At 32.3% G+C, this 57,671-nt stretch carries 63 protein-coding genes, 1 other RNA gene, 2 pseudogenes and 1 riboswitch (1 of these 67 cut by a window edge); of the genes and pseudogenes, 11 read left to right on the top strand and 55 right to left on the bottom strand.

Features of this window, described 5'->3' with window-relative positions; translation table 11 throughout:
* Positions 1-50 precede the first annotated feature (50 nt).
* The gene (locus AT726_RS08585; protein WP_055305769.1) at positions 51-416 is read right to left on the bottom strand and encodes a hypothetical protein; all 366 of its coding nucleotides are present in this window, start codon (positions 414-416) and stop codon (positions 51-53) included.
* A 290-nt stretch (positions 417-706) separates the two neighbouring features.
* Between AT726_RS08585 and AT726_RS08580 the strand changes: the two genes are divergently transcribed.
* A complete protein-coding gene (locus AT726_RS08580; RefSeq protein WP_055244139.1) occupies positions 707-1,612 on the top strand; it encodes a LysR family transcriptional regulator in 906 nt (301 codons plus the stop codon).
* 12 nt (positions 1,613-1,624) lie between these two features.
* Here AT726_RS08580 and AT726_RS12860 read toward each other — a convergent pair whose 3' ends face one another.
* Both AT726_RS12860 and AT726_RS08575 read right to left on the bottom strand, forming a co-directional pair.
* Positions 1,625-1,765: a hypothetical protein gene (locus AT726_RS12860; protein ID WP_156343943.1), complete on the bottom strand. Its 141-nt coding sequence runs from the start codon at positions 1,763-1,765 to the stop codon at positions 1,625-1,627.
* Positions 1,746-2,618, bottom strand: a complete 873-nt coding sequence (locus tag AT726_RS08575) for a hypothetical protein (protein ID WP_237297047.1) — start codon at positions 2,616-2,618, stop codon at positions 1,746-1,748. Before AT726_RS08575 ends, AT726_RS12860 begins: the two co-directional genes overlap by 20 nt.
* Before the next feature lie 215 nt (positions 2,619-2,833).
* Between AT726_RS08575 and ssrA the strand changes: the two genes are divergently transcribed.
* Positions 2,834-3,179: a transfer-messenger RNA gene (gene ssrA, locus AT726_RS08570) on the top strand.
* Between the two features lie 414 nt (positions 3,180-3,593).
* Here the strand turns inward: ssrA and AT726_RS08565 are convergent.
* The 12 genes from AT726_RS08565 to AT726_RS08515 form a co-directional block, all read right to left on the bottom strand.
* The gene (locus tag AT726_RS08565; RefSeq protein ID WP_055277171.1) at positions 3,594-4,334 is read right to left on the bottom strand and encodes a hypothetical protein; all 741 of its coding nucleotides are present in this window, start codon (positions 4,332-4,334) and stop codon (positions 3,594-3,596) included.
* A 521-nt stretch (positions 4,335-4,855) separates the two neighbouring features.
* Positions 4,856-5,056: a hypothetical protein gene (locus AT726_RS08560; protein WP_055277169.1), complete on the bottom strand. Its 201-nt coding sequence runs from the start codon at positions 5,054-5,056 to the stop codon at positions 4,856-4,858.
* Between the two features lie 86 nt (positions 5,057-5,142).
* Complete coding sequence (locus AT726_RS08555) at positions 5,143-5,487, bottom strand: IS1/IS1595 family N-terminal zinc-binding domain-containing protein (protein WP_055277167.1); 345 nt, start codon at positions 5,485-5,487, stop codon at positions 5,143-5,145.
* 76 nt (positions 5,488-5,563) lie between these two features.
* Entirely contained in the window at positions 5,564-6,925 is a 1,362-nt protein-coding gene (locus AT726_RS08550) for a serine/threonine-protein kinase (RefSeq protein WP_055277165.1), read from the bottom strand.
* A 135-nt stretch (positions 6,926-7,060) separates the two neighbouring features.
* Complete coding sequence (locus AT726_RS08545) at positions 7,061-7,255, bottom strand: hypothetical protein (RefSeq protein WP_055277163.1); 195 nt, start codon at positions 7,253-7,255, stop codon at positions 7,061-7,063.
* A gap of 95 nt (positions 7,256-7,350) precedes the next feature.
* Entirely contained in the window at positions 7,351-8,961 is a 1,611-nt protein-coding gene (locus AT726_RS08540) for a recombinase family protein (RefSeq protein ID WP_082411244.1), read from the bottom strand.
* Positions 8,962-9,116: 155 nt separating this feature from the next.
* Positions 9,117-9,950, bottom strand: a complete 834-nt coding sequence (locus AT726_RS08535) for a hypothetical protein (RefSeq protein WP_055277159.1) — start codon at positions 9,948-9,950, stop codon at positions 9,117-9,119.
* Positions 9,951-10,154: 204 nt separating this feature from the next.
* Positions 10,155-10,322: a hypothetical protein gene (locus AT726_RS12855; protein ID WP_156344958.1), complete on the bottom strand. Its 168-nt coding sequence runs from the start codon at positions 10,320-10,322 to the stop codon at positions 10,155-10,157.
* Between the two features lie 82 nt (positions 10,323-10,404).
* Positions 10,405-11,676: an ISL3 family transposase gene (locus AT726_RS08530; RefSeq protein WP_068759332.1), complete on the bottom strand. Its 1,272-nt coding sequence runs from the start codon at positions 11,674-11,676 to the stop codon at positions 10,405-10,407.
* Between the two features lie 159 nt (positions 11,677-11,835).
* Positions 11,836-13,536 carry a DNA primase family protein gene (locus tag AT726_RS08525; RefSeq protein ID WP_055277157.1) on the bottom strand — a complete coding sequence of 567 codons (1,701 nt, stop codon included), beginning with the start codon at positions 13,534-13,536 and terminating at the stop codon, positions 11,836-11,838.
* Between the two features lie 10 nt (positions 13,537-13,546).
* Positions 13,547-14,005 (bottom strand): hypothetical protein, encoded by a 459-nt coding sequence (locus tag AT726_RS08520; RefSeq protein ID WP_055277155.1) that lies wholly within the window; start codon positions 14,003-14,005, stop codon positions 13,547-13,549.
* Between the two features lie 15 nt (positions 14,006-14,020).
* Positions 14,021-15,793, bottom strand: coding sequence for a DNA polymerase (locus AT726_RS08515; RefSeq protein ID WP_055277153.1), 1,773 nt, complete (start codon positions 15,791-15,793; stop codon positions 14,021-14,023).
* A gap of 313 nt (positions 15,794-16,106) precedes the next feature.
* Between AT726_RS08515 and AT726_RS08510 the strand changes: the two genes are divergently transcribed.
* On the top strand, positions 16,107-16,799 hold the full coding sequence (locus tag AT726_RS08510) for a hypothetical protein (RefSeq protein ID WP_055277151.1): 693 nt from the start codon (positions 16,107-16,109) through the stop codon (positions 16,797-16,799).
* Between the two features lie 34 nt (positions 16,800-16,833).
* On the opposite strand, the gene AT726_RS08505 is transcribed toward AT726_RS08510, so the two are convergent.
* From AT726_RS08505 to AT726_RS13420, 22 genes and pseudogenes are all read right to left on the bottom strand, one after another.
* Entirely contained in the window at positions 16,834-17,127 is a 294-nt protein-coding gene (locus tag AT726_RS08505; protein WP_237297247.1) for a DUF960 family protein, read from the bottom strand.
* A 19-nt stretch (positions 17,128-17,146) separates the two neighbouring features.
* The gene (locus AT726_RS13425; RefSeq protein WP_256644757.1) at positions 17,147-17,275 is read right to left on the bottom strand and encodes a hypothetical protein; all 129 of its coding nucleotides are present in this window, start codon (positions 17,273-17,275) and stop codon (positions 17,147-17,149) included.
* Between the two features lie 119 nt (positions 17,276-17,394).
* The gene (locus tag AT726_RS08500) at positions 17,395-17,742 is read right to left on the bottom strand and encodes a hypothetical protein (protein ID WP_068759392.1); all 348 of its coding nucleotides are present in this window, start codon (positions 17,740-17,742) and stop codon (positions 17,395-17,397) included.
* 113 nt (positions 17,743-17,855) lie between these two features.
* A complete protein-coding gene (locus AT726_RS08495; RefSeq protein ID WP_068759391.1) occupies positions 17,856-18,377 on the bottom strand; it encodes a DUF1643 domain-containing protein in 522 nt (173 codons plus the stop codon).
* An 11-nt stretch (positions 18,378-18,388) separates the two neighbouring features.
* Entirely contained in the window at positions 18,389-18,757 is a 369-nt protein-coding gene (locus AT726_RS08490) for a hypothetical protein (protein WP_055277144.1), read from the bottom strand.
* 77 nt (positions 18,758-18,834) lie between these two features.
* Entirely contained in the window at positions 18,835-19,008 is a 174-nt protein-coding gene (locus tag AT726_RS12590; protein WP_082411242.1) for a DpnD/PcfM family protein, read from the bottom strand.
* Positions 19,009-19,077: 69 nt separating this feature from the next.
* Positions 19,078-19,269, bottom strand: coding sequence for a JAB domain-containing protein (locus AT726_RS08485; RefSeq protein ID WP_055277143.1), 192 nt, complete (start codon positions 19,267-19,269; stop codon positions 19,078-19,080).
* A 244-nt stretch (positions 19,270-19,513) separates the two neighbouring features.
* The gene (locus tag AT726_RS08480; RefSeq protein WP_055277141.1) at positions 19,514-20,152 is read right to left on the bottom strand and encodes an ABC transporter ATP-binding protein; all 639 of its coding nucleotides are present in this window, start codon (positions 20,150-20,152) and stop codon (positions 19,514-19,516) included.
* 5 nt (positions 20,153-20,157) lie between these two features.
* Entirely contained in the window at positions 20,158-22,314 is a 2,157-nt protein-coding gene (locus AT726_RS08475) for a DUF1430 domain-containing protein (RefSeq protein WP_237297246.1), read from the bottom strand.
* Between the two features lie 102 nt (positions 22,315-22,416).
* Entirely contained in the window at positions 22,417-22,797 is a 381-nt protein-coding gene (locus tag AT726_RS08470) for a lactococcin 972 family bacteriocin (RefSeq protein WP_055277137.1), read from the bottom strand.
* Between the two features lie 294 nt (positions 22,798-23,091).
* Complete coding sequence (locus tag AT726_RS08465; protein ID WP_055277135.1) at positions 23,092-23,664, bottom strand: accessory gene regulator ArgB-like protein; 573 nt, start codon at positions 23,662-23,664, stop codon at positions 23,092-23,094.
* 50 nt (positions 23,665-23,714) lie between these two features.
* Positions 23,715-23,861: a cyclic lactone autoinducer peptide gene (locus AT726_RS12585; protein ID WP_082411241.1), complete on the bottom strand. Its 147-nt coding sequence runs from the start codon at positions 23,859-23,861 to the stop codon at positions 23,715-23,717.
* Positions 23,862-23,872: 11 nt separating this feature from the next.
* Positions 23,873-25,183 carry a sensor histidine kinase gene (locus AT726_RS08460; protein WP_055277133.1) on the bottom strand — a complete coding sequence of 437 codons (1,311 nt, stop codon included), beginning with the start codon at positions 25,181-25,183 and terminating at the stop codon, positions 23,873-23,875.
* The gene (locus AT726_RS08455; RefSeq protein ID WP_201023049.1) at positions 25,177-25,890 is read right to left on the bottom strand and encodes a LytR/AlgR family response regulator transcription factor; all 714 of its coding nucleotides are present in this window, start codon (positions 25,888-25,890) and stop codon (positions 25,177-25,179) included. The genes AT726_RS08460 and AT726_RS08455 overlap by 7 nt, the downstream gene beginning before the upstream one ends.
* A gap of 340 nt (positions 25,891-26,230) precedes the next feature.
* Positions 26,231-26,458 (bottom strand): DUF3791 domain-containing protein, encoded by a 228-nt coding sequence (locus AT726_RS08450; RefSeq protein WP_009606337.1) that lies wholly within the window; start codon positions 26,456-26,458, stop codon positions 26,231-26,233.
* Entirely contained in the window at positions 26,458-26,937 is a 480-nt protein-coding gene (locus AT726_RS08445; RefSeq protein WP_068759390.1) for a DUF3990 domain-containing protein, read from the bottom strand. The genes AT726_RS08450 and AT726_RS08445 overlap by 1 nt, the downstream gene beginning before the upstream one ends.
* Positions 26,937-27,161 (bottom strand): DUF3791 domain-containing protein, encoded by a 225-nt coding sequence (locus AT726_RS08440; RefSeq protein WP_237297045.1) that lies wholly within the window; start codon positions 27,159-27,161, stop codon positions 26,937-26,939. The genes AT726_RS08445 and AT726_RS08440 overlap by 1 nt, the downstream gene beginning before the upstream one ends.
* Before the next feature lie 113 nt (positions 27,162-27,274).
* Entirely contained in the window at positions 27,275-28,009 is a 735-nt protein-coding gene (locus AT726_RS08435) for a Fic family protein (RefSeq protein ID WP_055277128.1), read from the bottom strand.
* A gap of 640 nt (positions 28,010-28,649) precedes the next feature.
* A complete protein-coding gene (locus AT726_RS08430) occupies positions 28,650-29,384 on the bottom strand; it encodes a Fic family protein (protein ID WP_055277128.1) in 735 nt (244 codons plus the stop codon).
* 349 nt (positions 29,385-29,733) lie between these two features.
* A complete protein-coding gene (locus tag AT726_RS08425; protein WP_237297043.1) occupies positions 29,734-30,033 on the bottom strand; it encodes a hypothetical protein in 300 nt (99 codons plus the stop codon).
* A 596-nt stretch (positions 30,034-30,629) separates the two neighbouring features.
* Positions 30,630-30,916 (bottom strand): annotated as a pseudogene (locus tag AT726_RS13615) (transposase); the annotation flags it as partial.
* Between the two features lie 34 nt (positions 30,917-30,950).
* A complete protein-coding gene (locus AT726_RS13420; protein WP_257720678.1) occupies positions 30,951-31,079 on the bottom strand; it encodes a hypothetical protein in 129 nt (42 codons plus the stop codon).
* A gap of 199 nt (positions 31,080-31,278) precedes the next feature.
* On the opposite strand from AT726_RS13420, the gene AT726_RS08420 reads away from it, so the two are divergent.
* Positions 31,279-33,261: a penicillin-binding transpeptidase domain-containing protein gene (locus tag AT726_RS08420; protein WP_068759387.1), complete on the top strand. Its 1,983-nt coding sequence runs from the start codon at positions 31,279-31,281 to the stop codon at positions 33,259-33,261.
* A 146-nt stretch (positions 33,262-33,407) separates the two neighbouring features.
* Here the strand turns inward: AT726_RS08420 and AT726_RS08415 are convergent, their stop codons facing one another.
* The 3 genes from AT726_RS08415 to AT726_RS08405 form a co-directional block, all read right to left on the bottom strand.
* Positions 33,408-34,838, bottom strand: coding sequence for a 6-phospho-beta-glucosidase (locus tag AT726_RS08415; RefSeq protein ID WP_068759386.1), 1,431 nt, complete (start codon positions 34,836-34,838; stop codon positions 33,408-33,410).
* Positions 34,839-34,936: 98 nt separating this feature from the next.
* Positions 34,937-36,292 carry a PTS transporter subunit EIIC gene (locus tag AT726_RS08410; protein WP_068759385.1) on the bottom strand — a complete coding sequence of 452 codons (1,356 nt, stop codon included), beginning with the start codon at positions 36,290-36,292 and terminating at the stop codon, positions 34,937-34,939.
* A gap of 180 nt (positions 36,293-36,472) precedes the next feature.
* Entirely contained in the window at positions 36,473-37,189 is a 717-nt protein-coding gene (locus AT726_RS08405; RefSeq protein ID WP_055277244.1) for a MurR/RpiR family transcriptional regulator, read from the bottom strand.
* Between the two features lie 485 nt (positions 37,190-37,674).
* On the opposite strand from AT726_RS08405, the gene AT726_RS08400 reads away from it, so the two are divergent.
* Both AT726_RS08400 and AT726_RS08395 read left to right on the top strand, forming a co-directional pair.
* Positions 37,675-38,859 carry a M20 metallopeptidase family protein gene (locus tag AT726_RS08400; protein WP_068759384.1) on the top strand — a complete coding sequence of 395 codons (1,185 nt, stop codon included), beginning with the start codon at positions 37,675-37,677 and terminating at the stop codon, positions 38,857-38,859.
* A 55-nt stretch (positions 38,860-38,914) separates the two neighbouring features.
* Positions 38,915-39,517 (top strand): helix-turn-helix transcriptional regulator, encoded by a 603-nt coding sequence (locus tag AT726_RS08395; protein ID WP_237297042.1) that lies wholly within the window; start codon positions 38,915-38,917, stop codon positions 39,515-39,517.
* A gap of 164 nt (positions 39,518-39,681) precedes the next feature.
* Here the strand turns inward: AT726_RS08395 and AT726_RS08390 are convergent, their stop codons facing one another.
* From AT726_RS08390 to AT726_RS08380, 3 genes are read right to left on the bottom strand one after another with little or no spacing between them, the layout of a single operon-like run.
* Complete coding sequence (locus AT726_RS08390; RefSeq protein WP_068759382.1) at positions 39,682-40,452, bottom strand: sulfite exporter TauE/SafE family protein; 771 nt, start codon at positions 40,450-40,452, stop codon at positions 39,682-39,684.
* A gap of 2 nt (positions 40,453-40,454) precedes the next feature.
* Positions 40,455-40,820: an ArsR/SmtB family transcription factor gene (locus AT726_RS08385; protein WP_055277252.1), complete on the bottom strand. Its 366-nt coding sequence runs from the start codon at positions 40,818-40,820 to the stop codon at positions 40,455-40,457.
* Between the two features lie 10 nt (positions 40,821-40,830).
* Positions 40,831-41,652, bottom strand: coding sequence for an N-acyl homoserine lactonase family protein (locus tag AT726_RS08380; protein ID WP_068759381.1), 822 nt, complete (start codon positions 41,650-41,652; stop codon positions 40,831-40,833).
* Between the two features lie 437 nt (positions 41,653-42,089).
* Here AT726_RS08380 and AT726_RS08375 point away from each other — a divergent pair, with 437 nt between their 5' ends.
* Positions 42,090-42,776: a GerMN domain-containing protein gene (locus AT726_RS08375; RefSeq protein ID WP_055277256.1), complete on the top strand. Its 687-nt coding sequence runs from the start codon at positions 42,090-42,092 to the stop codon at positions 42,774-42,776.
* Positions 42,777-43,060: 284 nt separating this feature from the next.
* Here the strand turns inward: AT726_RS08375 and dapF are convergent, their stop codons facing one another.
* The 8 genes from dapF to lysA all read right to left on the bottom strand — a co-directional run bounded on the left by dapF (position 43,061) and on the right by lysA (position 51,104).
* Complete coding sequence (gene dapF / locus AT726_RS08370) at positions 43,061-43,894, bottom strand: diaminopimelate epimerase (protein WP_055277259.1); 834 nt, start codon at positions 43,892-43,894, stop codon at positions 43,061-43,063.
* Positions 43,895-44,075: 181 nt separating this feature from the next.
* On the bottom strand, positions 44,076-44,786 hold the full coding sequence (gene dapD, locus AT726_RS08365) for a 2,3,4,5-tetrahydropyridine-2,6-dicarboxylate N-acetyltransferase (protein ID WP_055243260.1): 711 nt from the start codon (positions 44,784-44,786) through the stop codon (positions 44,076-44,078).
* 14 nt (positions 44,787-44,800) lie between these two features.
* Entirely contained in the window at positions 44,801-45,562 is a 762-nt protein-coding gene (dapB, locus tag AT726_RS08360; protein WP_055243261.1) for a 4-hydroxy-tetrahydrodipicolinate reductase, read from the bottom strand.
* A 16-nt stretch (positions 45,563-45,578) separates the two neighbouring features.
* On the bottom strand, positions 45,579-46,448 hold the full coding sequence (gene dapA, locus AT726_RS08355; RefSeq protein ID WP_317452382.1) for a 4-hydroxy-tetrahydrodipicolinate synthase: 870 nt from the start codon (positions 46,446-46,448) through the stop codon (positions 45,579-45,581).
* Positions 46,449-46,460: 12 nt separating this feature from the next.
* Positions 46,461-47,441 carry an aspartate-semialdehyde dehydrogenase gene (locus AT726_RS08350; RefSeq protein ID WP_055243263.1) on the bottom strand — a complete coding sequence of 327 codons (981 nt, stop codon included), beginning with the start codon at positions 47,439-47,441 and terminating at the stop codon, positions 46,461-46,463.
* Positions 47,442-47,453: 12 nt separating this feature from the next.
* A complete protein-coding gene (locus AT726_RS08345) occupies positions 47,454-48,584 on the bottom strand; it encodes a M20 metallopeptidase family protein (protein WP_201023048.1) in 1,131 nt (376 codons plus the stop codon).
* Positions 48,585-48,598: 14 nt separating this feature from the next.
* Positions 48,599-49,795: an aspartate kinase gene (locus AT726_RS08340; protein ID WP_055305482.1), complete on the bottom strand. Its 1,197-nt coding sequence runs from the start codon at positions 49,793-49,795 to the stop codon at positions 48,599-48,601.
* Between the two features lie 13 nt (positions 49,796-49,808).
* A complete protein-coding gene (lysA, locus tag AT726_RS08335; protein WP_055277266.1) occupies positions 49,809-51,104 on the bottom strand; it encodes a diaminopimelate decarboxylase in 1,296 nt (431 codons plus the stop codon).
* 129 nt (positions 51,105-51,233) lie between these two features.
* Positions 51,234-51,411: riboswitch (Lysine riboswitch) on the bottom strand.
* A gap of 263 nt (positions 51,412-51,674) precedes the next feature.
* Between lysA and AT726_RS08330 the strand changes: the two are divergent.
* Both AT726_RS08330 and AT726_RS12850 read left to right on the top strand, forming a co-directional pair.
* Positions 51,675-52,897: pseudogene (locus tag AT726_RS08330) on the top strand (IS256 family transposase).
* 176 nt (positions 52,898-53,073) lie between these two features.
* On the top strand, positions 53,074-53,247 hold the full coding sequence (locus AT726_RS12850; protein ID WP_158508544.1) for a hypothetical protein: 174 nt from the start codon (positions 53,074-53,076) through the stop codon (positions 53,245-53,247).
* 116 nt (positions 53,248-53,363) lie between these two features.
* On the opposite strand, the gene AT726_RS08325 is transcribed toward AT726_RS12850, so the two are convergent.
* Positions 53,364-54,308, bottom strand: a complete 945-nt coding sequence (locus AT726_RS08325; RefSeq protein WP_068759380.1) for an L-lactate dehydrogenase — start codon at positions 54,306-54,308, stop codon at positions 53,364-53,366.
* A gap of 146 nt (positions 54,309-54,454) precedes the next feature.
* Here AT726_RS08325 and AT726_RS08320 point away from each other — a divergent pair, with 146 nt between their 5' ends.
* Positions 54,455-54,961: a GNAT family N-acetyltransferase gene (locus AT726_RS08320; protein ID WP_055277711.1), complete on the top strand. Its 507-nt coding sequence runs from the start codon at positions 54,455-54,457 to the stop codon at positions 54,959-54,961.
* 47 nt (positions 54,962-55,008) lie between these two features.
* On the opposite strand, the gene AT726_RS08315 is transcribed toward AT726_RS08320, so the two are convergent.
* The 3 genes from AT726_RS08315 to AT726_RS08305 form a co-directional block, all read right to left on the bottom strand.
* Positions 55,009-55,605 carry an ATP/GTP-binding protein gene (locus AT726_RS08315; RefSeq protein ID WP_055243269.1) on the bottom strand — a complete coding sequence of 199 codons (597 nt, stop codon included), beginning with the start codon at positions 55,603-55,605 and terminating at the stop codon, positions 55,009-55,011.
* Between the two features lie 165 nt (positions 55,606-55,770).
* Positions 55,771-56,286, bottom strand: a complete 516-nt coding sequence (locus tag AT726_RS08310; protein ID WP_055243270.1) for a DUF1456 family protein — start codon at positions 56,284-56,286, stop codon at positions 55,771-55,773.
* 340 nt (positions 56,287-56,626) lie between these two features.
* Positions 56,627-56,890: a hypothetical protein gene (locus AT726_RS08305; RefSeq protein WP_055243271.1), complete on the bottom strand. Its 264-nt coding sequence runs from the start codon at positions 56,888-56,890 to the stop codon at positions 56,627-56,629.
* A 326-nt stretch (positions 56,891-57,216) separates the two neighbouring features.
* On the opposite strand from AT726_RS08305, the gene AT726_RS08300 reads away from it, so the two are divergent.
* Positions 57,217-57,671, top strand: the 5' portion of a protein-coding gene (locus AT726_RS08300) for a 23S rRNA pseudouridine(2604) synthase RluF (RefSeq protein ID WP_237297041.1). 118 nt of this gene lie beyond the right edge of the window; 455 of the gene's 573 nt are visible here — the first part of the coding sequence; the start codon lies at positions 57,217-57,219; its stop codon lies beyond the right edge, outside the window.

The following is a 57,671-nucleotide window of genomic DNA, read 5'->3' as shown; positions in this document are numbered from 1 at the left end:
AACTGTAGTTTTTTAATTCAAAGGGTCATCTATTTTGAGACAGCCCCTTTTTATTTATGTTTAATTTTTTTGATTTGGTTAACTGAGTTTCCTTTGAAGGGCCAACGGTTAGCTAGTAGTAGATAGGTTTCAACCCCAAGTATGAGTGTTGATAAGACATATAGTGGGATACTAACTTGGAACATGACAGCTGTGATTCCGAATAGGTGTCCACTTTTTAACATACGACTTCGGCTACATTCTCGATAAGTATAACCATGTAATAAAAATAGAATGAATAACGTTAGTTCGTTAATCAAAAGTCCCCCAAATAGTTGGTCAACAAAATTTTTAGTCACAGGTGCTAACATTAAAATAATAAGCAACTGAATAAGCACAGTTGTTAACTTTAAATAACCAATTTCTTTTCTAATCACAACACCATCCCCTCCGATCTCTTTACTATAAAATATGAAAGAGCCTAGAAATGGGAACTGATTTATTTACTGATAAATTTTTTCAATGTCTTTAAAACTAATCAAGGTTACTGTCATCCAATAGACGTTAAAATTTTTAGGGTATTGAAAGACACATTAAATCAATAATCATCAATTCTTATTTTAATGATTGCTAATCGCTTCCTATTATTAAATTCATTCATTTTATCTATAGGTGTGATATACTATTATCAAATAATAAAACTTTTAATAGTGGCAGGTGACCCAATATGAACTTAAACCATCTTCAATACTTTCGAGTTTTAGCTAAGTTAGAACATTATACACAAGCTGCTGAACAACTCTCTATTACTCAACCGAGTTTAAGTCATGCCATTGCTTCACTTGAAAAAGATCTTGGAACATCTCTTTTTGAAAAACACGGACGAAATATTCGTTTAACAAAACACGGACGTTTTTTCCTAACTTACGTCGAAAATGCCTTAGATGAATTGGCGTTAGGCGAAAAAAAATTACGTGAATTAACTAATCAAACAAATGGTTCAATTGAGTTGGGGTTCATTTATACGTTAGGTGCGAGCTTTATTCCTCATCTTATCACGGAATTTTCAAAGCATGAGACTCATCAAAATATTCGCTTCTCATTTGGGCAAGGTAACACAAAACAACTGATTCAAGATTTAAAATCCGAAAAATACGACTTAGCTCTCTGCTCCTATGTTGAAAATGAACCAGACATCGAATTTATTCCAATTACTCAGCAAGAATTGGTGATGATTGTACCGCCTCAGCACCCTTTAGCACAAAAAGAAACGATTGATTTAAACGAGACCATTGATTATCCATTTATCTCCTTCAATAAAGAAAGCGGAGTCCGTAAGATCATTGATTCTTTGTTTAATGCAGCAAATATCCATCCAACCATTCGTTGTGAAGTTGAAGAAGATACTGCAGTAGCAGGTTTAGTCTCTGTGAATTATGGTATTGCAATTATTCCTCGAATTCCATTTTTAGAACAATTCAACGTCAAGATTTTACCGATTACAAACCCTAAACATGAACGTTACATTTATCTGGCATCAGTTCGAAATCAATATGTCACCCCATCCATTACAGCATTTAAAGATTTTCTTTTAAGTCATAGTCAAACGTTGTTAGAAAATACAAAAAAGTAGGTCGAGCGAAACCTACTTTTTATTTAAATCATTTTTTAACTTATCTAAGTATTTCGTTATTAAATTATAATCATCTTCACTTAACATACGATCTTCTATCATTTTAATAAGCATTACTTGTAGTGACTCAATATCATGATTGTTCTTTATCATCTTTAAATCCTTCCCTAACGATACGATATTCAATTCCTTTAATATCATGCTGATAATCATGATCATACACCCATAAATCAATACGGTTGTCCCAACTACAAGCACCACATGCATCTAAAACAATAGCTTTTTGTGTATCTCCTTCTGGATAAGTAATTTCTAAAACTGTTCCATAGTAATTAGGAATGCCACGTTCATTTAGTCCCACTTCTAATACTTCATCAATGTTTATCGCAACAATAGGAAGCCATTCATATTGAGCATCATAATAGTGCATCACGTTATCAATCACCTTAACGCTATCATCTTGATAAGTAAGACCATACCCGACTTTAACCTCACCACCTGTTACACTATAAAATGTCTGACGATAATCTTTAAAAACAGTCTCCGTTTCATCTACTTTACTATCAGAATTTGAGATCGTTGATAGTGGTATCACTTTTACAATTTCATCACCTGAACTACTAAGCTTGAATGCTTGATTTGAAACTTCTTGTTGTGGGTTCTCTTCTAAGTCTTCATTTTGACTTTCACTTAAAGCTGCCTGTAGGTTAGCTAAAGCTGCCTTTTTCTTTGCTTCATCTTCCTCTATTCTAGGAATATCACTTACTTCAGAAGATGAGTTCACTTTGTGAAGTTCTTGTGACTCCTGTTTTTGATTTGATGGTGTATCATCATTAGATTCTTTATTTAAAAAACTAATTTGTGTTTCATTTTCCTCGGTAGAAATTAATACATTCATTAATTGTTGTGATTCAATTTGGTTTTGCTCGAGATTAGTAACTAATACGTTTGATGATGACAAGATAGACATCACCGTTAATAGTATGTTCGTTATAATATTTAGCATAATTCACCTCAGTTTGGACTGTTTAACAGAAATCACGTTTTTATTATGAACCAAATCTGAGATATTAAACACGTTTTCACTTTTTTTAGTAATTTGAAACATAAGAATTGTTTAAATTCACATACTATTGGGAGTGTTGACTTGGATTGACAGTTATGAGAACTTGTCAAATCAGATAAAATAAAGTATAATGTTTTATGTAATCAAATTAACCTGGGGATGTTACGGATTCGACTGGGGCATTTGAGCTTAATAAGCAAGTCGTGCTAACCCACGTTAAAAGGTCGAGGTTTTAATAACCGGAAAAACAAACTTACAATTAGCTGCTTAATATAACGTAGCTGCCTACCATCCAATCGCCCATGTTGAATGACTAGGCTCACTGTAGTGGGATACGCTAGTCTGTGCCGTTTGAATAGCCTAGAAGAGATGATCAAACTCGCGGTCTGACAGGTGTGTCGCCTAACCAGTCACCCGTTAAATTTAATAGGAGACTAAACTTGTAGAAAGTTAAGTGGTCGGTGTTTTAGGACGGGGGTTCGACTCCCCCCATCTCCACCAGAATATCCACGTCCGCAACTGTTACAGAGAAATTGGCCAAAATAAAAACCATTATCTGAGTTCAGATTAAATCTGATTTGAGATAATGGTTTTTTATATTTCTTTTCATGATTTTCTAAAAAATAAGCTATCAAGATTTAGTTCTTGATGGCTTTTACTATTTACTCTAATGATTCAGCTTTATTTTTTGAATATCCTCCATGTCCATCTCAGCAGAATAATTGTTATTTTTTCTTCAGATTATACAATCGAAAATAGTTAACTTATTATGGCAACTGTTCTAAGAGTTCACACACTTTATCTTACACCCTCACAAGTTTTATGTGTTGCACTTAATATTACAATCTGTCATTCTTTAATTAACTATTGATACAAAAAAGCTGTATCAAATAGTAAAGCTTCAAATAGATGAAACTAATAGCTCCATGTTGCTTTAACTGTTACTCTTTGGTTTACATTATCATATGCAGTGCAACCATACTTAGCATAAATACTTCCTTGAGCCGCAATACTTCCAGCAACACTTGCTTCTACTCTATAAACATAAACACCACGTGTCGCAAAAGATGAATATGTTCCTGGCATAGTATAATTTTCTGACCAAGCATCTTTTTGACCTTGATCACAATAATATAACCCACCACCTACACAGTAAGCATTCACTGATTGTGCTGAAATTTTACCTGGACTTGTTGCAATAGTAGTATGTAAACTTTGACTTCCAACAAGCAATGGGGTAGTTGTCTTTATCTGGTGAGTATATGTTGAATTATATTTAATGTATCCTGACTCAGATCCTGAGCCTCTTAAATTTGGTTGTGGTGTAAATACAGATGTGACTGTATAGTTATATCCACTTGGTGTTTCAACATTAAATTCTTTTATTGTTGGTAAACTTCGAGAAGAAGTATTTAAATCAAGAATAACTTCATCTTCAAACTCAATCATGCTATCATTAACCTCTTCAGTAATAATGTCAATAATCTCCTCATCACTATATGACATTTTTAATTTTTCAAAGTCAACTTTTTCCATATTCAGACTGATTTCTTCAATTAATTGCTCTGTCTCAAGCGTAGAAGCTAAAACATTATTTTTCCCAAAAGCTCCTCCTAATAACATTACTGCCCCTAAAATTATCATTTTTTTTCTCATTCTACTCCTCCTATTACACTATTTACTTAAATAGTATATCATTTTTCATAATAAATAAAAGTTTTTTGGTTAAAAATGTATTTTTTTCTTTTTATTACATTTTTGATTCTAAGATTTTATAGTATAATTTCCAAAAAGGAGGAAACGAAATGGAATTTTTAAAAGAGATATTTATGTTTATTGGGCATCTTATTTTATTGGGACTAATTTTTATACCTGGAATATACATCCTATCATTAATCGTTAAGATACTTAGAAATAATACTCGAAAATAATTTTTTTAGAGTATTATAATAATTCTTAATTTAACGCTGTGTTAGATAAAATTGTTAATAAATATTTAAAAAGATAATGAGCATTATACTCATTATCTTTTTTTTAGGATATAATTATAATTTTTGTTTTATTTATTCCTCAAACGCTTCGTAAAAAAATGAAAAGAAATTGCTATAATAATTAGTAAAATTGGTAATAACCCGATAAAAAGAAATATACGTGTATCTAAGAAAATTCTAAAATAATTAATAAGATTCTATTAATAAAAAGAATGTTACTGCTAAAACAATTAGATGATAACCTATAATTTTTAATAAACTATGTTGATTTTTATATTTAGGAGAAACAAAATTTGAAGCTTTCTTCGTTAAAAAAAGAATTCCTATTAATAATAGCGGAAGAAATCTAATACAATTATCCAGTGTAACTTCAATCCATTCGCTCATGTTAAACCAATCTCCTTAAAATATATTTTTCTATAATTTACAACATAATAAGTGATAAATCAATTATTTAGAAATAGAAAATAATCTTATCTAAATAAAGCAGTTCTCGTTCTATAATCTTCAATATTTAGTTCAAGTTGACTTGCTACTGTTTGAAGAAGCATATTTTTTCCTTTCAAAATTTCTTTATCGTCTTTAAAATATTCTAACCAGTCTTCTAATGGCAACTTTGAACTTGATAAAACCGATTTTGAAAGGTCTGTAAATGTTCGACGACAAGATTTGCATTTATAACGTTGTTTACCACATGTAATGCCATACTTGCATATCTCATGGCTATCGCAATGAGGACAAGCCTTTCCTTTTGAAAAACGAGCTTCTCGACAATCAGTTATAGAAACAGGGCTAAGTGATAAAATCACCTCAAACATTTGTTTATAGTTAGTTTACCACATTTAAGAAGTCTTATTCAAGTTACCAACAATATTGTCTAACACAGCGTTTTTATTAAGCTACTTCATTAAATGCAGATTCAATTAATTTTGGTACTTTCGATTTATTAATATACGTTGCAATCCATCTACTTTGACGAGGATTATGTTTTATTACTTCTCTTGATATAATTTGTCTTTCTATATCATTATCAATTGAAGATAAATAAGATTCAAGAACATTTCCAAAATAAAAGCGTGTATGTCGATACCCTATTTCTAAAAATACAGTTATAATTTCTTCCTGTAAATCATCATTATTAATTAAATACAATACTTTAATTAGGAAATTAGCTATATTATCAGTAAAACTAAAAGGGTGATCTACGCCTGCGACATGTAATAGGTATTGATTTATAATCTCATAAAATTCTTCTCCATAATGTTTATGCATTTGTATTAGTGTAAGATTATCAAATTTCATTAATACATTAGTGTATATTGCATAATTAGTTTTATAAAGAAGGAGCATATCAATAAGAGTTTTCAGCTCGATTTTATTATTAGTTTCCTTATACTCTCGATATGCCTTTTTCAAAACTTCTACTGGATTACTAAAATTATTACACTTATTACCACTTAATAATTGAAATTCATCATACATCTCCTCAATAGTTTGATATCTTCTTTCCTTGTTAGGTTTAGTAGCTTTTTTTACAATTCTTTTATATTTACTATGTTCAATTTTCTCTTCATCAATATGTAATGGGAAATCAAACGTTATTATCTCATACAAAATTTTTCCTAAAGAAAAAATATCAGCTCTTTCATCAACATTTTTTGCATTTCCCTCTTGAAACTGTTCGGGAGCAGCATATGCCTCCGATCCCATCTTCATTACTGTTTTAGTCAGGACTTCAGTTTTTCTATTAATAAATTTCCCCAAACCGAAATCAGAAACTTTTAAGACATCTTCACCATATACTAATATATTCTCAGGTTTTAAATCCCTATGAATGACCCCTTCAGAATGTGCATATCTAACTGCATCTAAGATTTGTTCAAAATAAAATTGAACATCACTATCATCCATATAGGGCTGAATATGATCTTGTCTGTATTCACACAAGAATTTTTGAAAGTTCTTTCGTGCTAATGGCATTGTATAATAAGGAATACTATTTTCATCACATGTATTAAAATCCAAAATTTGAACTATATTAGAATGCTCTAATTTTGTTTGAATTTTTATTTCTTTCTCGAATCGTTTTAATATATCCTCATCCATATTTTCATCATTCAAAAGTTTAAGCGCAATATTCGGCCCTCCCCAGAATTCTTCCGCTTCAAAAACCTCGCCAAATCCACCTTTACCAAGAGAATTAATTATAGTATAACAATCTAATTCATTATTAATTTTTGTCATTCTTTCATCCATAATATATAAAACAATCCTCCATTTTAAAAAGATAGGATTATTTTATCACAAATTGTCACCTAAAACATCACTTTGGTATAAAATACCAAAGTGATTTGTCTACATTAAGTTTTTTTAGTATACGGTATCTAATAATCATCTAAATTCTGAGTAATTAATTTTCACTCCATCCAACATATCTGCATCATAATTATTTAAATGTTTTCCACTTGTTAAGAAGTATATTGAAACAAATTCCAATTTTTCTACTATTTCGATTATTGCCTTTAAATTCTTTTTATCAATATTACAGTCTGTTATTACTGTTGTCTTTCTTATCAATTCCCCCATACTCCACCTCCCTAATAGACCCTCACAATAATAACTGTTTTCGCAAAAAGTATCATTATAGTTTTTCCTTGTAAAATTCCATGAAGACTTCCTTATTAACTCACCTCCTTTAAAGGTGAATAGGCATATATTTCTTTCTTTGAATAAACCTTTGTTTCTATCAATACCACCTTTTTGAATTCAACAAAAAAGCCACCCAGATTGTATTCAATCTCGATGGCTTCATTGTGAATGATAATTTTATGAATAAATCTTGATAAGATAAACTTCATCATTTCATCATTATTTTTTAAAACATACTCTTTGGCTTCTTCTAGGACATCTTTCATTTGATCTAATGTAAGATTAACTTCTGATTGTTTCACTTGATGATTTTGTATCTCATTTGTTAAGACAATCTTTTGTTGTTCTAATCGTTGTAATTCAGCAGTAATCGTATCAATACTTCCTAATCCTCCTACCGCAATTGCTTGAACTAAATTCGATGCTTTTTGATTCACTTCTTTTAACTGTTTTTCTAACTTAGGTAAATCATCATCCATCTCTGAAAACTTTTGTTTAAGCTTTTCATTAACTTTCTGATGTAACATTTCTAAATGTTGAGGATTCAAAATAGTTGTAAAGAGTTGATTAACAATGAATGAATCTAATAGCGTTCTATTAATCTCTTTACACTTACATGGGTTCTCGATTTTCTTACGTTTTGAACATCTATATGAAACGTATTTTTGTTTGTTTCTACCTCCAATTCGTGCACTTCCATGATAGGCTGATCCGCACTCACCACATTCTATCAATCCTGAGACAAGATAGACTTCTTTTGCTTTTGAGGCTCCTTTAGAACGTTGACGACTAGCTAATAGTTTTTGGACTTGTTCAAAGGTTCCTTCGTCTACAATGGCAGGTAATCCATTTGGCACACGAATGATCTCTGATTCATCTTTGTTTTTACGATGAGATCGTTTCATTCCTGGTTGTTTCGGCTTAGACAAGCTACGTCCAAAAACATATTCACCTTTGTATTTTGAATTCACAAGGATATCATAAAAAGATGAATTAGCAGAAAATTTATTACCTATTTTAGTGCGATATCCTAACACATTCAGATACTCCGCTAATTCTCGATAACTCCATCCTTCTAAGAACTTTTTAAAGATAATACGAATTGATTCTGCTTCTTTTTCATTAATGATGTACTGCTTCGTTATCGGATCAACATCATATCCTAAGGGTGGTAATCCTCCGTTATGCAAGCACTTATACGCATTCTCTCTCAATCCTTTCATTACTTCTCTTGCTAAATTTTGGGAATAGTATTGACCGACACCTAATTGGATGATTTGTTGTAATTGTCCTTCAGGTGTATCTGCAAATTGTTCAATAACACTAATCACCTTTACGCCATATTGAGCTAATTCACTTTCAATATTTAAGGTATCACGAACATTACGAGAGAAACGGTCCATTTTATGAACGATTACCACATCAAATAAACCTTTCTTAGCATCTTCTATCATTCGTTGGAAATTTGGTCGATCGGTATTTGTTCCTGTCAATGCCATATCAATATAATCACCAACAGGTGTATAATCATGTTCACCCATAAATTTATAAATGGCTCTTAATTGTGCGTCAATCGATTCTTCTCGTTGATTACTACTACTGAATCGACAATAAGCAGCCGCCCTCGATTTCTTCCTAATCACTTCTAAAACCTCCATTTATCAATCTAATTTTTAATGAATCATTCAAAAATATAATATCTATTTTTAAATTCATTCATTACTCATTCGATTCAAATTAAAAGTAGCTAAAGAAAAAATTCTCTTTAGCTACTTTTATTTCAATGACTATTGAATAGTTAACTCAATAGTCCTACATATTTTACTTCACCTATAATCCCTTTTTTTAATACCTCTCCTTCTAGATGATATCCTGATTCTAAAAGAGCTTTTAATGATTCTTTGTCAGAATCCTTCCCAATGTAAAGCTCGTAGCTATTACTTAATGAATAATGAATTTCTCCTAAAATCCCACCGGATACATGTTGCACAATCTTATAATTATTGTGATCATAACTTACAAATTCTCCTCGAGCAAAGTTCTGACGAACAGCTTTATCTTCATCACAATACAATGGAATAATTTCTTGATGTAAAGTATCAAATTCTAATCCTTCAATTCCCATCAGTTCTAAAATAAGAGCGAGCTCCATTAATGAGCGAGGATATTGTAATACTTCATCATAAATTACTGGTTTTTTTGTTTCCCAAATTAGCGTAACCTCGCCTTCATTATCACTTGAAAAAATAATTTCAGAAAATTCACTATAACTAGCACTAAATGTATTTTTTAATGCATTAATAGCATTGTAAAATGTTATGGCAAAATAATCTTCCTGCATGTAATCTTGACCGTATTCTAATAATGAGATCAGATCGATTTTAGCACTAAAGCGAACTTTTACAGGCCCCATGAACATTAAATCTAACATTTGCTTTTTATTCTCAATGATATACTCTAATGCTTGTAACATCATTCCAGGTGCATCATCTTCTGAATAAGACATCAATTCACTAGTTGTCCATTCAGAAAATTCTTCTTCATATACAGATAATTGATCGACTTTCTTTTTTAACTTGGATACCACATCGTCATAATTTTCTAATGTTACATTAATCTCTTGTTGTTTCATACATTTCTTCTCCTTTTTAATCCTTTCGACTAACTGATATTTGTGATTACCATTCATTCAAATAAATGATACGTAAAACAGAATCTTTTCTTTTTCGACAAATTTTGCAGTTAATTCTATTATTATACAGTTTTTGACTTAATTTTTACATACATATTTAACATTCTAACGATCATCAAATGTTAACGATGATGAATACTTTGACTAACTAGCCAGCCTAACTTCTTTAGTATAATGACCTGAATAATGATTCATCATGTAATTGGCTATCCACTCTGCTAAATCATCTACATATGATTCAAAATCAATCGATAATTCAGTTGTCATACCTTCTTTTAATTCTTCTTTTGTATATGTGTATTTTTGAATCATACAACTTCTCCTTAATTGCTAAGAAAGTGCGCTTAGTGCGCTTCTTTCTTAGCTAAAATTATTTTTTGAAAAATATTTTGGCTCAACACCAAAATTGGTTCTTGACACTTAATTCATCTATAAAAAATCGTTCATTACATTCCAACAAGATTCTATTCTCATAGATCGTTCGATTCGGAAGAAAATAACTTCTTCGAATTAATGTTTTAATTTTATTATTTCGTCCTTCTACTGAACCATTTGTGTAACGACACTTATGGTAATTAGAAATTTCTTCTGTCCAATTTTCAAAAGGTTTAAGTGCTTCAGTTAATTCAGGAATATTTAGGGCTTTAGCTCGAGCAATCCATTGAATTAAACGTCTATAAGAATTTGTTTCATCACTTAATTCATACCAATTAATCAGTGATTCTTTAATGGCATACACTTCCGTCAGTTCTTTTGAATAGCTTAGAAGTTTTCCTAATTTTCGTTCTTCTTTCTCGCTCAAAGAATCATATCGTTTACCGATAAGGTTTTTATTTCGTTTCAAATATTTACGACTTTCCGGTGTTAGCGATAAACTAATCCGTCTTCTCACAGCCTGTAAGGCATCTGTTAGATAACGATTCACATGAAATCGGTCAGCAATTCGGATAGCATCAGGAAAAACTTCAGCAACAAACTTGTGATAAGAACGTGCTAAATCCATCACAACAGCGTAGGGTTTCAACTCTTTGAGTTGCTTCATTAAGACTTGATTTTGAATTAACGTTTGATAAGTTCTTCCCATAACTAATGTTAACAGGTTACCATTTCTTAGGTCATGAAATCCTGTATTATAAGTATGACCTTTTCGAATCGCAAAATCATCAATGCCTAATATGAGCCGAGTTGATCCTTGAGCAGCAGCGATCACTTTTCTTTGAATAGACGGAATTAAATGAGCAAGATGTTGCTTAATGAAGCGTTCACCAGTTGAGTAAGGGACCTTAAACGTATCTGTTAATTGTTTAACAGTGGTACCGACTAACGGTTTAGAAAGTTCACGTTTATAATCGTTTGTATAGCGAGTTTTCCCTGTCAAAAATGCATATTGATAGGTAAAAGAAACTTCACACTGTTTACAGAAAAGACGCTTCATCGGAATCAATAAAATGGTTTCACGATTGAAACAACGTAAATGTCTAACTTGACGTAGTTTTTGACGGCTACCTTTACAAATAACAAATGCTTGAGTATGGCAACAAGGACAAGGTTGTTTACTCTTTGTTGGACACAGGCTTAAAACTAAAACATTATCTTCTGAAATATAATAGTTACTGACTGTAACATCTTGTAATTGAATTAAATCATTGATATGATGTAAGTGCATCTAAAATCTCCTAACTTTAGTTTGGTCGCACTTACTAAAGTACAAGATTTTAGATGTTTTTTTTATAGGTAAATATAAGCATTTATTTAGTCAAGCACCATTTCTGGTGAAGACTCAATATTTTTTTGAAAAAATTTTTTTACTATCCAACAAAGCGCACTAAGCGCACTGATTAAATTCAATACCAGAAATATATCGTTTACCGTTACTAATAGAGTAGTTAATCTCAAACTCTCTTAATCTAAAAATGGTTTGATTAAAATCCCCCCAAAACTTTTTATGACTCACATTGTAATAAGAAGCAACTTGATTAGTCTTAACCCACTGATTAAACTCTTCAAATACCTTTTCTTTTAACACACAATTACTAGCCATGGGATTCAAACATTCACAAATGAACTCCATCATTGGATCTAACCATTGAAGATAATCTTGTTTCACCTTTTCTGACTCTTGACTAAAAGTAAGGGTATAATTATTCTCTACTAATCGTCGGTAACCTTCTAATGCCCACAAAAAGATTCCATCTAATTCCTGCATCAATTTCCATTCTAACTGGGGATCTTGATAAGCAGAATTAGATTTTAAAGGTTGACCTTGCTTAACATACTGTTTATTAAACGGTATAAATACACATCTACGATAATACCCTTCTGATCGATCATCTGTATTTGGATAATGATTCGCTAAAATAATTAACTTAGCATAAGGTCTAATAGAATATGGGTCCTTAAACTTGCTTTCTATCAAGATAGTATCCTCACCCGTTAACATTTTTAAAGTTTGAGTATTCATCTTTGCTTGTGCACTATCTGTTTCAGCACTAATATTCAATCGCTTGTCTTTGATGACTTGTTTACCAAAGGGACGATTAAGCTCCTCTAATGTTGCACTAGAACAGTTTTCTTTTCCACATAATGCTTCGAATATTCTTGAAAGAATACCCTTTCCATTGCTACCAACTCCGTAAAAGATGAAGAATTGTTGTAAGTTAGTATCCGTCGTTAGACAATACCCTAAAATTTCTTGAACTAATTTGACTCGTTCCTCATCATTTTCAAAAATATCATAAATAAAATTCATGAAGACAGGACATTGAGCCTCTACATCATATTCAATAGGTAACTGAACAAAACTCAAAATATCAGGTGTATGTGGAATTAATTCAAAAGTTGAAAGATTCAGAAAACCATTCTTCAAGTTCAAGTACTCTTTGGTTTCTTCTACACATGATAATTTTGGGGTATCCATGCTTAAAAACTCTAAGATATGATTCCCGTAACTTGGTTTCCAAATATCAACTTTAGCTTCATGCAAAATCTCCTTACAACGAGCTTTTAAAAAGTCTTCGCCAATAAAGCAGTACTTCTTACCTAAAAAATCATAAGCAATATATTGTCCACCTACACGATATAAATGGATGCGACTTAAAACGTAGTCAGAGAAGATGTTAAAATTAACTTCTAATTCTCCTTTTTTATTTTTACTCAGTCCACGTTCTTTAAATAATTTCTTTTTAAGGGAATTACAAATATTTTCAAATGCAGTTTTTGAATGATTAAACGTATACCCTAATGAATCTAATGCCTCATAAGAAATTGGCTTTTTCACCTGTTTACCACTTTGGAGTAAATCTAAGAACTTTTGTTTCTGTTCCTCAGATGATTGAGCCTCGGCTAATGCAACGATTAGTTCTTCACCAAATGGTAATAGATTACTTCTAACTGCTTGGTTAAGTGTAGGATCAAAATCTACACTTAACCAATTTTTAATTAGAGGCTCTCTATAAATAAAGTCCAAAGACATGGATTGACTTGTTGTTACAATTGATACCTGCTTATCTAAAACATTATTTTTCATACACTCACTCCTAAATTGCCATATGCTCGATAGTTGGCTTAATTTCCTCAATGATTTTAGTAATCTCTGAAATTTCACCATCATCCAAATTTTTATGCCCCATCTCAACTCTTACGACTTTTCCTATCAATAAGTTTTTATTGAATGGCTTATAGGGATTAAATGAATAACCATCAGTTTCTAATAACATAGTTAATGTTAAAACATATTCCGAGTCGCTATACGATCTCCAAAACAAAGTTTTCTTTAGAGAATGTATCTTGTTATCATGCTCAATTTCAATTACAAGCTGAATATAACTATTATCATCCTTAGTTATTACTTCTTTGATAACTCCTAGCATTTCACCTTGAGGTAAACAAGGAGTTAATCGTCTTTTACCACCAACTAATTTTACATCCTCTGTTGAATCAACTTTATATGAATTTGCCTTTTTAAATACTGCTGCTAGATTTACTGTATTTAACATTCTTATCTCTCCTTTTTATTTAACCCATGTTTTAGCGATTTTAGAATCTACTACGACAGGAACCTTTTTTACAGTTTTACCCATTCCTTCGATCATTTGTTGTTCCAAGAAACACTTTGCTTCATTAGCGGATTCAATAGGAACTTCGAGTACGATCTCATCATGAATCGCCGCAATAAGCCCCCATTCATGCTTTTTATTTTTCATTACTAAGTTAAGGGTTTCTTTCAAACCTTCTGCGCTTGACGATTGAATGGCATAGTTAAAGCGTTGGCGTGGTTTCAATTCCAACAATCCATTCCGCTCTTCCCAGTAACGCCCACCAAGTGTCGTAATGATATCCGATTTTAATTGTTGATGTTGATAAGACTTCACTTCTGGAAACTTTTCAAAATAAGCATCCATAAACTTCTCAGCTTCATCCTCATCTACCTTCATACCTTGTAATGAATTAATACGATTAGCTAATCCATAAGGAGTCAATCCATAAATTAACCCGAAATTTAATTCTTTTCCGACTTGCCTTTTAACTTTATCGATCGGTTGATCTTTAAAGACCGCTTGGGCTGTTGAGGTATGTAAATCTGCTCCCGCATTCAATAATTCAATGAGAGTAGATACATTAGCAATCTCTGCCAGAACCCGCATTTCAATGGTTGAATAATCTGCAATGATAAAGACATGATTTTCTTTTGGTTTGATATACGGTCGAAGTTCCTTTGGTAATCCTTGAAGGTTTGGCTTGGAACAGGACATTCTGTATGTTTGAGTTCCAATCAAACTCCATTCACCATGTAACCGGTTATCATCGTCCAAAAAGCTTTTTAACTTATCCCCGTAAGTGGATATAATCTTCTGCTTTTTTTTATACATTAATAACCTTTCAACAATCGGAAAACTACCTGTGAAACTAGCCAAATGTTTTTCCTTCACGTTATATAACGGAACTCCTAAGTTTTTTAAGCTACGTAATAACTGAGAATTTGAATTAAGATTAGAACAGTGTAATTCTTCTTCTAATTCTGATTTCAAGTCTGCTACCTCTATTGAAATCAATTCTAATTGTTTTTCCCAACCTACTATATCTACATGAATACCATTTAATTTCATTTCAATAATAGCAGGTAAAGCGCCAATCTCACGCCTATAAGTAGGAAACAAATAGTTATTATGTATCTTAGTAAACATGACTTGATACAGTTGAAACGTAGCTTTAGCATCCTGTAAACAATACTTTCGATGCGCATCTGTAATCTCACCATTCCAATGCTTCGAATGTTGCAAAGATTTATCTAATTGTATACCCAGATAATCTTTTGCTAATTTGACTAGACTTTGAAGCTCTCGGTTATTCATCAAAATTTGTTGCATAATCATAGTGTCCGTATAATTCACAACCGAATAATCATTGAATTCAAGAAACGACACATCGAATGAAGCATTGTGAAATACTTTTAAAACCTTAGGATCTTCTAAGATAGTCCTAATTGATTCTAAATCCTCCGTAACAATTTCATACGAATCTGAATAAATGGCAATCAAACGTATTTGATCTTTCCGTACATCCAAACCAGTTGTTTCTATATCTATACCAACCACTTCTTTTACTTCCGATGGAGGGTCCTTTAAGTACTCCTTTACAGAAGTTGAATATCGCTTTAAGGTAGCAAAACAACTAATTTCCTCATTATTGAGTACCCGATTATCCTGAGATTTCAAGGTAGGTATTAACATCCCTCCCTCCAAAGAAAAATCAAAATTCTTTCTTAACTCGAAATATTCTTTCATTATTTATGACCTCCTAAATCGTATAATCAAATTCAATTTTCAAAGAGCATTTTTTGTCCTTAACGGATATTGCTATTATACATACCTATTTTTATTTTGTAAATATTGCTCTGTAAACGCTTCAAAAATAAATTTTATTGATATTTGTATTGTTTTTTTATTATTTTATTGATATATTGGTTTTATCAATGAGCGGGTTCTGCCCAACTCATTTTGATGTTATATTTCTTTTGTTTTTATTACACTTTTTACACATTTATACCTATTTTTTTATACATATTTTTTTTGATTTTTTAACAAAAAGGAGATTTTTATGACTAAAGAACTAAATAATACAGACAATAAATCTTCTATGAAAAAAAGATTTAGAAGAAATAACCAACAAATGAAACAAATTAAAGAAGAAGTAGTTGATTTACTTTTAGAATCTTTAACCACTGGTACAAATGTTACGATTAAAGAATTACAAAATATTTATAATAAATATGGCTTATCTGATGCAACGATTCATAATGATCGAAATAAATTAGGTATTGAATGTATTCAAAAAGGAAAAGATAGCATCTATGTTCTAAATGGAACCCAACAATCAAGACTATTAGCAAAAAAAATAGCTAATCAACTAAAATATTTTAAAATATATCATCCCATAAGTTATAAGAATGAGTTGAACCTTCCTTTTCAATTCGATGATTTAACACTCTATAAATTTTATTTAGCACCTCTAGGAGAAAATAAAGTTGAAGATATCGAGCGATTTAAGCTTTCTCTTCTTGATTATCTTAATTCAGTAAATAATCTTTACGGTGATAGTACCTTGAGTGAAGATTTATTTGATTACTTTTTTAATATCACTGATACTAAAAACTCAATTTGCTTTGAATTTACCAATCAATCTGAATTATTAGATTTCCTTAAATTAATCAACTATCTATCTACTATAGATCTTTCCGTAAAAACTAAAAAATCAATATCTATTTATCGCATAAAAAAAAGAAAATATTAAAAGCTGTTCATTTCTGAACAGCTTTTTATAATTCCTAATACTCGTTTGCGAGAAGCATCGTCACATAATCTTCATTTTCTATAACATACACTTTTTCTGTAATTGGGTGATCGATATTAATCACATACGTTCTTTCATATTCGGGTACTTCCTGTTTATGAGTAATTTCTTGATTCAATACCTCTCCTTCTAATCGTTTCAATTGAAAAACATGAAGATAATCACATGGATTCATCTCCTCCTTACAACGATCATACATTTGCCACATCAACACCACTAAATCAAAAGGGATACATTCCTGTACCCCTCTAGTCATATATTTTTTCATTTCCACAATCAAATTCCTCCTATAACCATTTCTCTAGTTCTTCTTTTGATAGCCCAAAGCGTTCTGAAACTGTTTCTACCACTTGTTCATTAGACAATCCTATGGATAGAAGTTCTAACAACAGTGCTACAATACGAATCCATTGCATCGGTTTCCTCCTTATGCCATATTCATTTCTGGATTGATATTTTCAAAATATTTGATGACTAACTCTACAACTACTTTTAAGACTTTTACAATTGATCTAATCATGATACATTCTCTCCTTTACTCATTAATCACATTGAATTGCGGATATTGTTCTAATACTATCAATGGCATAAAAATCACTAGATTATAATCTGAACCTGCTAACAATAACAGTTCACAATAGTTCTCCTCATCAGCTCCAACAAATGCATCAACATATTCTGCTTCTGTTACAGGGAACTGTTCCAATAACTCATCTAACTGTTCCTTGTGATTCACATAAGTTACAAAACCTCCTAAATCATCAATCATTCGAGTTTCTCCATAATTCTCATTTAGGATTTCTATTTTTTCTATTATTCGCTCTCTAACTAAAGGATCTAATGAATGAACTTGTGATAACTGATTGATATTTAATATTTTCATTTGATTTCCTCCTCATATAAAAACCTCTATCCTTACAGAAAGAATAGAGGCTCGTCATTCTATTAATCATCATTAATATCTATCAATAATGATTAATATCCATTGATGTTCTACTAATTTTTCCAATTTACTAAATTCCACGTTGCTACCTTAGGGGATAAAGGATGATACATTTTAACTCCATACTCATCACTGATATAGAAAGTCTTATCCCTAAATGGTTTCAACTTCTCTAACAATTCCTCTTGTCGTTGCATCATTTTTTTACTTCCATCACCAAATGATCCCCATGCGATAATCAATGAATCACATTTCAACGCTGACTTCTCAATATAGATATCATTTTCAGGATGTAACAATTCTTCGAATGAATCACCTATCCTTAATTTAGGTGTAATGTAAGAAAATAAGTTACAGATATCTACCGAGGTATAATTCAATCGTTTCAAATTATTGATGATATTCATTGTCGTACGGTCCATTTCTATTTCATCGGCTGTTGATGGATTAATCATGATAATCGTACACTTTAACTTTTCCTTATCTCTCGACCAATCCTTCTTCAAGATTAATCGATGATTCATATCATCTGAATAAACCACCTCTGTTCTGACACTTGAACGAGTTGTAATCATAACTAACCTCCCTACTTTGCATACACAAATAGATGACTATAATCATCTTGAACAGGTTTCAATCGAATAAAGAAATTGAAACATTCACTTTCTGCCTTAAACGTTTCCTCATGCTTGTAACCCTCACCACCACATTTTTCGGTGACTTTATCAAAGACATCTAATTGATTGAAAATCAATTCATTCAATTCCTGTTGTAACTGTTGGATTGAAATTTGATGCTCCATCAACACTTGATTCATTTGTGAGGATGGAACCCATTGATTACAGACTTCATTTGGTCTTGAAGAACAGTAATCTAATCTCATTATTCCTAACGATTTATCCTCGTCTAATCCTAAGCGAACTAATTCTTTTACATTAATCCATGTTGTTAACATTAATTATTACTCCTTTCTTTGTACAACTAAAAAACACTAGATAGCTTGATGTTCTATCTAGTATCATTCTTTTTATATCAATCACAGATGTTAAATTCAGTCTCAACCAAATCTGATGAATCTAAGATGATTTCTTCATCAAGATATTGTTGTCTAACATATTCAATCGGATCACAATCAATGTCATCAACCTCTAATTCAATCAGACGTTCCAATGTTTCAGTAATACAAACCGTTAATTTATAGCTCATAAATTTATCCTCCTTATTTTATTTACGACATAATAAAAGAGCTAAGCGACTTATGCATCACTTAGCTCCTTATAAATAACCTTTTTCTTTTAATGATGTAAATGTTCCATATCCTACCAGTGGAGGACACTTGCTTCGCAAGGCAGGGAACCCATCTCCAATAATGAGATGATCTAATAACTTAATCCCGAGTAGCTCTCCTGCTTCAACTACCATTTTGATTGATACAATATTTATTCTTTTACTTACGACATTCGCCATATATTATTACCTCCTAAATAAATTCCGACTATTCAGGTATATAATATATTTTTATAAATTCAGTTATTACATTTATAGTTTGAATTAAACCAATCTTCCCTGATTTAATTCAAATACTTTATTACACAATAGCCGTATATTTATCTCAGCATAACTTGGCAAAAAGAATCACTTTACCCGCTTTATAATCTAAAAAGGGCCAGGATAATATTCTTATAAATACAGTGAGAACTTTTTTAGATTATTATAAATTTATAGTTTTGTGACATCTCATAGAAATAGTATCGTCATGTGTCACAATAACGATTGTTTTTCCTTCTTTATTGAGAGCAGTTAAAAGACCTAATATATCATCTCTGGTTTCAGCATCTAATGATCCAGTTGGCTCATCTGCTAAAATTAAATCACAAGGTTTTAATAATAGACGAGCAATCGCTACTCGCTGTTGTTGCCCACCAGATAAGGTATATATTTTATCATTAACATCCACATCTAAGCCAACTTTTTTTAATGCTTCTTCTTTCATCTTTTGTTTCTCGCGTTTACTCTTATTAACATATGCCAATGCTACATCTAAATTTTTAGAAATTGTTTCATTTTCAATTAACGCATAATTTTGAAACAAATAAGAAATCTTATAGCGAAGTAATTGATTAACCTGACTTAATTTAATCTTACTCATATCTTGTTCAAATAAAGTCACACAACCACTATCTGGCTTTTCTAATAATCCTAGGATATTGAGTACAGTTGTTTTTCCAACACCACTCTTTCCAACGATAGCCACCATTTCACCTTGATAAATATCAAGATTAAATTGATTTAAGACCTGTTTTTTTTCATATGATTTATCAATATTTTGCAAACTGCATATTCTTTGCATTTATATTATTCTCCTTTAATAACGTATAACTTATTTCTTTTTTCTAAAATGTTTAATCCCATTAATGAGTAAAAAGCTTCTATTAAAAGGATCCCTATCACTATAAATATCGCTCCTGCTCCTAAACTAGCAACAGATATTAGTAACAATATTACCCAATTAATTAAAAAAATAGTCCAATACTTTCGGTAAGCTTTGACATATCCGAAACCATATAATCTTTTAACTACGATTTCTTTCTTATACTTATTAAAATGAATGCTTATATTTTGAAGAAGAAGAATCGAGAAAATTAATAAATCAATTAAAAAGATGCCTCCATAAACCTTTAATTCCTCTTGTAATTCTTTTACCTTGTCTAATGCTAGTTCATTAGCTGGAACTAAGTACTTCAGTTGACTATCTAAATTTAACTCTTTTAACAAAGGTGTTAAATTTTCCATTGTTACTTGTGGATCATTGTCTATTAATTTAACTTTTAATGGATCAGTACTCCCTCCTCCTAAAATCCCCCACCTTTCCGTTGGAAAAGAGTTATATTCAGTTATCACTTCGACTATTGTATCAGAAATCATATTATTTTCTTCTTTATACACATCTGGATTAAAACTAAAAATGGATTGATTATTTTTTAACCAAATAATCTTTATCTCCTTAGGTTCAAAAGATGTTTCTTTTGAAAAGTTATTTTGATCAAATTCATAAGTTAACCATTGATTTTCCTCGAAGAAATCTAATATTTCCCGTTCGAATTCCTTATATTGAGCTTGAACTAGTAAAATTCGATCCTTAGTCTGCTCATCTATTACCACTTGGTTTCCTAACTCATCATAAAGAGGAAATTCTTTCAAATAATTTGGATTAACTCGAATACTAAATATTCCTTTATAATCTTGATTTAAAATCAGGGAATCCTCTTCATAATCTCTAGCATTGATTAATATAGCCCCTTGACTGTTTAACTCATGATATAATTCTGTACTGGCTGTCACTAATGATTTAATCATATCTTCATTCGTATCATTATCTCCTCCAAGTAAAGGATAAAAGACACCATAACTATTTCCTTTTTCCCAATTTTTTAGTGAAGATAAATAATGATATGACGATTGTATATTCGTAAAAGAAGCAACACCAATTGCAATCATAACATAAGTTAAGAATCCCTTTATAATACTATTAAATACAAATATAGGTTGACTATATTCTTTATTTTTCAAATTAAGATAGATATTCGTCGATGCAATAACCCCTAACGGAACTACCGAAATCAATGTGAGTATGACATAAGTTACTAATTGCTTTTGTAAAAAGCGCAGTATAAATTCATTATCATTTTCACGAATAAGTGCAAAAATAAGAAGCAACACGGTACTCAATAAAAAAACTCCTGTCAGATGCAAATGAACTATCTTTAACCATATTTTAATATTAGAGAATCCAAATAAATTATAAATACCAATTTTCCTTGATTGATTTAAAATCATATAAACAATTAAAACAATCGTTACAACAACTAATATAATTTCGAAGATCTCTAAAAACTCATCTTCATTTATATAATCAGGAACATAAGGTTCTGTTAATCTAAAATCATCCGCAACAAAATTCGTATGGAGTGTCTGATTCAATTCCTCTACCATCGTTTGGAGAAACATATCATATGATAATCCAATCGGTAGTTCGACAAAATAAATTCCTTTAACACGGGAACTATTGTATAGCTGTTTTAAGTGCCCCACATATACTTGTTCTTTATTTTTAATTGTTCCGATTTGATTGGTATCATTCGATTTTTGTGTTGATAAGTACTCATTCTCATCTAATTGTTCTAATTGATCCTTTTGATCGATAATTTGGAAATAATTAAAAAATTCCGTATCTGACGTAATAAGTGCATATTTTCTAATTTCTAACTGATTATCTTCATCGACAACAAATTGCTGTCTAAAAAAATTAACCTGAAGTTCGTTTGCAATTCTCTCCAAACAAGGATATATTCTCTCTGGATCACTTAGTTCTACACTATCTGGTATTTCAAATGCTTGACCTATTCGATATTCTACACTTCTAACATTATTCATTTGCTTAACATTTACTCGATTTTCTACTACACTGAATGAGAAAATTGAGATAAGACAAATAAATAAGCTCACTAACATTCTCACTAAAACTTCCTCCTAATAACTCCATCAAACTATATTAAAACCTCTTCACCATAAAAAGCAAACTATGTAAATTACACAGTTTGCTTAAAATATTCTTTAATCTACAAGATTCCATTGTGCATATCCTGTAGCAGATCTTTCTCCAGTTGCACTAGCTTTTGACCATACTGCTGCTTTAGTATCTCCACTATATGACCATGCAGATCCTGATCCTACCTTAGCAGATGACCCATGCTTTTTAGTTTCATGGAAATAATTAGAATGAGTTTTTTTCTTTAAACTAATAGTTAGTGTTGATCCGTAATCCCATTTCCCTCCTCCAACATCTGTCGTAACACGTGCATCTTTTGTAGTCTCTGTTAAAGCGACAGTCCCACTTGTAGCTGATGATGAATCATATGAAGCTAAAGCAGATTGACTCCCGATTCCTAAGCCTAGTGCTGCAATACATGTTAGTGCGATTACTTGTTTTTTCATTCTCTCATACTCTCCTCTATATGTTTTGTCTTGCACCTTTAAATTCAGCGCAAGAAAAATTTACCACAAGATAGTCTTATATTGCAATATAGATGTGCTAACTGGTCGTTAACTGTAGCTATTTAGTCAAAATGAGATCATTTAACACTATTTTAATAATAAAGAACTATAAAAAACTTTAATTTTATGATTTACACAATTCAATATTTGCTCCATCACTAGCAATTATATTTGTTTTAACTATAAAATAATTATATTTTATGTCAATAACCTTTTATAATGGAAGCTAATATTTTATTTTTTATACCGTCCTACAACTAATAAGATAGCTATCCAAATTATCGCACATACCGGATAAAGAATATAAGTTGTAAAAATATCAAGTATCAGGGTAATTCCAATCAGCATACCTATCACTTTTACTAAGTTGATCGCCACATTTTTATACTGTTTCTTCTCTTCTTCACTCAATGGTTTATTTCGATGATCTAATGGGGCAAATCGATAAATAATAATGAGGCTAATAATTAATAAAACGAGTAATGGAATTTTCATCTTATCCACCTCAAGATTATTCGTCAACAAAACTGTGACTAAATAAATTATAGTAAATATCAATGTACACTTTGTATAACTATTTGCGTGATAGCCCCCTGTAAACTGCCTTATGGTACAATAACACCCTAAAAATAAAAGTGTGTGAATAAACTTGTGAAAAAGAATCCCAATAAATACCGCTATGGAAAGGTTAACAATAAAATAAATTAACATCTCAAATCCATATCGATAAATTTCTTCATCTTCTTTTCCTATTATTTCATAATTAATTAATACCCTTGTTATTTTATTTGCTAGATAAACAAACATACGATCTCCTTAAATACAAAAAACCTCCCTTGCTTAACGGGAGATTTTACTTACTTTCTTTTCTTTAATTGTTCTAATTCTTTTGGTTCTTTCGGTTGATGGATAAACCACGTACTTGCACTATTTGCTGATAATACTGCTATTCCAAAACTTAACATTGAAAGTTTTTTAAGTAATTTAAATCCGATTTTTTTCATTTCTATCTCTCCTAACTAGGTATTGGAATCATAATGTTCAATATAAACTCATCATCAGAATAGTTAATAACAACTTCACCATTATATTTATCGGTAATATACTTGATACTTGAAATTCCGATTCCATGCCCAACTTTATCTACTTTAGTGGTATATATTTGATCATCAATCACTTTTATCACATTTGATTTTGAATTAATAATCTTAATAATAATAAATCCTTTAATATCCCGACAAGTCACACTAATGTATTTTTTTGCACAAGATTCCATCTCTATACAAGCTTCAATTGCATTATCTAGAGCATTCGCAAACAGAGCGCATATCTCAAATTCCGCCATAAAATCTAATTTAGTTATTATAATATTATCCTCATATTCAATCCCATCTTTTTTACAACGATATATCTTTTCACCTAAAATGATATCTAATGTCCTATTTCCTGTATCCCTAAAATCTTCAAAACCTTCAATTTGCAATTCTAAATTAGTAATATAATCCTCTATTTCAGCTTTAGTTTGGAAATTTTTAAGACACAACAGATGATTTTTCAAATCATGATATACGTATCTTATCTGTCTATGGGCTTCATTTATCCGTTCATAATTTTGATAATTCACTTTAATTCGATTATTAATCAATTGAGATTCTAACCTTTTTTGTTTCTCTTTTAAAATTTTTCTAATAATGATTAGCAGTGAAATGGAAGATAACATTATCAAGACAGTGATTATAATTATCATTAAAATATTATATCGATTTTCAATATGTTGATTCAAATTATATCCATAGATGACTAATAAACTTGCTATATTCGTTGTCACAGGAATACCGATTAAAAAACTATCTTTCAACTTAAAGTCCACAGATAACTTAAAATACCTCCCCCCTATTAAAGTAATAAAAAGCAAAAATTTTGATAATACGATTGCTTGGAACCTTAAGGATCCCCCCCTTAATAATGGAGTAACACTATCAAGATCATTAAATAGAACCACCACTACTGTAGATATAGACTCGCTAATCATGAGGACAAGCCAAAACAATAGATTAACAATCATACATTTATAAAGACTATCTTCATATAAATATTTACAAAATAACACACCCATTACTATACATAAAATCATCCGCATATTAGGTGATATTTCTACAATATTCAAACATCCAATAACGAATAAAAGAAGAATAGCCACTAAGATATATTTTTTACTATTATCTTTTCTTCTTCCCACCCTATTAATTACAAAGAAAAAAATCAGCCAATCTATCTCAATCGTGAAAAAATCAATGAGCTTCCATAAAGTATCATGAGTTAACATACGATATCACCTAATGCATGCGTCATAGCAATCTTTAAACCTTTAACTCGGTATTTACTAATAGGAATCTCTTGACCTTTTAGAATAACTGAATGATTTTCTATTGATTCTACGAACTTTAAATGAATGAGATAGCTGTTATGACATCTAAAAAAGCCATAACCATTTAGGCTTTTTTCTATTTGAGAAAGACTCATCCTAATTGTATATTGATTTTCAGATGTATAAATGATGATATTAGGACGCTGCGTTTCAATATAGATAATTGAATCAATCTCAATTCTATGGACAGAGTTTTTTACGTTAACAGTTAAGTAAGAACTTTTTTTTTGAAGAAGTTCATTAATACAAGGTAAAATATGTTTTAAAACCTTGTTTTCATTGATTGGTTTTAATATATATCGATAAGCCTTAACCTCATATCCTTCTTGTATAAAGTCAAGCAAAGAGGTCATAAAGATAATCTCTACTCTTTGATCAAAAACTCTAATTTCTCTTGTAGTATCCATCCCGTTTAATTTCTTCATTTGGATATCCATTATTAGTATATCTAAACGCTCAGGGTAGTTCGCTAAAAGCTCCTCACCTGATGAAAACTCATAAAAACGATACTCTATTGAACTTGATCTCAATATTGAATGCAATACCTCTTTTATCTTTGACCTAAAGTTTTCTTCATCATCACAAACTCCAATCTGGATAACCACTAAAAATCCCCCTTCCCCCTTCATTATTATACATATTTTATCATTTTTTTTTAAAATTTTACAATTTTTTATTTTCTATAACGTAAATTGTCAATTTAAATCACACAATTATTTATCACAATTAATTAAATTTTATATTCATTTAAAGGCCTTCTTTGTATAGATTTGAATAGGTTACAATTAATTAGACAGTCTTTCTAGAACCTGTAGAATTATAAATAAAAAAGGAGGTTAGCGTAACTAGCTAATCTCCCTCATTAATGATCAGTATACTTTCATTATATTGAGTTTATTTTATTCTCTATAATGATCTATTATATTGAATCTTACCATTTCATCTTTAATAATAACCAATATCTTTTTTCAGATGATATTCTAACATAAGTTCATCTACTAAATATCCATCAGCATAACAATGTAAATCACTAATTCCTTGTGAAATTAGTTGATATGTTTTTGATGTATAGAACAATCCCATTGCTTCTTCTTCAGTTATATGAGCCTCTTTAGCTAAGCTTTCAATAATTCTTGCAAATTTCCGTTGTAATAAAATTTTATTAGCTTCCATTAAACATCTCTACTTTCTTTATATGTCAAATAGTTATCAATGACTTCTTGATTAACGATACAGATTTGAAAGTTTGGTTTATAATATTTTAATCTTCCTAAAGCCTCTTCTTTACTAATTAATCGATCTAAGTAAAGCTCAACTGTATTAAACACTTTATCATCTGCAATACCACCTGCTATAACATCATAATCCTGATAAATCAATTCACCATTGCGACACTTAATAATAAAATCTAACCACTCAGTGTTATACTCCTCAAATATCAGGATACGTAAATCTTGCTTTACTTTCTCAAAATCAAACTCATACACATTAACAATACCTGGTTTTCCTAATCTCTTAAATCTAGATACCCAACTAACCGCTTGTTCTTCAATTGGCGTGACATAAAACCCTTTTCCAAAATCTAATTTATTTCTTGAATATTTAATATCTGGACTTACGATTTTACAGTAAGAACCATGATAAACTAGCATTAGATCAACTCCTTCTGCTTCATCATACCTACAATCTCATTTATAATATATTCCTTACTTTGTGTATGTAATGGCTCATAAGACGGCACAATATAGTCAAATAATAGCCTACTTTTAACACCTAGTAATTGATAAATATCCTGTGCATTCATCTTTAAATAATCAGCAATGTTTTCCACACAAAATACAGCAAACTCAATTTCTTTTTGACTCAAACAAGACACCTCCAAATAGCAATATCCTGTATTATTTTTTCAAGTTTCTTTAAATTCTTTTCTCGCATTATAGATAATTGTTCACTCACAATAATCTATTATATTGATTGAAATTTGACTTTTTATCCAATTAAATATAAATAAGTATCAAAACTTCTATCTACTGCTTGTGCAATAAATTCAACAAAATCATCCGTATTACCAGTCGTACTCGCTTTTTCTAATGCACTCATATAATCTACACGGTCAGTATTTCTAATAACAGTTAGTGGATATCCGTTTCTTAGTAGAATTAAATTCATTAATAATCTCGCTGATCTACCATTTCCATCTATAAAAGGATGGATATAAACATATTTAAAATGAAATAATGCTGCTAATTTTACGGGATGCATTGTTTCTTTATTTTCATCATACCAATCTAATAGCTCTCTCATTTTATCTTCTACAAGAAAATATTCTGGTGGTCGATGCATACTACCACTGATTAATACATTTGCTTTTCGATAAACACCAGCATTTGAATTATCAATGCTCTTTAAAATAATATGATGAAGATCTCGAATGACTCTTTCTGATAAATCAAACTCTTTACTAACGACATCTTGTATATAATCAATCGCTTCTTTATGGTTTAAAACTTCGAGATGTTCTCTTAAACTTTTGCCTCCACCTATTGTTAGACCATCTTCTAAGATTACTTTTGTTTCAGTAATCGTTAATGTATTTCCTTCAATGGCATTTGAATTATAGGTAAATTCAACATCAAAATATTTCTTTAAATTCGTTAGAACCTCTCTACTTAAAGGACGCTTATTATCTAACAATTGTTTCTTTTCATCTAATAACGTAAACATAAAAACTCTCCTCTCTTTATAAATTCATTTATTCTATTATGGACTGTTAAAGTCATTTATTCCAATGATCTAATATCCCTGTCTAACATTAATTACTTTAAATAGCAATACTAAGACTATTATATCATAAATGTGACTATCTACTTATCATATAAAAGACTATTTACTATCCTATTCGATAGATATCTGGACGTGGATACTAACCGGATCGCCCCATCTCCACCAAAAAATTCTTGTCCACAACTGTTACAGTGAAATAAGAAGAACAAAAACCATTATCTGAGTTCAGATTAAATCTGATTTGAGATAATGGTTTTTTATATTTCTTTTCATGATTTTCTAAAAAATAAGCTATCAAGATTTAGTTCTTGATAGCTTTTACTATTTACTCTAATGATTCAGCTTTATTTTTTGAATATCCTCCATGTCAATCTCAGCAGAATAATTGTTATTTTTTCCTCAGATTATATAATCGAAAATAGTTAACTTATTATGGCAACTGTTCTAAGAGTTCACACACTTTATCTTACACCCTCACAAGTTTTATGTGTTGTACTCAATATTACAATCTGTCAAATAAATAACCTCCTTGATTGATTACTCAATATAATGCTTTTTATATCGAATTCAATTTAACTTTTTATCCAATTAAATATAAATAAGTATCAAAACTTCTATCTACTGCTTGTGCAATAAATTCAACAAAATCATCCGTATTACCAGTCGTACTCGCTTTTTCTAATGCACTCATATAATCTACACGGTCAGTATTTCTAATAACAGTTAGTGGATATCCATTTCTTAGTAGAATTAAATTCATTAATAATCTCGCTGATCTGCCGTTTCCATCTATAAAAGGATGGATATAAACATATTTAAAATGGAATAATGCTGCTAATTTTACGGGATGCATTGTTTCTTTATTTTCATCATACCAATCTAATAGCTCTCTCATTTTATCTTCTACAAGAAAATATTCTGGTGGTCGATGCATACTACCACTGATTAATACATTTGCTTTTCGATAAACACCAGCATTTGAATTATCAATGCTCTTTAAAATAATATGATGAAGATCTCGAATGACTCTTTCTGATAAATCAAACTCTTTACTAACGACATCTTGTATATAATCAATAGCTTCTTTATGGTTTAAAACTTCGAGATGTTCTCTTAAACTTTTGCCTCCACCTATTGTTAGACCATCTTCTAAGATTACTTTTGTTTCAGTAATCGTTAATGTATTTCCTTCAATGGCATTTGAATTATAGGTAAATTCAACATCAAAATATTTCTTTAAATTCGTTAGAACCTCTCTACTTAAAGGACGCTTATTATCTAACAATTGTTTCTTTTCATCTAATAACGTAAACATAAAAACTCTCCTCTCTTTATAAATTCATTTATTCTATTATGGACTGTTAAAGTCATTTATTCCAATGATCTAATATCCCTGTCTAACATTAATTACTTTAAATAGCAATACTAAGACTATTATATCATAAATGTGACTATCTACTTATCATATAAAAGACTATTTACTATCCTATTCGATAGATATCTGGACGTGGATACTAACCGGAACGCCCCATCTCCACCAAAAAATTCTTGTCCACAACTGTTACAGGAAATTGGCCAAAATAAAAACCATTATCTGAGTTCAGATTAAATCTGATTTGAGATAATGGTTTTTGTATATTAGGAGCTACTGAAATTTATTACATTTAGTAATATCCTTTTTCGCATAATAATTCATAGCAATAATTGACTTGTTCATCAGTGAATAATTCGGCATATTCACCTTTAACAATCGTTGCCTCCATCGTTAATTCAAGATGCCCCACTTCTGCTAATTTATTAAAACAATCCGATGTTCTACCTTTTCTAAAAATTTCTTGTGCCGTTCTAACTATTCCAAATCTTTCTATAGTTTGTAGAAATCTTGTCATTTTGCAGTCATACTCTTTTTCTGCAAGTCCACAATTTTTCATAACTTCTTGTTGTAGTTTTTTCTCTAATGCCATCATTTTCACACTCCAATATTATAATCTGATTTGAGATAATGGTTATATTTTATCCACTTAAATATAAATAAGTATCAAAACTTCTGTCTGCTGCATGTACAATAAATTCAACAAAATCATCCGTATTAGCAGTGGTATTCGCTGCATACTACCACTGATTAATACATTCGCTTTTCGATAAACTCCAGTATTGGGATTAGAACATATGGAATAACTCTTTCTAACATGAATTACTTTAAATAGTCCTACTAAAACTATTATATCATAAATATAACTATCTACTTATCATCTAAAAGACTATTTACTATCCTATTGGATAGATATCTGGACATGGATATTCACTGGAATGCCCATACCCTAGTAGTTGGGGATCGTTCACTTCGTTCTCTGCCAGGGCACCCATACCCTAGTAGTTGAGGATTGTTCACTTCGTTCTCTGCCAGGGCACCCATACCCTAGTAGTTGGGGATCGTTCACTTCGTTCTCTGCCAGGGCACCCATACCCTAGTAGTTGAGGATTGTTCACTTCGTTCTCTGCCAGGGCACCCATACCCTAGCAGTTGAGGATCGTTCACTTCGTTCTCTGCCAGGGCACCCATCGTTTGAAGATAGATTAATTTCATCATCCATGTTTCATTTCGAAAAGCTCCTTTTCCTTGTAGAACTTTTCTTAATTATCTATTGTAGCTTTCACTGGCGTTTGTCGTATCAATTTTTTTCGAATTTCTTTAGAAAAATTAAACAGTTAATAAACTTCTTCGATGTTATTTTCCCACATTCTAACGGATAATAGCATAATGGGAATCCATTTATTTTTAAAAATTTTAAAATCTTGTTCTGCTGCCGATCAATTAATCGCTTGATAGATTTGTTTCAAATCATATTCACTATAACCTAAGTGTTGATTTAATTCTGCTTCAAGTGCCTTCCTCGATAAAACTCCCAAACATATCTAATAAAGTACCTTGGATATGATTACTAGATTTAATGTTGTATTCATCTTGAACGAAATTAAATAATTGTTTCATTGCAGCTTTTCTTGTCATAAATCATCCCCTCCTTTTAAAATTGTTTAGTTTAGTATGAAATCATCTGAAGTCATAGTTCTGACTAGGAATAAAACGCATGTATTCTAAATACCTTTATATAAGATTAGGAAGATGATTAAGGAAATATCGTTTAATTCCTTTTCTAAAAATGGTATAACTTTACATAATAAAGAAAATTAACAAAAGGAGGATTATAATGAAACGAGTTCTAGGAATTGTAGCATTTTGTGCCTTACTCTTAACTGGTTGTTCATCAGATGCTGAAAAATTGTTATTTGAAAGCTTTGAAGAAAAATTGGTAAATGAAGATTATGAAGGTTTATATCTTTTATTAAGCAGTGAGTCACAACAAGCAATAACAAAAGAAGATTTTATAACAAGATATACAAATATTTATTCAGGAATTAAGGCCAGCAACATTGACCTTGAAATGGGAGAAATTGATACTGAAAATAAGGTGATTCCTTTCTCATTAACAATGAATACTGTTGCGGGAGAAGTCAATCGTTCTGATTTTGAGCTTCCTTTTATAAAAGAGGATAAAGAGTTAAAAGTCATTTGGTCAGAGAGCTTAATTTTCCCGATGATGGAAAGTGGTGATAAGGTCAGAGTCAGCACTCAAACTGCAAATCGCGGAAGCATCCTTGATCGAAATGGAGAAGCACTCGCATCAGATGGCACACTGGTTACAGTTGGAATCCATCCTGCTATTTTTGATGAGGAGAACAGAGATAATAAAATTAAAGAGTTAGCTAATATATTAGATATTAGCGAAGAGACCATTACAAAAAAATTAGCTGCGAATTCAAATCCAGACTATTTTGTCCCTATTGTGGATTTACTTCCAGATTCCCCTAAATTAACATTATTAGAAAATCGTCGTAAAGAAGGCATCTTAACACAAAGTAAGCAAGGTCGAATCTATAAAAATGATGAAGCATTCGGGCGATTATTAGGATATATTAGACCAATCAGTGAAGAAGAATTAAAAGCAGATGAAGAAGGCATTTATACCACAGCCTCAATGGTCGGAAAGGCCGGACTTGAACAAGTATATGAGACAACACTAAGAGGAATTAACGGAGTTGAAATTTATATTGAACGCGATGGTACTAAGGTTGAAACTCTTGCTTTAAAAGAAGCACAACATGGAGAAGATATCAAAATTTCTATCGATTCTTATTTACAAACAACTGTCTATCAAAAAATGAATGGTGAAAAAGGTTCAGCAACAGCCGTCGATCCAACAACGGGTGATATTCTAGCCTTAGTTAGCTCACCATCTTATAATTCCAATTGGTTTACAACTTATATGACAAAAAGTGAACAACAGCACCGTGAAGAAATTCAGTTTGCTGATGAAAAAAATCGTTTTGCTACTCTTTATTCACCAGGTTCAACATTTAAACTCATTACAGCAGCAACAGGACTCGAAAATGGAACGCTTGATCCAATTGAAATCAAAACAATCAATGGGAGGGAGTGGCAAAAAGATAGCTCCTGGGGAAATTATCATATTAGACGGATTAATGCTCAAACAAACGTTGCTTTAAAAGAAGCTGTTAAATATTCGGACAATATTTATTTCGGGATGAATGCTCTTGAAATGGGAAGTGAGGCACTGATTAAAGGAGCCGAACAATTTACTATTGGAACAGACTTAGCGATTGGCTATCCAATCAAACAGAGTCAAATTTCTAATAATGGAACGCTTAATCGTGATATTCTTCTTGCAGATACAGGATATGGACAAGGAGAAATCATGGTCTCAACATTAAACATGGCACTTGCTTACAGTGCTTTATCAAATAGCGGAAACATTATGGCTCCCACTCTTATTTTGACCGATAATCACCAACCGAGTGTTCTTAAAGAGTCAGTCATTTCAACACAAAATCTTTCTATCCTACAAGATGCCTTTAGTGCAGTTGTTGAAGATAGTGATGGAACTGGACATTTAGCTAAAATTGATGGAATTAAATTAGCTGGAAAAACAGGAACAGCTGAGATCAAATCATCTCAAGGTGAAACAGGAAGCGAAAATGGATGGTTTATTGCAACAGATTTAGATTCGTCTAACGTATCCATTGCCATGGTTGTAGAAGATGTCCAAGAAGGACTTGGAACACTCGGCGTTGTCTCAATGGTTAAAGAAGTACTTTTAGATTATTTAAAATAAATGGTTTTTTGATACATAAAAAGGGCTACCTCATTTTTAAAAGAGGTAGCCCTTTTCCCTTATTCTAGGTAATTTTATTATTTCAAGCTAAAATTATAATGAATGATTTTTATTTTTCATGGTTTATGGTTAATTAGGTTAATAAATTATAATTCTTCGCCATTTGTTTCAATAACTTTTTTATACCAATTAAAACTTTTCTTTTTCATACGTTTCATCGTTCCCGTTCCATCATCATGTTTATCAACATAAATGAATCCGTAACGTTTTTTATACTCACCTGTTGTGAATGAGACGCAATCAATACATCCCCAAGGTGTATATCCCATTAAGTCTACACCATCTAATACTACTGCCTTTCTCATTTCCTTAATATGGGCCTTTAAGTAATCAATACGATAATCATCATTAATTGAACCATCCTCTTCAACTGTATCGATAGCTCCAAAACCATTTTCTACGATAAATAAAGGTTTTTGATAACGTTCATATAATAAGTTTAACGCATATCTTAATCCAATCGGGTCAATTTGCCATCCCCAATCCGATGATTTAACATGTGGGTTTGGTACACTTCCTGGGAATCCAGATAATCCATTTCCTTCTACGACATTGTCCGCTTTAACTGCATTTGTCATATAATAGCTTAATCCAATATAATCTACTGTTCCATTTTTAAGGATTTCTTTATCTTCTGGTTCCATATGAATATTAAATCCTTTACGTTCCCACTCCTTAATTGCATAAGTCGGATACTCACCACGTACATGAACATCACTAAATAAATAACGATCATGCATTGATTCAACAGAATACATCATATCTTCTGGTTTACAAGAGTATGGATATAACGGAACACACGCCATCATACACCCAATTTGGAAGTCTGGATTAATTTGATGTCCTAATGCTACGACTTTAGCACTTGCGACTAATTGATGATGAACGACTTGATACATACATTGTTCAGGATTCTCATCCTGATTAAAAATAACTCCAGAACACGTGTACCCGAATAATGGATACTTATAATTTTTTTGATTATTAATTTCATTAAACGTCATCCAATATTTAACTTTATCTTTATAACGTTTCATCACGACTTCACTGTAACGAACAAAGAAATCAATAACCTTACGATTTTTCCATCCTCCATATTCTTTAACTAAGTGATATGGCATTTCAAAGTGAGATAACGTAATAACGGGTTCAATATTGTATTTTAATAACTCATCAAATAAGTCATCATAGAATTTTAATCCTTCTTCATTAGGTTCTAATTCGTCACCTTTCGGAAAAATTCGTGTCCATGCAATAGATGTTCTAAAGCACTTAAATCCTAATTCAGCAAATAGTGCAATATCTTCCTTATAATGACCATAAAAATCAACGGCTTCATGATTAGGATAATATTTACCTTCTTCAATTGAATCGGTAATCACTCGATCGACACCGTGAGCTCCACCTGTTAAAACATCGACGATACTGATTCCTTTACCACCTTTATTATAGCCTCCCTCTACTTGGTGAGCTGCAACAGCCCCACCCCATAAAAATTCCTTAGGTAATTGATTCATAGCAGGACCTCCTAATCTAATTTTTTAAATAATTTTCTGCTTCAAAATAGTAAAGAAGCAATGAGTCGATCATTGCTCTTTTAACTCTACTAATTTGTTTATTTTTCGTCATTAAATCCAACGATCATTGTTAATACCATACCAAGTACAAATGATACAATGATTGAAATAATAAATCCAATAAATGGCGTCATATATCCTACTTTAAAGAAGGCAGGAATTGTGGCAATACCAGGCATATTATAACTCCATGAGACTGCATTAAACGCTCCCGCAATCGCTCCACCAATAGCACCAGCAATACATCCGCAAATCATTGGTTTTTTAAGTCTTAAGTTAACTCCATAAACAACAGGTTCTGTAATTCCGAATACAGCTGTAACAGCCGCTGGTAAAGAAACTTCTTTTAATTCCTTATTTTTAGATTTAAAGTATACCCCAAAGGCTGCCCCAGCTTGTGAAAATACAGCAGATGCTTGAAGGGCTGTAAATGTATCAAATCCAAGCGAAGCATAGTTTCCTACTGTAACCGGCGTAATTCCCCAGTGAACTCCGAAGATAACTGCTACTTGCCAAAGCCCCCCAACAACAATACCTGCCACAATTGGACTTAAGTTATATAAGAAATTATATGTATCTCCAATCGCTCCACCAACTGTTGCACCAAATGGTCCAAAAACTAATAACGTAACTGGTACCATAATAGCGATTGTAAACATTGGTGTGAATAAGTTTCGAATAACTGTCGGTAATACTTTTTCAAAGAATTTTGCAACATAAGATGCTAACCATACTGCTAAAATAACTGGAATAACTGATGATGTATAGCTTAACATTTGAATTTGAATTCCTAAAAAGCTTAACTGTGTTCCATCATTCACCATTGCATTATAATCTGGTGAAATTAAGGCACAAGCAATAACAACGGCAATAAATTCATTAACCTTAAATTTCTTAGCTGCTGTAATCGCAATTAAAACAGGTAAGAATGTGAATGCTGTCCAAGAAATAAAATTTAAAACTTGGTATGTTCCATCTGCTGTATCAATCCAATCTAATGCAACTAAAACTCCTAAAATCCCTTGTAAAATCCCACAAGCGGCTAATGTATATAAGAACGGAGCAAAGATACTTGAAATGATATCAATGATTCGACTAAAAATGTCAACCTTCTCTGTTGAAGTTGAGACATTTTCTTCACTAACATCTACTAATTTTAGTACTTGTTCATAAGCATCTTTAACATGATTCCCAATTACAACTTGAAATTGCCCTCCTGCTTCTACCGTTGTAATAACCCCTTGAACTTTACTTGCTTTCTCTTTATTAACCACTTTATGATCGCTTAAAATAAAACGTAAACGCGTTGCACAGTGAGTAACATTATTAATATTTTCATTCCCACCTAAAGCAGCAACTAGCTCTTTGGCTGTCTGTGCATAATCTCTAGCCATTTTAATACCTCCACATCATTTCTCTAACTATCTTGCACACTTATTTTAAATAATAAAGCGCTTTTTGTCATTATTATTAGAAAAAACAAGAATTTGTATCATACCTTTGAAACTCGTGACATAGACGAAACACCTTGTGACAGAAAAAAGGCGTAAACACAATTACTGTGTCTACGCCTTTTATTTAATTCTTCTTCCAATGGACTCTAAAATAAAAATGACAGGAACTTGTGTCGTAATGTCATACTCTTTCTTATTCTTTTGATTTGTCATATAATACGAAAGATTGTAATGTGACATTTTTGCTAACGTTGAATTCATACTATTTGTAATACTCACGACTGTACAACGTTGCTGTAAAAAGTGTCTGGCTAAATTAATTGTTTGCTCTGTTTCCCCTGATACGGAAAGAACAATAGCAACAATCTCCTCACTAATATGACCAATATTAGGATAAAATGGATCATCTATTACGTAACTCAACTTTCCAATATTAGAGAAATAGCGAGCCCCATACTTTCCTAAAATCCCTGAAGTCCCAACCCCTATAAAGACAATTTGTTGTGAGGCACTAACGATTTCAGCAATTTGATTAATCTTATTTTCAAACTCAATATTATCAATGGTCTCAAAATAATTCATGACTTCTGATATATCATTTAATGGTTGTTTTTCTTTCTTATCTTCCAAATACAACTTGAATTGAACCTTAAATTCCGCATACCCTTCACAGTCTAACTTCTTACAAAAACGCATAATAGCTGAAGTTGAGACATGAACGGCATCCGCCAATTCTCTAATCGTCATATATCGAATATTTTGCGAATTTTGTATAACATAATTATAGATTAACATCTCTACATCTGTAAATTTTTTGATTTGTTCATGATTAAACATACATCTTCCTCTTCATGCAATGATATTCATTAATTAAATGATACTGCTATCATCGTATCATATTCTTTCAGAGAGTTCTATAAAAGCAATTGTTTTTTTTAACCGTTATCATTATAGTTAGTAAAAAATCTTCACGAAACAGAAATGTATTTTACAATTCTACATCAGTCTTAGCTAATGATCGCCGTTAATCCTAGGACAGATTATAGTCTAGAGATTTACTAGCATTTTTGAAGAATATTCATTCTCAACTGCTAGGGAATAGGTTACCTGCAAATCTCTCAAAGAAATCTAATCCGACGCTACTAAGGCATTTAAAATTTTTACGATGTAAAAAACTTATCTGGGCTTATATTCTAAAAAAAACAAAGAAAAAAATTTTTATTATGTATAAAAAATAATTTTAATGTAGACTATATATGTCCTATTTATTTGTTATGATAGACATTAATTAAATAAAATTTAGAAAGTAAAGAGGGATATTTATGAATCCATTTATTGAACAAGCCTTATTAATCAAAGATGAATTAATTAATTACAGACGAATCATTCACGAAAATCCTGAAGTGGGAGCTGTTCTTCCAAAAACAAAAGCATTTGTAATGGATAAATTAAAAGAGTTTGGATATGAACCAACAGAAATTTGTGAGAGTGGAATTGTTGCGACAATTTCAGGTGAAAAACCAGGAAAAACATTCTTATTACGAGCAGATATGGATGCTTTACCAATGAAAGAAGAAACAAGTTGTGATTTTAAATCAACCAATGGATGCATGCATTCTTGTGGACATGATATGCACACAGCCATGTTACTTGGTGCTGCTAAGTTATTAAAACAAAATCAAAGTCAAATTGAAGGAACGATTAAACTTGTTTTCCAACCTGATGAAGAAGGTTTTACTGGTGCTAAAAAGATGATCGCAGCTGGTGTCCTTGAAAATCCTAAAGTAGATGCAGCAATGGCGATGCATGTCCATTCTGGAACACCTTCAAACCTTGTCTTATGTGGATTAGGAACGACTATTGCAGGGTGCAATCGTTTTAGAATCGTAGTTAACGGACAGGGATGTCATGGAGCAATGCCGGAAACAGGTGTGGATCCAATCAATATTGCCGCACACATTTATATTTCTTTACAAGAAATTATTGCCCGAGAAATTGCTACTACTCAGCCAGCCGTTGTAACTATCGGTAAATTTGTAGGTGGAGATGCTCCTAATATCATTCCTGGACAAGTGATTATGGAAGGAACTATCCGAAGCTTAGATAAAGAGATTGGAGAATTTATTTTTAATCGCATCAACGATATCGTTGTATCGACAGCAAAAATGTTTAGAGGAGAAGCCGAATTAATTGAGTTATCATCAACTCCACCACTAGCTAATGACAATAAACTTGCGCACGAAGTAACTTCATATGTAAAAGATTTAGTAGGCGAACAAGCAGTTATTTTATTCGAGCAAGGTGGTATGGGATCAGAAGACTTTGCCTCTTACTCTTATGAAGTACCAAGTGTTTATTTAATGTTAGGCGCTGGTGCAAAGAATGAAAATCCTTTATTTGGTGAACCAATGCACAATGAAAAGGTACAATTTAATGAGGATATTCTTGTAACAGGTGCCGCTATGCATGCCTATAGTGCTATCATGTGGTTAAAAAATAATAAATAACAGTAGCATGAGATTATTAGATTTAATATTTTATCTATTAAAATGCAGCTCAAAAGTGACAATCAAGGAACTAGCTAAAACGTTCAATGTCTCAACCAAAACAATTCAACGAGATTTAGATAAATTATCTATTTTAGGTATTCCAATTATTATTTATCGTGGAAAAGATGGTGGCGTTGAAATAGATAAAAACTATATTATTGCTAAACAAGTTCTTAAACAGAGTGACTACTGTGCGCTAATCACCTCCTTGTATATTGGAGAACATCTCAGTGAAAGTATTCATGAAGCTTCTTTGATCGATAAATTTCGACTCATGGACCCTAATAAATGCTCAGACATCATCAATCATCTTCAAAAACGTTTAATTATTGACTTACCTTATCCTAATTTTGATTTAGAAAGTGAACTCTGTCAAATAATCAATCAGGCTCTAGACAATCGGGCCTTCATTAAATTAAAGATAAATCATGAAATGATAGAGGTCCTTCCAATCTCCTATGTTTTAAAACCTGAAGGGTTATGTCTATATTGCTATACAGGTGAATATCTCCTAATCCAATTAGCTCACATCTGTGAAGCGAATCTTTCATCTAAAATTTGCACTGATATCATCATTGATTACAATGATAATAAAGAAAAAATAAAATTCATTTAATTTAAAAAGTCATTGAAATAGATCACAACTATTCAATGACTTTTTTTATTGAACTTTTTCACTTAAAACCTAACGAAATTAATATTCATTCCCTTTTCACATCACTCTAGTGCTTGTCGATGACTTTAAAAATTTCAACTTTTGAAATCTAATTCACTTTTTTCTTATTTTAATAAATCCATAATGATCATTAAGCCTCCGATAACAGTAAGTACTACACCTAATGTTCGATTTAAAACCTTAGCTGAAGCCTTATTTGCAAATTTTGCTGAGACTCTTGCTCCAATCAATGTAAAAATCATACATAAAAACAATATTTTTAAATTAGGTATGCCGCCAATCACTAAATGTGAGACACCTCCTGTTAAAGCGGTAAATGTCATAATAAAAACACTGGTTCCAACAGCTGTTTTTAATTCATAGCCCAATACACTCGTTAAAATTAAAAGCAACATCATTCCGCCACCGGCACCCACAAATCCACAAATAAACCCGACTAGTACGCCACATAAAATAGACTGAATAATTTTTGTACGCGTAGGCTTTTCTTCTACTACATCTGGAGCTGTCATAATCGGCCTAACTATAAATTTAATTCCCACAAGAAGGGTCATATACATTGAAAAATTCCCCATCATTTGATTTGGGACCAATTTTGAAAGATAACTTCCAATCATGGTAAAGATTAAAACACTTCCCATCATAACTAAGCCATTCTTGATATCAAGCTTTTTATTTTTTCCATACGTATACGCTGAAATGGCACTGGCTAATACATCTGAAGAGAGAGCAATTCCAACAGCTTGATAAGCTGGCACTCCAAGAAAACTAATTAACATCGGTGAAATCACTGCTGCTGCACTCAATCCTGCTAACCCAGTTCCAATCCCTGCCCCTAAACCAGCAATTAAACAAACTAATAACTTAACTAACAATACTAATCATCTCCCTTCCTTGTATCAATGGGTGCGAAATCCTTTACCACCTCGTAAATATGATTTACAAGTTGGGCAATCTGCCCCCATTGAGTTTCATTCGCATCCATATAATAATAATTTTTCGTTCCCTCCCTTCTCATATTAATCATCCCTGCTTCTTTTAAAATCTTTAAATGATGAGAAACAGCAGGTCTGGAAAGATGCGTTTTCTCTGTAATTTCACCGACACGAATTCCATTACAATCACTTTCTAAAAGCGTCATAATAATAAGTTGCCTCGTTTCATCACCAATAGCTACTAGCGCATCATGGCAAACTTCAAATTCTTTTATAATACGCTTAAGCCTATATTGACACTCCTTCATCTCAGACCTCCTACAATTCAATAACGTGAGGGATAACCTCTGGATCATGCGTCGCTAAAACTTCCACACATCCTTCTTTTTTTGACATTTCCTGAACCCATTTTAATGTCTTTCTCATCTTTTCTTTATCATCAACAGGCCCCGGAAGACGAAGCTCTTCCCATGACTCTTTAGCATAGCCCGTATCTCCTGTTAATAAAACAAATTGTCCTTGATTCTGAACCATTACTAGACTTGTCCCTTTTGTATGTCCTGCTACATCAATAAGTAAGACACTTTCATCACCAAACACATCATAGCTTCTACCAAATGGACCATAACTTGAAACTTTCATCTCAAATGGTTCTAAATTAACACCATTCCAAAAGCGATCTGAATATCGAATATCACCTTTTTGAGCTGCTTCTAGTTCTTCTTTACTTGTCATAATATGCTTAGCCTCTTTCACTAGTTCAAGTCCACTTGCATGATCAACATCTAAATGAGTTAAAAATACATAGTCTAAATCTCTTGGTTTAATTCCTATCTTTCCAAATTGTTCATCAATTGCCTCTCCTTCAGGTAATCTTGCCTTGCTTGCAAAATTTAATTTCCAAGACATATGCTTTATTTGATCAATTCTAGCATCACGATGCCACCCTGTATCAATTAAGACCAATCCTTTCGGATGTTCAATTAAATAAGCAGATACAGGAAGCAAAATTCTCCTTTTTTTACTTCGAAATAACCCTGTATAGGCAATTGGATTACGAGAAACATCTCTAAATGGAACCGCAGGATCAACCCCTACTTCTCCGGTGTGAAACACATGAATTTTAATCTTCTTTTCCATCGCTTAATCACCTCTTTTAGTTTTTATATTCTCTATTAGTTAATTTCATTATTCGTTTATTCTTTTAAACCATGACTAATATAACACATCAAATGTTACATAGTTCAATGGTAAAGAAAATCGAGACCATTAAAAACACTTATTGTCTTAAGCATAAAACCTAATACTAATAAGTGGCATTTAACTTCATTATGACCAAACATCTTCTATATCATTAGACACTTAAATACTTATATTTGCGATATCAGAATGATGTCCTCTTACAAAAAAGGCAATCATAATCAATTTAATCCTATCTTTCTCCACCTCTGTTCATTAATTATAATTATCACCCGCACAAAACTTTTTATAATTATTTTAACCCTACCATAATACATCATTTTTTTACATTTCTTCTTGTTATAATACTATCGAATCGAATTATTAGGAGGGGTCTTATGAAGAAATTTATTGTAGCAATGATGACATGTTTGTTTATGGTTTTTAGTTTATTTGGCTGTTCACCAGCAAATGAACAGGAATCAGATAGCAATCAAGCAGCACAATCTGAAAACGATTCTTCTACAAGTGATCAAGAAGAGAACCAAACTTCCATACCTGAAGATAATAATTCCGATTCTAACACTGATTCAACTAATAAAACTGAATCTGATGATTCTAATCAAGACGATAATTCAGATTCAAATCAAACACCTAACACTCAACAACGGATAAGTCGACTTTATTACTATGATATAGAACAGAATCAAATGTTTTATGTCGATAAGGAAGTAGACGTCATCGAAAATGCCTATGTTAATGCTTTAACTGAAGCACTTAAAGAGAACCAAGACAATAAAGACTTTGTAACAATAAATGAAGATACCTTTGTTACCTCAGCCACACTCGATGAGGAAAGTGGTATCTTAAATATTTATTTTAACGAAAGCTTTCATCTCTCAACTAATCTTGGTTCAGGTATTGAAGCAGGCTTCATTGATGCTTTAGTTAATACATATGGCTACAACTACAATGTCGATAAAGTCGCCATTTATGTACAAAACAAGCTTTACGAAGACCAACGTGGCCCAATGCCAGATGGTTATTTCAAAGTAACAGCAGAAGACGCTGTAAAATATGAATAAAAAGGATACTTGATGTATCCTTTTTTCTTACTCTTGTCTATTCTTTTGTTCCTCAATTCTCCTTCCTTCATATATTATTAATGAAGATAGCAATTAACATTTCATCTATTTAACGTGCTATCTTAACTTAATACTAGGGAGACCTAGTTTGATCGAATAGATAAAATTAATTAAACCTTCTAAAGTGAGCTAGCAAACCTAAGTACTTTAGAAGGTTTTTTTCTATGTCATAAATATATATATCAGAATCAGTCTTTTTGATAGAAAGACCAACTATAGTAGCGCTAATTATATAGGTACTGTCCTTTACAAATCAATGTTGCCGGTCCCGTCATATATATTTCCTCACCTACTCGTTCCATAAGTAAGTTACCACCTTTAACATGAACGGTAACGCTAGTTTCGCAATCATAAAGATCTTGACTTAATAAGGCGCAAGCCGCTGATCCAGTTCCACAAGCGAGTGTAATTCCAACCCCCTTCTCCCATGTTAAAACATCGATATTTTTCGAGTCTACTACCTTACATAAATTTACATTCGTTTTGTTCGGATATAGTGGATGATTTTCAATGGCTGCTCCTATTCGTGCCGCCGCCTCTTCATCAATGTTATCCATAAATAATACGGTATGAATCGTTCCCATGAATAAACTACTCACAGTATACGGTACTCCATCAACTTCAAGCATTTGATTAATAAACTTATCTCCGTCACCTGGGAGCGGAACTGATTCATGTTGATAAATAGCACTTCCCATATTTACACGCACTAAACTAGTTAAATCATCACTTTCAATTATTTCAAGTGTCAAAATGCCAGCTAATGTTTCTACCGTAAAAACTTTCGTTTTAACTAACTCATGATCAGTGGCATACTTTGCAAAACAGCGAATCCCATTTCCACACATCGTCGCTATACTTCCATCTGCATTATAAAAAATCATTTGCATTGTAGCTACTTTAGAAGGCGCAACAACAATCATTCCATCTGCACCAATTCCAAAACGTCGATTACAAACCTTTTGTGCTAGTAGAGAATGTTGCAAACCATCTAACTCAGACATCTCAAAAATAACAAAATCATTCCCCGTTCCTTGGTATTTTTCAAACCTTAACATTAAAAATCCCCCTTTATTAAAAAAGGCATATCTAGTTGATATACCTCTTTTTCTTATTCTCTAACAACATTCGTATCATCTTCATAAACTCTGAGCCACTCGCCCTACCAGTGGAGGAAAGCTACGACTTTAATCTTTCGATTAAATCACGTAGCGCAGGGGTCCCCTGTTGTTTTTCTTACTATCTTAAATCTTCTAAAATTTGCGTTTTGTCAGCTGTTTGTTCGTCTTTTTCTTTAATGACACGGGCTGGCATTCCAGCAACAACTGTATTGGGTGCAACATCTTGTGTAACAACAGCTCCAGCTGCAACAACGGCACCCTCTCCAACACGAACACCTTCTAAAATAACCGCATTCGCCCCAATCATCACGTTATCTTCAATAATAACTGGTGTTTTGCTAGGTGGTTCTAACACACCTGCAATAACCGATCCTGCTCCAATATGAACATTTTTTCCAATCGTTCCACGTGCACCAACAACGGCATTCATATCAATCATTGTATTCTCACCGATTTCAGCACCAATATTGATAACCGCCCCCATCATAATAACTGCATTTTCACCAATGCTAACTTTATCACGAATAATTGCTCCAGGTTCAATCCGAGCTTTAATTTGTTTTAAATCAAGCATCGGAATGGCTGAATTACGACGATCATTTTCGATTTCATAATACTCAATTCGCCCTTTATTTTCAGCAAGTACCGATTGAATTTCAGTATACTCACCAAAAACAACTAAAGAACGGCCTTCCCCAAACACACGACAATTTGGAAATTGTACACCGTCTAAATCTCCTTTAACATAAACTTTAACAGGTGTACTCTTTTTTGCTTCTTTAATATATCGTGCAATCTCATATGGATCTGTTAAACTAATTTCACTCATTTCTCTTTTCCCCCTTAATTTGCATGCATCATATCACTCATGTTATATAACTTCGCTTCTTTATGTGTAATAAATTCTGCTGCTTTAATGGCTTGCTCGGCAAAAATCTTTTTCGATAACGCCGTATGCTTAATTTCAATCATCTCATCCGGTCCTGCAAAAATAACCGTGTGCTCACCTGGAATCGTTCCTCCCCGAACAGAATGAATCCCAATCTCTTTTTCATTTCGTTTCATATGATTACCTTGACGACCATAATTATAATCCATCGCTTGATTAAGCTCCTCATTAATTGAGTTAGCAATCATAAAAGCTGTTCCGCTTGGGGCGTCCACCTTTTTATTATGATGCTTTTCAATAACCTCAATATCAAAGTTATCATTCAATAAACGCGTTGCTGTTTTTACTAAGTCAAGCAATACATTGACTCCAAGTGATGTATTACTTGAACGGAAGATTGGAATCTTATGCGAAGCTTCAATAATTTTGGCTTCCTGTGCTTCGCTAAGTCCAGTCGTAGCAATCACAACTGCTGTCTCATGATTCACACAATAATCTAATAAATGATCAATATTTTCTGGCTTTGAAAAATCAATAATCACATCACAATCTACATTAATTTCATATGGATCTGTGAATACTGGATAATCATTCTCATAGCGTTCCGGCTCAATATCAATCCCAAAAACGACTTGAACATTTTCTTGTTCTAATAATAAATCATGGATGATTCGTCCCATCGTTCCATTACATCCACTTAGACCTACATTCAACATCTGATATCACCTCGTGCTATAATCCGTACTTCGTTAGTTCGTCTTGTAAAATTGCTAAATTTTCTGCTGCCATTTCTGTTAAAGGAAGGCGGAGGTTTCCTACATTCATCCCCATGAGATTCATGGCTGTTTTAACTGGAATTGGATTTACCTCAATAAATAAAGTATGCACAAGTCCATTCACACTTAGTTGTAAATCACGTGCTTTATTTACTTCGCCCTCTAAATAGCTACTTACTAAATCATGTGTAACTTTTGGTAAAATATTCGCTAAAACTGAAATTACTCCTTTTCCACCAAGTGATAAAACTGGAATAATGATATCATCATTTCCACTATAAATTGAAAAATCTGTTCCACATAAGCGAGCTATTTCGGCCACTTGTGAAATATCACCACTTGCTTCCTTAATCCCAATAATATTCGAAATCTTTGCTAACTTTGCAACCATCTTTGGTGTTAAATTTACCCCTGTACGTCCCGGCACATTATATAAAATAATTGGTAAATTGACATGACTTGCAATCAACTCATAATAATTCAAAAGCCCCTTCTCTGTTGCTTTATTATAATAAGGCGTTACAACTAACAAGCCATCGACACCAACCGATTCACAATATTGACTCAATTCAACCGCATACGCAGCATTATTACTTCCACTTCCTGCAATGACAGGAATCCGTTTATTAACAACCTCAACCGTGAACTTAATAACCGATTTTCGTTCAGCATCACTCATCGTTGCAGATTCACCCGTTGTTCCACAAATAATAATCGCATCTGTCTCATTAGCAATTTGCCACTCTAGCAGTTCTCGTAATTTTTCATAATCAACTCGATCATTTTTAAATGGTGTTATAATCGCTACTCCTGATCCACTAAACATCTTTCCCATCTCCTACAAATAATCTAACAGTAATTCAGCAATCTGAACGGTATTCGTTGCTGCACCTTTTCTAATGTTATCGGCAACCACCCATAAATTTAAACCTGAATCGACACTAAAATCACGTCTAATTCGGCCAACATGAACTTCATTATGCCCTTCAACATCAATAGGCATTGGATAATCGAGCGAATTTTCGTGACCATGTACTACTAAGCCATCCACGCTTTGTAGTAGCCTATAAACCTCTTCTAACTCAAACTCACGCTCAAACTCCAAATTCATCGAAACAGAATGTCCATACTTAACAGGCACTCGTACTGTTGTTGCTGTTACTTTAATATTTTGATCTCCTAAAATTTTTTTCGTTTCCTCAATCATTTTAACTTCTTCTTTTGTGTACCCATTATCTAAAAATACATCGATATGGGGTAAGCAATTTCCAACAATCGGATACGGATAAAACTCAGTTGTTCCCGCTTCTAAATCATGAAGCCCCTTCACCCCTGAGCCAGATACAGCCTGATAAGTCGAATACACAATGCGTTTAATTCCAAATGCCTCATGTAACACTTTTAATGGAACGACGGATTGAATCGTTGAACAATTTGGATTCGAAATAATGTAGTCATTATGACTTAAAACATGAGGATTCACCTCTGGTACAATAAGTGGAATTTCGGCTTCCATGCGCCAAGCGCTAGAATTATCTACTACTCGTACTCCTTTACTAGCCGCAATCGGAGCAAACTTCTTACTAATTCCACCGCCTGCTGAAAATAAAGCAATATCAATTTCTCGATCAAAAGATTGTTCTGTTAATTCTTCAACAACATAAGTTTTTCCTTTAAACTCAATCGTTTTTCCAGCTGAGCGACTTGATGCAAAGCAATATAACTCCTTAATTGGAAAATTTCGTTCCTCAAGTACTTTTAAAAAGGTTTGTCCCACTAAACCAGTAGCCCCTACAATTGCAACATTAATCCCATTCATTTTACACACTCCCTAATAAACATTTAATAAACGACACATTTCATCATACAGTTCAACGCCATTTAATAAAACATTGTCACTAAAATTAAATTTCGAATGATGCAGTGGATTTGTAAAACCAAGCGCATCATTACGAGATCCTAGCATAAAGAATAATCCTGGAACCTCTTTTTGATAATAAGAGAAATCTTCTGCAATCATCATCGGATCAATTTCAATCATTTTCTCACCGAGTGTTGAGTGACACACTAACTCAAATAATGATTTATCATTCACAATACATGGATACATATCAATAAATTGCGTCTTTACTTTGGCATTAAACATCGTCTCAAGTCCAGTATTGATCTCTACAATACGTCGCTTAATCGTTTCATAAACTTCTTCACTAAATGCGCGAATCGTTCCTGTCAGTTCTACTTTTTCAGCAATAATATTTCGACGCTCTCCACCATGAATCGTACCAATGGTAAGAACGCCCCCATCAATTGGATTCAAATTTCGACTCACAATGCTTTGATAACTATTGATTAACTGAGCCATTATAATGAGCGCATCATTTGCTTTATGAGGAATCGCCCCATGCCCCCCTTGACCTTGAATGACAATATCAACCTCTCCAGTTTGAGCTGTCATCACACCTGATCGAAGCCCAAACTTTCCTTCCTCAATCTCTGGATATAAATGTAGACCAAATATAAACTTCACCTTATATTTTTTTAATACTCCTTCTTTGATAATAACCTCAGCTCCACCTGGACCTTCTTCTGCCGGTTGTAAAATGAATAATACGCTCTTTTTTAACGGTTCAATCTTTGATAAATGAGTCGCAAATCCAAGTAAAATAGCCATGTGACCATCATGACCACATCCATGCATTTTTCCCTGATGTTTAGATGTAAATGCAACGCCAGTCTCTTCTGCTAAACTCAATCCATCCATATCTGAGCGAAAAGCAATACATTCATCACTTTCACCTTTTCGATAAGCTAACAATCCTGTTTTTGCGGTTGATTCAACCTTGTATCCTAAAAGTTCTAATTGTTCTTTTAAATATGCTGATGTTTTAAACTCACAAAATCCAAGTTCGGGAATTTGATGTAAATACTCTCGATGCATTGTTAAAATTTCTTTTAAATCCATACGCCGTTCCCCCTTTACAAATTCAACTCATTCGATAAGGCGCGAACTGCTTTTTCTTTATCTTTTTTATCAATTGTATACGAAATACTAATTTCTGATGTTGTCACTTGCCTAAAGGAAATCTCGTTATCCGCTAAAATTCTAAATAGGCGACCACTTACTCCACTTTGATTTCTCATTCCAATTCCAACGACTGAAATTTTTGTAATTTCATTCTCTATACTAATCTCAACTTTACCCTCTAAATCCCTCATCACCTTTTCAATTATAAATAAATCATCTTTTGGTGCAGTAAAAGAAACATTAATATACCCATCAACTGGTGCTGTTTGACTAATCATATCCACATTTACATTTTCAATCGCTAGTTTTTCAAATAAAGTCGCAACATGATCTAAGTTATATAAAATATGACTAACTGTTACCATTAAAATATCATCACAAACACTTAACCCCGTTACTATATTCCCTTCCATTTTCTCATCATACTCCTTAATATAAGTTCCACCCACATCATTTATACTTGAAGCTACATAAATTGGAATATTATATTTACATCCAATTTCAATAGCACGTGGTTCCATCACACCTGCACCAAGGCTTGCCATCTCCATCATCTCTTCATAACTAATAACATCAAGTTTTTTCGCCTCTTTATACAGTCGTGGATCGACGGAATAAATGCCATCAACATCTGTATAAATATGACATGGACAACCAAGTTTCGCTGCTATAGCAACTGCTGTTGTATCTGACCCTCCTCGACCAAGTGTTGTAATATCACCATTTTCATTCACCCCTTGAAACCCAGCAACAACCACAACTTTCCCTTCTTTTAAATAATTCTTAATTTTCTCATCATCAATATCCAAAATTTTATTTTTAGTATGCGGTCCATATGTTTTAATTCCAGCTTGAAACCCAGTTAGAGCAATAGCGTCATATCCAAATTCCTGAAAGGCCATCGACAACAACGCAATGGACACTTGTTCTCCAGTGGATAAAATCAAATCCATTTCTCGTTTATTGGGATTTATCGCAATCTCTTTTGACATCTCCACTAAATAATCCGTCGTTTTCCCCATCGCCGATACGACAACCACCATATCATTTCCCTTTTCCTTTTCCGCAATGACTCGTTTTGCAATCCGTTTAATCTTCTCAGTTGTTCCAACTGATGTCCCACCATACTTATGAACCAAAATCCCCATATTCTCATTCCCCCTATAAAACTTCTAAAGCTAGTAATTCCTCTAACGTTTGTCGTTTACAAATCACTCGACTTTTTCCATTTTGAACCGAAACAACCGCAGCCTTCGGAATCTTGTTATAATTTGATGACATCGAATATCCATACGCACCGGTTGAGGCAATAATCAAGATATCACCTGTTTCAATACCCTTAATATCAACATCTGTGATAAGAATATCACCACTTTCACAACATTTTCCTGCGATCGTTACTTGCTTTTGATCCCCTGTTCTCATTTTATTCACAATCGCACACTCATAACGTGCTTGATATAACGAAGGTCTGATATTATCAGTCATTCCACCATCTACACTGACATAGGTTCGAACATCTTTAATATCTTTCATCGATCCAACTGTATATAGCGTACTTCCAGCATTTGCGACAATGGAACGTCCTGGTTCAACGATTAATGTCGGTACGTTAATCCCTAATTTCTGACAAGATTTTTCTACTTTTTCAATCATGGCTTCACAAAATTGTTGAATGGTTTTTGGTTGATCATTTTTCGTATAATAAACGCCAACTCCTCCTCCTAAATCAACTTCTCTAATTTCAATGCCGTATGTTTCCTTAATCTCCTTAACTAAATTCATCATAATATCTACTTCATCTAAAAAAGGTTCTACATCAAAAATTTGTGATCCAATATGTGCATGTAATCCAACCAGTTGTAGATGATCATATCGATGAAAACTGGCTAAACACTCATATAAATCCCCATTAGTCAAAGTAAATCCAAATTTCGAATCAATTTGTCCCGTTTTTATATAATCATGTGTATGTGCTTCTATACCAGGTGTAATTCTCAAATAAATCGCTTGCGATGTGCCTCTTTCTTTACAGAACTGTTCTAGCAAATCAAGTTCATAATAGTTATCAACAACAAATCGACCTACTCCTAACTCAAGACCCATTTTAATTTCATCAATGGTCTTATTATTTCCGTGAAACAGTACATTTTCCATTGGGAACTGAGCTTTATGCGCCGTGTATAATTCCCCACCAGATACCACATCTAAATATAATCCTTCTTCTTTAATGAGTTGACACATATGAAGGGGTAAAAAGGCCTTCCCAGCATAAGCGACTCGATTTCGATGTTCTTTCACTTTGAAATGTTTCACATATTCGCGGCAATTCTCTCGAGCAAGTTGTTCATCAAAGACATATAAAGGGGTTTGATACGTCTTAGCAAGTTCTAAACAACTAATTCCTCCGATATAAAGTTCATCATTTTTTACTGACATCGTTCCTTGTAATTTCATTTTGTCGTCCTTCCTTTTCGTCATAAAGAGGCTCACATTTACAAATAAAAGCTCCCTCATTTGAATCATACTAAGGGAGCTTCGAAAAATACTATCCTAAAATAGATGATAACAGGATAGTCTCTATTTCTTAAATGTAGCTCAACACAAATTTGCATTTGTGACAGTGATGCATATCTTCTATACACCCCCAGGTCTATAACCTTAAAGCTTCAGTTATAGCCTTCGGCGGTTATTCCTTTCTTCATACTTCATTGCGCTTACCTCATTATGAATACTCTTAAGAACCGCAGCCTCTACCTTAATTATTTTTTATTAAGTTATTAATCATTTTAAAATATTTTCCATTATTTGCGAATAAATTCAAACAAACTTAGTATATTCAAATCATTTAACCTAATATTTCACTAACTCTACAATTAAAACTATATTCAATACCTAATAAATTTATACGGTACATTTCAGTTTTAATTAATTATTTATTACTAACCCGAGGGTGTAAGATAAAGTGTGTAAACTCTTAGAACAGTTACCATAATAAGTTAACTATTTCAAAGGAGTTTATTATTTATGACAAGAAAAGCTACGATGAACCAATTATTTAATCTCCTCCAAGATGAATACAACATTAAATCTGCTAGTGATATTGAAGCTGTTTTATTAGACATGTTTGGAGGCTTTATTGAACAAGCATTAGAAGCTGAATTAGATCAACATCTAGGATATAGCCGATATGATTTTCGTAATAAATCAACTTCAAATGCACGAAATGGACGTCAATCTAAAACCATTCAAACGCGTCTTGGTGAAACAACGATTCAGACTCCCAGAGATCGGCAAGGTTCATTTGAACCTCAAATCGTGCCTAAACGTCAAACCAATGTCATCGGAATTGAAGAAAAGATTCTATCGCTTTATGCTAAAGGTTTATCAACGCGTGATATTTCTAAAACATTAGCAGAGATTTATGGCTTTGAAACGTCACATGAAACGATCTCTGCTGTAACTGATAAAGTGATTCCACTGATTCAAGATTGGCAACAACGGCCTTTAGAGCCTGTTTATCCTATCATTTATTTAGATGCGCTTCATGTCAAAGTGCGTGATGGAATGAGTGCCTCAAACAAAGCAGTTTACTGTATCATAGGTGTGTCTTTAGATGGTCGCAAAGATGTTTTAAGCCTCTCTATCGGAGAAGCAGAAAGTGCCTCTTATTGGATGAGTTTATTAGATGAATTAAAGGCTCGTGGAGTGCAAGATATTTGTATTGCCTGTGTGGATGGTTTAAGTGGCTTTAAACAGGCCATTCAAGCTGTTTTTCCTCATGCCCTCGTTCAACGTTGTTTAGTTCATTTAATCCGACAATCAACGAAATTTGTTTCTTATCAAGATAGAAAATCATTCTGTTATGATTTAAAACAAATCTATCAAGCGATTAATCGATCAGTAGCAGAACAAGCCTTTGAGACCTTTAAAAATAAATGGAGTTCCATTGTGCCTTTAGCCGTTATGGTTTGGGAAAATAACATCAAAGAGGTTTATCAACTGTTTAATTTCCCTAAAGAAATTAGAAAAATGATTTATACCACGAACGCCATCGAAAGCTACAACAGCCAATTAAGAAAGTTCTAAAAGGAAAAGGAGCTTTTCCAAATGAAATGTCTGTTATGAAATTAATCTATCTTCAAACCATGGAAGTCACTAAGAAATGGCAACGTCAAATCTCAAATTGGAGTCAAATTTTAAATCAAATATTAATCTTATATCCAGATCGTTTAAAGCCCTATCTATAATTTTTAAAAATTAGTTTACACACTTAACTTGACAGGCTCACTAACCCAATCAGCTTATATTATATTAAACCCTAGGTTCTTTTGATTTAGGTTATTAGGGATTTTATTTTGTCGTTGATTAAGATATGATATAAATGATATAGTCATTTTTATCTATAAAGAAATGAGGTGACAAGATGTTTGAAGAGTTTGTGATGCAACCTTTATCTATGCTTTATGAAGATGGAACTTACGATGAAATCCCTTATTGTGCGAATTGTAATCTAGAAGTTGGACCAGGTGGGCGTGTCGATTCACGTTTCCCAATACAGGATGATTATAATCGTTGTCGTGAATGTGTAGGGAAATAATAAAAACCACTTGCCGCCCTTGAAACGGTAAGTGGTTTTTTTGTTATGACAGATTGTAATATGAAGTGCGATACCTAAAGAAACCTCAATACTAGATTGAGGTTTCTTTTATTCAATTAACGCACGGTATCTAATGTTTCTTTTAAAATTGAGACGGATTTAGTTAATTGTTCGAGTTTTTCTGGACTAATATTTAAGTTAAAGACTTCGCGAATTCCGTTACGATTGACAATCGCAGGCACACCGGTAAAGATATCATGAAGACCATATTCACCATCTAAATAAGCTGACACTGGTAAGACTGAGTTTTCGTCATTTAGGATAGCTTTAACAATACGCGTGATACACATCCCAATTCCGTAATAAGTGGCGCGTTTACGTTCAATAATATGATAAGCAGCATCACGGACGTTGACATAGATTTCTTCTAAATCTTCTCTTTTATATTCTGGATGATCTTTAATAATATCGAAGATTGGTTTGACACCGACGCTTGTATGTGACCATAATGGCGTTTCAGTATCACCATGCTCACCGACAATATAACCGTGAACGTTACGAGGATCGACGTCTAAATATTTACCCATTTGGTATCTTAAACGAGCGGTATCAAGTGTTGTTCCGGTCCCAATGACACGATGTTTTGGTAAACCTGATTCTTGCCAAGCAATATAAGTTAAGACATCAACAGGGTTACTTGCAATTAACAGAATTCCATTAAATCCTGATTGCATAACATTTTTAATAACATCACGCATGATTTTCGCATTTCGTTCAACTAAGGCTAAGCGTGTTTCTCCGGGTTGTTGATTAACACCAGCTGTCACAACAACGATATCGGCTGTTTTACAGTCTGAGTAATCTCCAGCCCAGATTTCAATTTTTTCTGGCCCAAACGGAATACCGTGATTTAAGTCCATGGCTTCACCAACAGCTTTTTCATGATTAACGTCAATTAGAACTAACTCCTCAGTTCCACCTTGGTTTACCATTGAATACACAAAGCTCATTCCAACAAATCCTGTACCAACTAATACAACACGTCTAGTTCCAGTCTGCATAGCGACTACCTCCTTTAGTTTTACTTCATTAGTATGTACGAATTAGTCATTTCTAATCGCGAAATTTGTCGAAAACATTAGAGTTATGTTATAGAACTTGGTGATATAATGATTAATAATTATCCACTTTTGAAAGGAGAATAAAGATGTTAGCATTAAGATATACTAAACTAGAAGATATTGAACGTGTCATGGAGATTATTAAACAAGCTCAACAATATTTCAAAGAAAAGGGAATCAATCAATGGCAAAATGGTTATCCAAATGCTAAAGTCATTGAAAATGATATTAAAAATGGACATAGTTTTGTCTTAATAAAAAATAATAAGATTGTTGGAACCATCGCTATTTCTTTTGAAGGAGAAGCTACTTATAATAAAATTTTTGAAGGGGATTGGAAAAGTAATGATAACTATGCCGTCATCCATCGGATTGCAGTTGATCATGAGTTAAAAGGAATCGGGCTCTCATCTGAAATGATTAAACAAACTGAATTAATGTGTAATAAAAAAAGTGTTGGTAGCATTAAAGTCGATACACATGAGGATAACCAAGCGATGCAACGCTCTCTTATAAAAAATGGATTTGATTATTGCGGTGTCATTTATCTAGCTGATGGCAGTAAACGTGTAGCTTTTGAAAAATGTTTATAATGAAATAAAGCCTATATCGAAAATTGATATAGGCTTTATTTTATTTATTATTCAGCTAATTCTTCTACTGGTTGCGGTTTAACAATTTCTTTTTCAATTCCAACAATATTTAAGATTTTTTCTGAGCGTTCTCGCGTTGAACCTGTGATAACTTCATACTTCACATTCTCTGCATTTAAGAAGTTTAAGATTGCATCATCCACCATTTGAGCAACTTCTTCATCCTGCCAACGAACTCCATCTTTTTTATATCCAAATTCACGAGGTACAAAGAAGATATAGTCGTACTGAGGTAAGTCACGAATTGCTAAACTATATAAGTCATTTAAAATCTCAATTTCTTTTTTAGTACGTTTTTTATCTCCAAGCATTAAGCGTCCATAAATATATGGAACAAATGTTGCGTAATCCGTAACTGCATATTCATGTCCATCTAATGCTTTTTCTAAATGTAATTGTCCTAAATAAATTCCGTATTGCTCTGAAATTGATTCGATCATTCCTTTATCACGTAAATAATCGGTACTATATTCAGTCGCAACCCCGACATTAATATCACGGATTTTCATATCCACATATAATTGTTGAATTAACGTTGTTTTACCACATCTTGGTCCACCTAGAATTGCAATTCTTACTGTCATTTTTCACTTCTCCAATGTATAGAAATTTTTCATCATAATCAGCTCTTTTGAAGTTAAATTATATCAATAAATGAAACTTTTTTCAACGACAATTTGTTTCAAATTAAGACATAATATACCAATTAAAAAGTAAAAAACCTTATCATAAGGATAAGGCTTTATTTATTATTTTTGCGTTGTACGGTATTGAATGGCTAATCCTTTTAAGAAATTACGTAAGTAACGATCGCCACACTCTTTATAATTTTTATGTCCTTCTTTACGAAGTACGGCACTTAATTCGCCCTTTGAAATTTTAACACCCGCTAATCCTAAAATATCAATAACTTCCTCTGACGTTAAAGATAGTGCAATTTTTAATTTCTTTAATACGATATTATTAATGTTATTACGTCTTGTAATACTAACTGGATTTTCAGGTTGTCCAGATTTCTTTTCTTGTGGACCACGTTTAAACGTAATTAATCCATTTAAGAATGCATCTAACATTTTATTGTTACATGGTAAGGTTTCATTACTGTCAGCATCTTGAAAACCAAATTCTTCTTTTACTTTGGTTAACATTTTTTTTACTTCTTCCTCTGTGACTTCTACTCCACCAAGTTTGAAAATTTTAACCATTTGTCCATCTTTTAAGTTTAGTGCATATCGAATACGAATTAAGATATCGTTATTATTCATGTTAGAACCTCCGTTTTTTGATACATCTTTTTTATTATACCAAATTATCTATATAGAAACAGAAATGTATTTTATAATTCTACATTGGTCTCAATTAGAGGCATCTGTTTATTATTTTGAATCATACTAATACTAAATCTATACCTTTCGAAATTCGTTAATTTAATCCCATATTATTTGTAATACTTTTTTAATTTATCGTCCCCTGTTAAAAAATTAATATTCCCCCTAATATAAATAGCTTCTTCTAGCTCCTATATAAAATAAAAAAAGTCATTATAACCTATTAATGATTCTTTGGACAGTAAAAAGCACTTATCTTTTAGATAAGTGCTTTTTACTATAATGATTTTGGTGTGACTAATTCTAAATGATAGAAATCTTCATAACCATAATCTCCAACATGATTTAAGTAAACACGAATAATGGCACGAATATTTGTACCACAGCTACGAAGTTCATCCTCTAATTCATCACTGTTATGATAGTCAATTAAACGATCTACCACTTCAGCAATTGTTGAGCGATCCAGCTCTAAAAGCTCCACATTAGACTCAATATAACTTCCTTCACGTAAGAACATCACTAAATAATGTTGATCCATCTTCTAAACCTCCTGCTGTCATATTTCCTTTATTATATCATAACTCATATTTTCTTAATCAGTTGAACAAAATATTAATAAAACGACTTTTTTCGACACTACTTTCTCTTTTTAGTCGACAAGTTATGTAAATCAGAGTATACTTAGAAAGATTTGCAACAAGAAATCTCGCTAAAGGGTGTGAAAATATGCGCTTAAATAAATTTATTAGTGAATCTTGAAAAGCTTCTCGACGTGGAGCTGATAAACTAATTGAAGAAGGACGCGTTAAAATTAACGGTCGTAAAGCTAAAATCGGTGATCAAGTGAAGCCAGGTGATGAGGTTATGGTTAATGGGCAACGTATTCGTTTGGCACGTAACAATGTCTATCTTGCTTTAAATAAACCTGTTGGAATTACATGTACCACTGAGAAAAATGTTAAAGGAAATATCGTTGACTTAGTTAACCACCCATTACGCGTGTTTAATATCGGTCGTTTAGATAAAGATTCAGATGGTTTAATTTTATTAACAAATGACGGTGATATTGTTAATGAAATTTTACGTGCTGAAAATAATCATGAAAAGGAATATATTGTATCTGTTGATAAGCCAATCACACCTGAATTCGTTGAAAAAATGTCTAAAGGCGTTCGTATCCTTGGAACAAAAACATTACCATGTAAAGTTGAACAACTTTCAAAATATGAATTTAAAATTATCTTAACTCAAGGATTAAATCGTCAAATTCGTCGTATGTGTGAAGCATTAGGATATGAAGTTTATCGTCTTCAGCGTTT

Source organism: Turicibacter sp. H121 (genome assembly GCF_001543345.1).
GTDB lineage: Bacteria > Bacillota_I > Bacilli_A > MOL361 > Turicibacteraceae > Turicibacter > Turicibacter bilis.
The sequence above is the reverse complement of the archived record's forward strand: the minus strand, read 5'-3'. Positions and strand labels throughout refer to the sequence as shown.

Coding starts and splice junctions, on each gene's coding strand:
- AT726_RS08425 (WP_237297043.1), bottom strand. CDS start 30,033: ATGGCATTAGAGAAAAAACTACAACAAGAAGTTATGAAAAATTGTGGA.
- AT726_RS08320 (WP_055277711.1), top strand. CDS start 54,455: ATGTTAGCATTAAGATATACTAAACTAGAAGATATTGAACGTGTCATG.
- AT726_RS13425 (WP_256644757.1), bottom strand. CDS start 17,275: ATGCAATGGATTCGTATTGTAGCACTGTTGTTAGAACTTCTATCCATA.
- AT726_RS12585 (WP_082411241.1), bottom strand. CDS start 23,861: ATGAAAAAAATCGGATTTAAATTACTTAAAAAACTTTCAATGTTAAGT.
- dapB (WP_055243261.1), bottom strand. CDS start 45,562: ATGTTGAATGTAGGTCTAAGTGGATGTAATGGAACGATGGGACGAATC.
- AT726_RS08505 (WP_237297247.1), bottom strand. CDS start 17,127: ATGAAAAAATATATGACTAGAGGGGTACAGGAATGTATCCCTTTTGAT.
- AT726_RS12850 (WP_158508544.1), top strand. CDS start 53,074: ATGTTTGAAGAGTTTGTGATGCAACCTTTATCTATGCTTTATGAAGAT.
- AT726_RS08450 (WP_009606337.1), bottom strand. CDS start 26,458: ATGGAAGCTAATAAAATTTTATTACAACGGAAATTTGCAAGAATTATT.
- AT726_RS08415 (WP_068759386.1), bottom strand. CDS start 34,838: ATGAATCAATTACCTAAGGAATTTTTATGGGGTGGGGCTGTTGCAGCT.
- AT726_RS08385 (WP_055277252.1), bottom strand. CDS start 40,820: ATGAAGGAGTGTCAATATAGGCTTAAGCGTATTATAAAAGAATTTGAA.
- AT726_RS08535 (WP_055277159.1), bottom strand. CDS start 9,950: ATGAAACAACAAGAGATTAATGTAACATTAGAAAATTATGACGATGTG.
- AT726_RS08530 (WP_068759332.1), bottom strand. CDS start 11,676: ATGCACTTACATCATATCAATGATTTAATTCAATTACAAGATGTTACA.
- AT726_RS08375 (WP_055277256.1), top strand. CDS start 42,090: ATGAAGAAATTTATTGTAGCAATGATGACATGTTTGTTTATGGTTTTT.
- dapA (WP_317452382.1), bottom strand. CDS start 46,448: ATGTTTAGTGGATCAGGAGTAGCGATTATAACACCATTTAAAAATGAT.
- AT726_RS08350 (WP_055243263.1), bottom strand. CDS start 47,441: ATGAATGGGATTAATGTTGCAATTGTAGGGGCTACTGGTTTAGTGGGA.
- AT726_RS08480 (WP_055277141.1), bottom strand. CDS start 20,152: ATGCAAAGAATATGCAGTTTGCAAAATATTGATAAATCATATGAAAAA.
- AT726_RS08555 (WP_055277167.1), bottom strand. CDS start 5,487: ATGTTTGAGGTGATTTTATCACTTAGCCCTGTTTCTATAACTGATTGT.
- AT726_RS08435 (WP_055277128.1), bottom strand. CDS start 28,009: ATGTTTACGTTATTAGATGAAAAGAAACAATTGTTAGATAATAAGCGT.
- dapF (WP_055277259.1), bottom strand. CDS start 43,894: ATGTTAAGGTTTGAAAAATACCAAGGAACGGGGAATGATTTTGTTATT.
- AT726_RS08410 (WP_068759385.1), bottom strand. CDS start 36,292: ATGGCTAGAGATTATGCACAGACAGCCAAAGAGCTAGTTGCTGCTTTA.
- AT726_RS08400 (WP_068759384.1), top strand. CDS start 37,675: ATGAATCCATTTATTGAACAAGCCTTATTAATCAAAGATGAATTAATT.
- AT726_RS08565 (WP_055277171.1), bottom strand. CDS start 4,334: ATGAGAAAAAAAATGATAATTTTAGGGGCAGTAATGTTATTAGGAGGA.
- AT726_RS08475 (WP_237297246.1), bottom strand. CDS start 22,314: ATGTTAGTGAGCTTATTTATTTGTCTTATCTCAATTTTCTCATTCAGT.
- AT726_RS08310 (WP_055243270.1), bottom strand. CDS start 56,286: ATGAATAATAACGATATCTTAATTCGTATTCGATATGCACTAAACTTA.
- AT726_RS08545 (WP_055277163.1), bottom strand. CDS start 7,255: ATGGGGGAATTGATAAGAAAGACAACAGTAATAACAGACTGTAATATT.
- AT726_RS08465 (WP_055277135.1), bottom strand. CDS start 23,664: ATGTTTGTTTATCTAGCAAATAAAATAACAAGGGTATTAATTAATTAT.
- AT726_RS08500 (WP_068759392.1), bottom strand. CDS start 17,742: ATGAAAATATTAAATATCAATCAGTTATCACAAGTTCATTCATTAGAT.
- AT726_RS12855 (WP_156344958.1), bottom strand. CDS start 10,322: ATGATTCAAAAATACACATATACAAAAGAAGAATTAAAAGAAGGTATG.
- AT726_RS13420 (WP_257720678.1), bottom strand. CDS start 31,079: ATGACAAGAAAAGCTGCAATGAAACAATTATTTAATTTCGTTCAAGAT.
- AT726_RS12860 (WP_156343943.1), bottom strand. CDS start 1,765: ATGATAAAGAACAATCATGATATTGAGTCACTACAAGTAATGCTTATT.
- AT726_RS08490 (WP_055277144.1), bottom strand. CDS start 18,757: ATGTTAACAACATGGATTAATGTAAAAGAATTAGTTCGCTTAGGATTA.
- AT726_RS08345 (WP_201023048.1), bottom strand. CDS start 48,584: ATGGATTTAAAAGAAATTTTAACAATGCATCGAGAGTATTTACATCAA.
- AT726_RS08485 (WP_055277143.1), bottom strand. CDS start 19,269: ATGGCGAATGTCGTAAGTAAAAGAATAAATATTGTATCAATCAAAATG.
- AT726_RS08420 (WP_068759387.1), top strand. CDS start 31,279: ATGAAACGAGTTCTAGGAATTGTAGCATTTTGTGCCTTACTCTTAACT.
- AT726_RS08340 (WP_055305482.1), bottom strand. CDS start 49,795: ATGGGGATTTTGGTTCATAAGTATGGTGGGACATCAGTTGGAACAACT.
- AT726_RS08495 (WP_068759391.1), bottom strand. CDS start 18,377: ATGATTACAACTCGTTCAAGTGTCAGAACAGAGGTGGTTTATTCAGAT.
- AT726_RS08380 (WP_068759381.1), bottom strand. CDS start 41,652: ATGGAAAAGAAGATTAAAATTCATGTGTTTCACACCGGAGAAGTAGGG.
- AT726_RS08525 (WP_055277157.1), bottom strand. CDS start 13,536: ATGAAAAATAATGTTTTAGATAAGCAGGTATCAATTGTAACAACAAGT.
- AT726_RS08405 (WP_055277244.1), bottom strand. CDS start 37,189: ATGTTTAATCATGAACAAATCAAAAAATTTACAGATGTAGAGATGTTA.
- AT726_RS08315 (WP_055243269.1), bottom strand. CDS start 55,605: ATGACAGTAAGAATTGCAATTCTAGGTGGACCAAGATGTGGTAAAACA.
- lysA (WP_055277266.1), bottom strand. CDS start 51,104: ATGAAATTACAAGGAACGATGTCAGTAAAAAATGATGAACTTTATATC.
- AT726_RS08575 (WP_237297047.1), bottom strand. CDS start 2,618: ATGCTAAATATTATAACGAACATACTATTAACGGTGATGTCTATCTTG.
- AT726_RS08580 (WP_055244139.1), top strand. CDS start 707: ATGAACTTAAACCATCTTCAATACTTTCGAGTTTTAGCTAAGTTAGAA.
- AT726_RS08430 (WP_055277128.1), bottom strand. CDS start 29,384: ATGTTTACGTTATTAGATGAAAAGAAACAATTGTTAGATAATAAGCGT.
- AT726_RS08470 (WP_055277137.1), bottom strand. CDS start 22,797: ATGAAAAAACAAGTAATCGCACTAACATGTATTGCAGCACTAGGCTTA.
- AT726_RS12590 (WP_082411242.1), bottom strand. CDS start 19,008: ATGAGCTATAAATTAACGGTTTGTATTACTGAAACATTGGAACGTCTG.
- dapD (WP_055243260.1), bottom strand. CDS start 44,786: ATGAGTGAAATTAGTTTAACAGATCCATATGAGATTGCACGATATATT.
- AT726_RS08305 (WP_055243271.1), bottom strand. CDS start 56,890: ATGGATCAACATTATTTAGTGATGTTCTTACGTGAAGGAAGTTATATT.
- AT726_RS08560 (WP_055277169.1), bottom strand. CDS start 5,056: ATGAGCGAATGGATTGAAGTTACACTGGATAATTGTATTAGATTTCTT.
- AT726_RS08515 (WP_055277153.1), bottom strand. CDS start 15,793: ATGAAAGAATATTTCGAGTTAAGAAAGAATTTTGATTTTTCTTTGGAG.
- AT726_RS08520 (WP_055277155.1), bottom strand. CDS start 14,005: ATGTTAAATACAGTAAATCTAGCAGCAGTATTTAAAAAGGCAAATTCA.
- AT726_RS08460 (WP_055277133.1), bottom strand. CDS start 25,183: ATGTTAACTCATGATACTTTATGGAAGCTCATTGATTTTTTCACGATT.
- AT726_RS08510 (WP_055277151.1), top strand. CDS start 16,107: ATGACTAAAGAACTAAATAATACAGACAATAAATCTTCTATGAAAAAA.
- AT726_RS08325 (WP_068759380.1), bottom strand. CDS start 54,308: ATGCAGACTGGAACTAGACGTGTTGTATTAGTTGGTACAGGATTTGTT.
- AT726_RS08445 (WP_068759390.1), bottom strand. CDS start 26,937: ATGCTAGTTTATCATGGTTCTTACTGTAAAATCGTAAGTCCAGATATT.
- AT726_RS08550 (WP_055277165.1), bottom strand. CDS start 6,925: ATGGATGAAAGAATGACAAAAATTAATAATGAATTAGATTGTTATACT.